This window comes from Xanthomonas sp. JL1, from assembly GCF_038405005.1.
In genome coordinates this window covers 1-57,671 of record NZ_JBBYGR010000035.1, presented here as the reverse complement: position 1 = coordinate 57,671, position 57,671 = coordinate 1, and the positions used below count along the sequence as shown (strand labels likewise).

Below are 57,671 nucleotides of genomic sequence, written 5' to 3'. Positions count from 1 at the left end.
GCAGGCGCCGGGATCGAGCCTGGTGTTCGCCAGCAAGTACGACGGCGAAGTGTTCACCGGCAAGTTCCCCGGCTTCGACACCACGCTGAGTTTCGATCCGGCCAACCTGGCCGGCGCCAAGCTCGACGTGCGCATTCCGCTAGCCAGCGCGGTCAGTGGCAACAACGATCGCGATTCCACCTTGCAGGGCCCGGATTTCTTGAACGTCGCCAAGTTCGCCACTGCGCGCTACCGCGCCGCCCAGTTCCGTGCCCTGGGCGGTCACCAATACGCCGCCGATGGCATCCTGGAACTGCGCGGTGTCAGCAAGCCGGTCACGCTGACCTTCACCTGGACACCTGGCGCGCAGCCGGTGCTGGCGGGCAAGGCCGTGGTCAAACGACTGGACTTCGGCGTGGGCGGCGGCGACTGGGCAGACACCAAGACCATTCCCAACGAAACCGCGATCAGCACCAAGGTCGTGTTGAAGGCGAAGTAACGCCATAGGCCGCAACCGGACGCAGCCACTGAGCGGCGGACTACCTCGTCGGGTCCGCCGCTTTTTTGTGCCCGCATGCCGAATGACACCCCGCGACAGCTGGACTCTCGGCTCATTTCAGGGACGCTGCCGATGCGCGCACACGGAACCTTGACCCGCTGGAATACCGATCGCGGGTTCGGCTTCAATTACCCCCGCGCAGCCCGGGGATGATCTGTTCGTGCATCTCTCCGCATTCCCGCGCGGCTTCGAAGCCCCGCGCATCGGCAGGGTGCTCTCTTTTGAGAGCGAGCCCGACACAGACGATACGGCCGCACCTGTGCGGTGCGCATCGTGCGCGCGGGAACACCTGCATCCAGGCATACCAACGCGACGCGAAGCAGTACCGCGCGCGAAGAAGTAGGCAGGGGGCGGATCGGGCTGACCAAGGTCGTGCTCGTGATGGCCGTACTCGGTGCAGGCGCCTTTGCATTTCAACAGCGCGCCACACTGAGCGCAGTACGCAAGCCTGCACCTGCAGCGGAGCCGGTCGTCTCGCCCGCCCGTTCAGCAGCTGCACCTGCCGCCGCCAGCCAGTTCAGTTGTGGTGGGCGCACACGCTGTCCACAACTGAGCTCCTGCGCCAACGCCCAGTACGTGCTGCAGCATCGTCCAGGCACGCAGATGGATGGCGACCACGACGGCGTGCCTTGCAAGGATCAGTGGTGCCGATGAGGTCACCATCCCAGAGTGGCTCGCGGGCATTGCGTGTGTTTCGTTTGCACTGATGCCTGCAGCGCGGATGCAATGAAGCAGGGCTTCAGCTGCCAATGTCATCCAGCCACGCACGCAGGCCGACGCGATCGAACGGCCACTCCAGCTCGCGCCCGCCGGCATCACGCAGCACCGGCACGCGCGCACCGTAAGCGGACTCCAGCGCCGCATCGTCGTCGATAAACACGCTGTCGAAATCGCCCGCGCGCGCCTGCGCCAGCACCTCCATGGCCTGGTCGCACAGATGGCAATCGTCGCGCTGGAACAGGGTCAGGGGCATCCGCTGAGCTCTCATGCTGCGCTGCAGCCGTGCCGCAGTCGCCGTACGACTAGAATAGCCGCCTTGACGCTCACCTCTCCGGCACGCATGGCTGTCAGCACGTTCGACCTGTTCAAGATCGGTATCGGTCCGAGTTCCTCACACACCGTGGGGCCGATGCGCGCCGCCGAGCGCTTCGTGCATCGCTGGCTGCTCGATGCCGGGCGCCTGCAGGACGTGATGCGCCTGCGCGCCGAAGTGTTCGGCTCGCTGGCCCTGACCGGCCGCGGCCATGGCACCGACAAGGCGGTGCTGCTGGGGCTGGAAGGCCACCGCCCGAACCTGATCGACCCGGACATCATCCCGGCCGTGCTGGAGCGCATCCGCACCAGCAAGCGCATCAGCTTGATGGGCCAGCACGAGATCAGCTTCGAGGAAAAGCGCGACTTGCCGATGAACAAGCGGCAGAAGCTGCCTTACCACACCAACGGCATGCGCTTCACCGCTTACGACGCCGATGAAGGCGTGATCGCCACACGCGATTACTACTCGGTGGGCGGCGGTTTCGTGGTCAACCAGGACGATGCTGCCGACGATCGCATCGTGGCCGACGAAACGCCGCTGCCCTACCCGTTCCTCAGCGGCGACGAACTGCTGGCGCAATGCGCGCGCAGCGGATTGAGCATTGCCGTACTGATGTTCGAAAACGAAAAAAGTTGGCGCAGCGAAGACGAGATCCGTGCGGGCCTGCGCGAGGTATGGAAGGCAATGCAGTCCTGCGTGGAGCGCGGCATCCGCCAAGAAGGCACCCTGCCTGGCGGCCTGAATGTCTCGCGGCGCGCACCGGCGCTGTACCGCGAGCTGTCCTCCAAGCCGGAAGCGGCCATGCGCGACCCGTTGACGACGCTGGACTGGGTCAACCTGTACGCACTCGCAGTCAATGAAGAAAACGCCGCCGGCGGCCGTGTCGTCACCGCCCCGACCAATGGTGCGGCCGGCATCATCCCGGCGGTGCTGCATTATTTCGATCGATTCTGTGCGGGCGCCTCCGAGCAACGCATCTTCGACTTCCTGCTGACTGCTGCTGCGATCGGCATCCTGTACAAGGAAAACGCCTCGATTTCCGGCGCCGAGGTCGGCTGCCAGGGTGAGGTGGGCGTGGCCTGTTCGATGGCAGCTGGCGGCCTGGTTGCTGCGCTTGGCGGCAACCCGGGGCAGATCGAAAACGCGGCGGAAATCGGCATGGAACATAATCTGGGTCTGACCTGCGACCCGATTGGCGGCCTGGTGCAAATCCCATGCATCGAACGCAACGCGATGGGCGCAGTGAAAGCCATCAACGCCAGCCGCATGGCCATGCGTGGCGACGGCAAGCACAAGGTCTCGCTGGACAAGGTCATCAAGACCATGCGCGATACCGGCCGCGACATGCAGGACAAGTACAAGGAAACCAGCCGCGGCGGCCTGGCGGTGAATGTCATCGAATGCTGAGCAGCAGCGCCGCGATCTGGTGAGTGCATAGCGCCCCCCCATGCAGCGCACATCCGGTTCCGGCATGCGCGCGACTGGCGACTTCATGAAAGAACGGAGCCGGCAAGGCAGCCTTAGGCAAACGGCGGTCGATCATGGCTTCCAACACCGGCAGTGGTTGATGCAAGCCATCGGTTCCGGAGAGGCCTCAGCATTGCCACGGGTTCATACGCCGCTTGCGTTAAACATGGGCTAAAAAGGCGGCAGCCTGCCTGCAGGCCCTGGAGCGTTAGGCGCGAGTGCGCGCACACAGGTGCATGAGGCCCGCTTGCCGCATGCGCAGGTGTCCAAAGCCCCGCCGGGCCAATCCAGGCAACCGATTGCATAATGCATGGGCCGCAACCTCAAGACAGCAGGGTTGCGGTTCCACGCTGATGTACTCGGCCGCAGTCACGTCAGGCGCCAAGCAACAGCGCACAGATCGAACGAGCATGTCTTCTGCCGCTATCAAACCAGCAGCACGACATCCAGACTGCCGAGCCCAGGGCTTCCAGGACCACCCACTGGCCGTCAGCGTCAGTGGCAATGCGCATTCATCCAGTACCATCGCGCAGCAATACGAGCGTCCATAAGTCGCCTGCCCAAGCGACGAGCGCGGCTGTCTGAAACGCTCAAGCGCTCATCGTTCAGCGCATCACCCGGCCACGATCCGCAACACATCGTCCAGCAGCGCCGCTGCAGTCACTTCGGCACCGGCGCCCGGCCCCTGGATCAATAACGGCTGCGCACGATAGCGGTCGCTGCTGATCGCAACCCGATTGTCGGTACCAGCACCGCCGGCCAAGGGATGATCCGGCGCCAACTCGCGCAAGCCGACGCTCGCCCCATGTGCGTCCACACGTCCAACGAACCGCAGGCAACGCCCTGCCGCGCGCGCCTGTTGCCAACGCGCACCCACCACTGCATCCAGCGCGCGCAAATGCGCATCCAACTCGGCAAGCGGCAGCTTGGCGACAACGGCCGGCACGAGCGATTCCACATGCACCTGCGCAGCTTCCAGCTGCCAACCTGCGGCACGCGCCAGGATCAGCAGCTTGCGCCGTACATCTTCGCCCGACAAATCGATGCGCGGATCCGGCTCGGTATAACCAGCCGCTATTGCTTCGCGCACGCAATCGGAAAACGCACCACTGCCGTCGTAGCGATGAAACAGCCACGCCAACGATCCGGACAACACGCCTTTGATCGAATGAATGTGATCGCCGCCGGCGACCAACGCACGCACGCTGCTCAACACCGGCAACCCAGCGCCCACGGTGGCGCTGTCGCCGTAATGCGCGCCGCTGGCATGACACGCAGCACGCAGCATGCAGCGCCTGCGCACGCGACAACGCGGTGCCCTGGCCCAGTTTGTTGGCGGTGACCACATGCACACCGCGCAGCAACCATTGGACATGCCAATCGGCGACAACATCGCTGGCGGTGGCGTCTACCAACACATCGCCGGCACGTAGCGCAGTGGTTTCAGCCCACGGCTGCAAGACCGTCTGCCCACGCGGCGCGGCATTGGCCTGTTGCAGCGCCTGCTCGGCACTCACGCCGCAATCGTGCGCAATGCGCGAATTGGCCAGCCAATCGAAGCGGGGCAAGCGCAACTGACGCTCCTGCAACGCGGTGTAGCGCGTGACAAAAGCACGGCCCACGGTGCCGGTGCCCAGCAAGGCCAGCCGCGGCGTCGGCGTCACCGCAGCGACTGGCGCGCGGCGCGAAGCAGGCAGCACCGTGCTCACGCGTCGACTTTTTTACGGTTGGTGGTGGTCAAGGTGGCTTCTGCGCGGGACAGGCCGGCACGCAGATCGATCAGCAGATCTTCGGCCGACTCGATCCCGATCGACAGCCGCAGCAGACCATCGGAAATGCCGGCTGCCGCACGCGCTTCGGCAGTCATCGCCGCATGCGTCATCGAAGCCGGATGGGCAATCAGGCTTTCCACCCCGCCCAGCGATTCGGCCAGGGTGAAGTAGCGCAGGCCATCGACGAACGCGCGCACTGCCGCTTCGCCGCCTTCCAGCTCGAAGCTCATCATCGCGCCGAAGCCCTTCTGCTGGCGCGCAGCCAGCGCATGACCCGGGTGCGTCGCCAGACCGGGGAAATACACCTGATTCACCATCGCATGCCCATCCAGCAACTCGGCGATCGCATCGGCATTTTCCTGATGCACGCGCAGGCGTGCGTCCAGCGTGCGCAGCCCACGCAAGGTGAGGAAGGCATCGAACGGCGAGCCGGTCAGGCCCAGCGCATTGGCCCACCACACCAGTTGCTGATGCAGCTCCGCATCGCGCGCTACCACCGCACCGCCCACCACATCGCTATGGCCATTGATGTACTTGGTGGTGGAATGCAGCACCAGATCGGCGCCGAAATCCAACGGCTTCTGCAGCGCGGGCGACAGGAAGGTGTTGTCCACCACCGTCAATGCACCGACCTTCTTCGCAGCTTCGATGACGAAGCGCAGATCGGTGATGCGCAGCAGCGGGTTGGACGGGGTTTCGATCAGCACCAGCTTGGGCGACTGCGCCAAGGCATCGGCCAGCGAACGCGGGTCGGTGAGATCGGCGGTGATCAGCGCAAAGTGGCCTTTCTTGGCCAGCGCATTGAACAGACGCCAGCTGCCGCCGTACGCATCGTGCGGCACCACCAGCGTATCGCCCGGCTGCAGCACCGCGTTGAGCACCAGATTGATCGCGCCCATGCCGGTGGAGGTAATCACACCACCTGCGCCGCCTTCCAGTTCGGCCAGCGCTTCGCCAAGCAGGTCGCGGGTGGGGTTGCCGCTGCGGGTGTAGTCGTACTGGCGCTTGTTGCCGAAACCATCGAACGAAAAATTCGATGACAGCACGATGGGCGGGGTCACCGCGCCGTAGGCGGTATCGCGGTCGATACCGGCACGCACGGCGGCAGTGGCAGCAGTACAGGGGGTGTGGGTGGGGTCACGAAAGCTCATGCGGTTTCTCCGGTGCTGCGAAGGGCGGTAGTGATGATTGCGTCGATACGATCGATTTCTTTGAGGAAGGCGTCGTGGCCATAAGGCGAGCGCAACACGCGCAGGCTGCCGCGCAGGCCCAGGCCTTCGACCAGGCTGACCATGTCGGCCAGCGGCACCAGGCGGTCGCCCTCCACCGCCACCACGACGGTGGGCACGCGCACGCGCGCGGGGTCGATACGGTGCAGGTCGATGGATTCGGACAGACGCAAATAGGCATTCACCGGCGTGCGTGCCACGTACTGCGCGCCGGCGGCGTCCAGATAGTCTTCGGCGGCCACACGCACGCGGCCATTGATCACTTCCGGCGGCGCATCGAAGCGCTCGCTGAATTCTTCCGGCGTGCGGTAGCTGAGCATGGCGAACTGACGGGCCAGCGCCAGACCGTGCTGTTCTGCGCACTGCAGCTGGCCCAGCGCCACCGCGCGGCGCTGCAATGCACGCCAGGCCGCGGCATATGGGTGCGCACGATGCGCACCACTTACCGCAACCAAGGTCCCGACGCGGGCCGCATGACGAATGGCGAACTGCAGGCCAACCAGCGCACCGTAGGAATAGCCGACAAAACCGTGCAAACGTCCGATGCCCAACGCGTCCAGCAACGCAGCGATCGCATCGGCCTGATCGGCGGTATCGATCGGCGCATCCAGGCTGCCATCGGCGCCGAGAAAGTCGAACGCAAGCAGACGCCGCGATGCCGGATCCAGCGCGCGGCCACTGCCCACCAGCCCATCCACCCAGCCCTTCTCAGGGAACAGGTTGCTGGCGGCCAAATGGCGGTGCGCAGAGATGCCGCCGGCCACGAACACCACCGGCGCATTGGCCGCGCCGATCAGTTCATAGCGCAGCCGCAGCTCGCGCATGCCGGCATGGCGCATCGGCAGAGCAATGACGCGTTCGCCGCGCACGGCAGTGATGTCGTCATCGATGACGGTGGGGGTGTCAATGGGATCGTTGATAGACGGCGATGCTGTATTCACGAGGCTCATGGCGGTATCCAGGGTGGATCGGCCATCGAGCTTCGCGGAGCTCGCGTTCGACGCGCACAAGGCACGAGTCGAACCATCTTTCGGCGGACGCGGGGTCCCCGCAGGATTTGGCACCAAACGCGGACGCTTGCGCGCTCCGCTGGCTGCCCCGGCATCAAAGGGCCTGTCCCTCCGCCGGTCTCGATGGTGAGGCTAAGATGCCAGCGGATTTTCGCGATGTCAATCTTTTCATGCGGATGGAAAGATATATTTTCATCCGATACCACTCCCGCCCGTGATGGGCCGCATACTTGCGCCCCTTTTGCTCGAATCGATGGCGTGCCTCACTTCGTGCTCCGCACTCCCCTGTCGGCCTTGATCGTGGCGCTCGTTTTGCTACTAGGCTGCGCACGCCCGGTAGACGCACAGCAGCTTTGGCATTGGCCCGGCGTTGCCGCAACCCAGTCACCTGCCTCGCAATCCGCGCCGACCGCCATCGGCACCGGCGCTGCACTGCAACTGGAATGGCAGGCCCCGGTCTACCTGGCCTGGGTCACCAATCCATTGGCCGGGCCCGCGCAACTGCGCCTGAGCGCACCACCCAGCGAGGATTACCGCGCCGTGCCGCAATTGCCGCTGACGCTTGCGATGGCCCCAAACGAGCGCCGCCTGGTAACCCGGCTGTATCTAGCCAGCAGCCTGCGCCCCCTGGGCGGGCTCGGGCTCACGCTCGACGTGGTGCCGGGCGACCCGCGGGCTACTCCGCAGCCCGTGCCCTATCAGCTGCCGTTCCGCGGCGTACCGGTGCAGGTCGCGCAGGGCTTTGGCGGACACTTCAGCCATGCCGATGCGCCCAACTGGTACGCGGTGGACTTCGCCATGCCGCAGGGCACGCCGGTCCTGGCAGCGCGCGACGGTGTGGTCATGCAGGTACAGCGCGATGTCGTCGACAACAGCCCGAACGACCCCGCAGCCGGCGGCGGCAACCTGGTGCGCGTGCTGCACGCCGACGGCAGCATGGCCCTTTACGCCCACCTGGCGCCCGACGGCGTAGCCGTGCGCCTGGGCCAGGCCGTGCGCACCGGCGAGCGGCTGGGCAGTTCCGGCAATACCGGCTTCAGCCGTGCGCCGCATCTGCATTTCGCGATCCAGCGCAATGCCGACATGCAACTGGTCTCGCTGCCGTTCCGCATGCTCGGCCCACAGGGCGAGCTGCAGTTTCCCTCGCCAGCCCCCTGAGGCAGGCCCAGGCCACGGCCCACCGCCGGAATCGCGGATGCCAGCACTGCCGCAAAGGCGTGCCGCAGCCAAGCGGCTATAATCATCGGCTTCCTTAGTTTCCGCAGGCGTCCGACCGGGCGCGCCCCGCCCATGTCCGATGTCTCCAACGAAGCCGCGCGCCGCCGCACCTTCGCCATCATTTCCCACCCCGACGCCGGCAAGACCACGCTGACCGAAAAGCTGTTGCTGTTCGGCGGCGCGATCCAGATGGCCGGCTCGGTGAAGGGCCGCAAGGCCGCCCGCCATGCCACCTCGGACTGGATGGCGCTGGAAAAGGAGCGCGGCATCTCGGTGACCTCCTCGGTGATGCAGTTCCCGTACGAGGGCAAGATCGTCAACCTGCTCGACACCCCCGGCCACGCCGACTTCGGCGAGGACACCTACCGCGTGCTCACCGCGGTGGACTCGGCGCTGATGGTGATCGACGTGGCCAAGGGCGTGGAAGAACGCACCATCAAGCTGATGGAAGTCTGCCGGCTGCGCGACACCCCCATCATGACCTTCATCAACAAGCTCGATCGCGAGGGCAAGAACCCGATCGATCTGCTGGATGAAGTGGAAACCGTGCTCGGCATCCAATGCGCGCCGGTCACCTGGCCGATCGGCATGGGCCAGCGCCTCAAGGGCGTGGTGCACCTGATTTCCGGCGAAGTGCATCTGTACGAACAGGGGCGCAATTTCACCCGTCAGGATTCCACCATCTTCCCGTCGCTGGATGCGCCCGGCCTGGCCGAAAAGATCGGCGAGCAGATGCTGACCGAGCTGCGCGACGAGCTGGAACTGGTGCAAGGCGCGAGCAACCCGTTCGATCTGGATGCGTATCGCGCCGGTCAACAGACCCCGGTGTTCTTCGGTTCGGGCGTCAACAATTTCGGCGTGCAACCACTGCTGGATTTCTTCATCGAACACGCACCGCCGCCGCAAACGCGCGAGACCACTGGCCGTCGCGTGGCGCCGAGCGAAACCAAACTGAGCGGCTTCGTGTTCAAGATCCAGGCCAACATGGACCCGCAGCATCGCGACCGCGTGGCGTTCATGCGCGTGTGCTCCGGCAAGTTCACAGCCGGCATGAAGACGCTGCATGTGCGCAGCGGCAAGGACGTCAAGCTGGCCAATGCGTTGACCTTCATGGCCTCCGATCGCGAGATCGCCGCCGAAGCCTGGCCGGGCGATGTCATCGGCATCCACAACCATGGCACCATCTCCATCGGCGACACGTTCACCGAAGGCGAATCGCTGTCGTTCACCGGCATTCCCAACTTCGCGCCGGAGCTGTTCCGCCGCGCGCGCCTGCGCGACCCGCTCAAGCTCAAGCAATTGCAGAAGGGCCTGGCGCAGCTGTCCGAAGAAGGTGCCACGCAGTTCTTCCGCCCGTTGATGAGCAACGATCTGATCCTGGGCGCGGTCGGCGTGCTGCAGTTCGACGTCGTCGCGTATCGGCTCAAGGACGAATACGGCGTGGACGCGATCTTCGAGCCGGTGAGCGTCACCACGGCGCGCTGGGTGCACTGCGACAACGTCAAGAAGCTGGACGAATTCCGCGAGAAAAATGCCGGCAATCTGGGCATCGACGCCGCCGGCCAGCTGGTCTACCTGGCACCGACCCGGGTCAACCTGCAGCTGGCCCAGGAACGCGCGCCGGATGTGCGTTTCTCGGCCACCCGCGAACACGTCCATGCCAAGGCGATCGATTGACCTGCGCGTGACCTGCAGCAAGCGTGCGCCACAGCCGGCGATGCGAATTGCTCGCAGTTACGGTACCTTTTTGAAATGAACGCAGACGCCTCCCCCTCGACCGACCTGCGCGACGAAATTGCCAGTGCCGTGACCCACGGCCTGGGCGCCATTGCCGCATTGGCTGGCGGTTCGGTGCTGATCACGCTGGCCGCCATCCATGGCGATGGCTGGCAATTGGCCACCGCCATCGTGTTCAGTGCCACGCTGGTACTGCTTTACGTCGCCTCCACGCTGTTCCATGCCATTGCGCATCCAGGCGCCAAGGCGCGTCTGCAGGTGCTCGATCACTGCGCAATCTATCTATTGATCGCCGGCACCTATACCCCGTTCACGCTGATCAACCTGCGTGGCCCCTGGGGCTGGGGATTGTTTGCGGCCGTCTGGACGATCGCCGCCGCCGGAGTGATCTTCAAGATGTTTTTTACCGGTCGCTTTCGCTTGCTGTCGACGGTGCTGTATTTGGCAATGGGCTGGCTGATCATCGTGGCGATCCAGCCGTTGCTGCGCTCCGTCGATACCTGGTCGCTGTACTGGCTGTTGGCAGGCGGTCTTTTCTACACGCTGGGCACGTATTTCTATCAACGCGACAACCAGCGTTATTTCCACGCGATCTGGCACCTGTTCGTGCTCGCCGGTAGCACTTGCCACTTCGTTGCCGTCATCGCGCAGGTGATGTGATCTGCGATCATCGGCGCGTTCGCGCGTCGTGCACGAACCATCGCCAACCATTGCGCACGTGAACAACGTGACCGCCCCCGCTGCTGCTTCGCCCTCCCGCAGCCCGCATCGTCGACGCTGGTGGATCGGGCTCGGCATCTTCGCGGTGCTGCCAGCGGTCTTCGTGCTGCTGTTCGACTGAAATTGGTTGCGCGGGCCGGTCGAACGTGCGGTCACCGCGAAGACCGGGCGCGAATTTCATCTCGGCCATCTGGATGTCGATCTGGGCCGCATCACCACGGTGCGCGGCGAGCGTTTGAGCCTGGGCAATGCATCGTGGTCCAAGCGCGGCGCGATGGCAGAATTGAATGCGGCCGAGATCGATGTCGAACTCTGGCCATTGCTGCGCGGCAAGCTGCGCTTGCCGGAAATCCGGCTGGAACACCCAACGCTGTTGCTGGAAGCCGGCAACGACAGCCATCCGGGCAACTGGGTCTTCGACCAGTCCCATAGCGACAGCAGCATGCCGCGCCTGGGACGCTTATTGGTGAACAACGGGCGCCTGCAATATATCGACGATGCCAGCCGCTCGGATGTGGATGTCGCGATCAATAGCCTGGCGCCGCCCAGCAGCGACCAGCGCGCCGCACCGATCAGCATCGACGGCAAGGGCCGCTGGAAAGGCTATCCATTCGCGCTCAAGGGCAATACCGCCTCGCCGCTGGAATTGAGTCAAAGCGAACATCCCTTCCGTATCGATCTGCGCGGCAGTGCCGGCGCCACGCGGACGCATGTGCGCGGCACGTTGACCAACCCGTTCCAGCTCCGCGTATTCGACCTGCAGATGGCGCTCAGCGGCCAGGACATGGCAGACCTGTACCTGCTGGCGTCGCAATACCATCCACACCGCCCTACACGCTGGAAGGCCGCTTCCGCCGCGATGGCGATGTCTGTCGCTACGAGAAGTTCAGCGGCACTGCCGGCGATAGCGATCTTTCTGGCACTGCAGAAATCGACCTGCGTACGCGCAGGTGCCGCAGGATCTGGACGTGCATCTGATCTGCGACAACGACGCCACCCACAAGCACGCCAGGATCAAGGCATGGCTGGCCAAACGGCCGCGCTACCACATGCATTACACGCCGACCTACCGTTCCTGGCTCAATCAGGTCGAACGCTGGTTTGGCCTGATCACCCAACGGGCGATCAGGCGCGGCTCCTTCGACTCGGTGGCTGATCTAAAGCGCAAGATCAACGCCTTCGTGGAGCACTACAATCAAAACCCGCGACCGTTCAAATGGACTGCGACCGCTGACTCGATCCTCGCCAAGATCGAACGGCTCTGCAAAGTTATCAACGGAACGCGACACTAGGGGTGCGCGGCGCGATCACGGTGGCACTTGGCAGCATCGCCCCGCCAGCTGCCCTGCTCGCGACCTTCGAACCAGGCCCAGGCAAGGACAGCGATTGCGGTGGCAAGTACGCGCAATAACGCGCTGCAGCATCAACTGGCGATGTAGCGCTGCAGTTGGTCGATATCCTGCTGCTGCGCTTCGATCACCGCCTTGACCAGGTCGCCAATCGAAATCACACCTTGCACGCGGCCGTTTTCGACCACCGGCAGATGCCGAAAGCGCCCGTCGGTCATCAGTTGCATGCAGCGCTCCACCGTGTCCGATGGCGACACCGTCACCACCTCGGCGCTCATGATCTCGGCGACGCTGGTCGTGGAAGACGAGCGATCACGCAGCACCACCTTGCGCGCGTAATGGCGTTCGGAGACGATCCCGACCAAGCGCGGCCCATCCATCACCAACACCGCGCCAACAGCCTTCTAGGCCATCAAGCCAATCGCCTCGATCACCGCGGCATCGGACGCAACCGCAAATACCTCAACCTGCTTGGTCCCCAACAGCTGTCGTACGGTCTGCATGGCCCGCTCCGCGCTTGGTTTGGTCCCCACAGCCTACTCCCACCGCGCCGCGGTGGGTATCGACCAGATACAGCGGGCGCTGCTTGGCCTCGTCGTATAACCGGCCCAGATATTCGCCAATCAGCCCTAAGGCAATCAGCTGCATGCCACCCAGAAACAGGATCACCGACATCATGGTCGGCCACCCTGCCACCGGGTCGCCCACCAGCGCGGCCTTGATGACGACCCAACCACCGAACACAAACGCCAGCAACGCGGTGAGCAAGCCCAGATACGTGGCCGCCCGCAGCGGCACCGTCGAAAAACTGGTGATGCCGTCGAGTGCGAAATTCCACAGCCGCCATACGGTGAACTTACTGTTCCCGGACAAACGCGGCGCGCGCCGATACGGCAGCGCCACCTGACGGAATCCGACCCAGCCAAACAGCCCCTTCATGAAGCGATGGCGCTCGCGCAGCTGTTGCAAGGCCTCCACCACGCGCGGGGACAGCAAGCGAAAATCGCCGGTATCGGCAGGAATCGGGGTGCGCGACAAGCGCCGGATCACACGGTAGAACGCATGCGCGGCGCTGCGCTTGAGCCAACTCTCGCCCTCGCGAAAGACCCGCGTGCCGAAGATGTTGTCGTAGCCGCTACGCCACAGCGCAACGAATTCCGGAATCAATTCCGGCGGGTCCTGGCCATCGGCGTCCAGCAGTACCACCGCACCCGGCAGCACATGATCCAGCCCCGCAGAAATCGCCAACTCCTTGCCGAAATTGCGCGATAGCCGCACCGCACTGACGTTGGCATCGGCCTCGGTCAGCGCATGCAATACGTCCCAGGTGCCGTCGGTGCTGCCGTCGTCGACATACAGCACATGCGTCTGCAACCCGTGCAATTGCGCCAGTACTGCGCACAGGCGCGGATGCAGAAGGGGAATGCTGGTTTCTTCGTTGAAGGCCGCGATGACCACGGTCAGGTGCTCAGGGGAGACCGGTAGTTGGACGGTATCGATCGTGCTCACCCTCATGGTGCCGGCAAGTAGGCAGGGCCGCCCAATTGGCGCGCCTGCCGCTGGATCCACATGGTACGCCGCTGCACGAATGCACCGGGACTGCGCGCGTCGTAATGCCGTGGCGATGGCAACACCGCCGCCAGGCGCGCCGATTCGGTCGGCGACAAACCTGCCGCATCCTTGCCCCAGAACTGCTGGGCAGCCGCCTGCGCGCCGTACACACCGTCGCCGAATTCGGCCACGTTGAGATACATCTCCAGAATGCGCTGCTTGGGCCAGAACAGCTCGATCAAGACCGTGTACCAGGCCTCCAGGCCCTTACGCACCCAACTGCGGCCCTGCCACAGAAATACATTCTTGGCGACCTGCTGGCTGATGGTGCTGGCGCCACGCACGCGGCCGCCGCGGGCATTATGATCGCGCGCCTTTTCGATCGCTTGCAGATCGAAACCGTGGTGCATCGGGAATTGCTGATCCTCCGCAGCTACCACCGAAATCGGCAGGCTCGCGGCGATCTTGTCGTAATCACGCCATCGCTGATGCAGCGAAAAACTCCAGTCGCCCTCGCCCCAGGCTTCCAGATAACGCCCCACCATCATGCTGCTGATCGGTGGATCGACCACCCGCAAGAACAGCACCTGCAGCACGCTCGCCGCGGCAAACAGCAGCGGTGCCGCCAAGACCCAGCGCAGACAGCGCCTGCGCCGCGGTGGCGCAGCTTGCTTGTCATCCCATACATCCGTCCCCACTGTTCGCTAAGACCTTCAATCCCGATGCCTGCTGCATTATCCGGCAACACGCGTCCCTTACGTCCGATGTTTCCATGACCGATCACGATCAGCTTTCCCGTTTCCTGCTGCCCGCCGCCGGCGTGCGCGGCGTCCACGTGCGCCTGACCAAGGCCTGGGACGACATCCAAGGTGCCGCCGAGTACCCGCCTGCCGCTCGTCAACTGCTTGGCGAAGCGGCGGTGGCCGCTGCCCTGTTCACTGGTCATAGCAAGGTCCACGGACGCCTGTCGCTACAACTGCGCGGCAACGACACCTTGCGCACCCTGTTTGCCGAATGCACCGCCGCCGGCACCTTGCGCGGCATCGTGCAGCTGGCTGACGGCGTCGATGCACCGACCGATCTGCGCGAACTGGGCGACGCCGCGCTGCTGGCAATCACCATCGAAAACCCCGGTCTGGACCCGCGTGAGCCGCAGCGCTACCAGAGCCTGGTCGGCATGCAGGCGCCGGACCTGGCCGAAGCCTTCGAAACCTATTTCCAGCAATCCGAACAGCTGCCGACGCGGCTGTTACTGGCCGCCGGCCCGGATCAGGCCGCCGGTCTGTTGTTGCAGAAGCTTCCCGGCGACGAGGGCGATAACGACGGCTGGACTCGAATCGGCGCGTTGTTCGACACCCTGGGCGCACCGGAGCTGCTCTCGGTCGCCGGCCAAGACCTGCTGCACCGCCTGTTCCACGAAGAAGAGCCACAGTTGCTCGGCAGCAAGCCGCTCAGCTTCGGCTGCTCCTGCTCGCGTGAGCGGGTCGCCTCGATGCTGCAATCGCTGGGCGAGGAAGAGGCGCGCGCGGCCGCCGAGACCACTGGCGAAGTCGAGGTGCGCTGCGAATTCTGTGGCCGTGAGTATCACTTTCCGTTGACCGCGCTCGACGTACTTTTCAGCGCAGCGCAGCCCTCGCGGGAAGCGCCGGAAAGGTTGCAATAGATAGGATAACGGTTGCGTTTCGGGGAACACGACCACTTGTTAAATAATTATAAACATCCTAGCATCGTACGTGCCCGCTCTCGGGAACTTAACAACTGCCCCTGGGTCTGACCTCTGGCTATGCGACACCTACTGCGCCTCCCGCTAGCTTTGATGGTTGCCCTCGCGGCGGCCACATGCGTGCAAGCGCAGTCGGCCCAGCAGCAGTTGCGCGAAAGCACGATCCTGCCGGTGTGGAACAAGGGCAGCGGCAAGGTGGAAGCCTTTCTATATCTTGAGCCGACTGGCGAGCAGAAGGCCGGCGCACGTTGGCATTTTGGCCGCAACTCGCTCGATGCCGCGTTTGGCCTGACCTCTGGCGATTCGCTCGGTCTGCTTTGCAACAGCAGCCGCGGCACCAATATCAGCGGGCTAGCCAGCCACTGTCTGCTTGCAGGTATCGGCGATGACGAGGAAGACAGCGTTGCGGCATCGCGGCGCGTCTCCGGCACGCTGGGGTTCAATCGCGGCGGGGGCCGGGTTGGCGTTACCGCCGGCACCGGTCGCGACACCCTGCCCGCCTGGCTGATCGGCGCCGGCAAGGCCCCACTGACACGTGTCGAGCAAAACGACCTCACCGTCTTCGGGCAGAAGAATATCGGTCGCGAAGGCTTCGTCTCGATCGGCGGCACCTACGCCCGCGCACGCCTGGTGCCACTTTCCGATGTGTCGCCGGCTATCGCCGACCAGTGGGACAGCAAGACCTTGAGCGTTGGCGGCGGCTATGGTGCCTTCAGCGCCAACGTCATCGGCCGCGTCGTGGACGTCCCCGGCCAGCCCGAAAAGTGGGAAGGCCTGGGCCTGGGCCTGACCTGGCGCACCCCCTGGAGCGGCCAGCTCACCGTTGGCGCCGAGAACGTCATCTCCCGTGGCAAGAACCCATTCGCGCCGAGCAACGAGAGCAGCAGCGACGGGACGGTGCCGTACGTCAGGTACGAGCAAGACCTATAAATCACTGATTTTATTAAAATTTACTGAACGCCATCGGCCTGCAGCCGGTGGCGTTTTGCGTTGTGGAGCAACAGCTCGGCCGGCACCTTCACAACCCTCTTCTTTTTCGTTAACAGGACTTTAATTTCGCTCGCAACGCATATACCATCGGTTCACCCTGACGTTTTGGATCCGCTTTTTCGGAACCCCCCACAGGCAAACAACCCTTGGCAGTGCAGTACCCAAGATCACTTGGAGAGAGAGCTAAATGAATTTTAAGTCCAACAAACTGCGCGACGCAGTTGTGCTCGCGTTGGTGCTCGGCACCGGTAATGCCGTTCTGTCAGCGACTGCGGTCGCGCAGACCAAGCCAGCCGACGAAGCAGCAACACTAGACGCGATCAACGTCACCGGTAGCCGTATCTCGACGCCGGGCCTGACCACGAGCAGCCCGGTCACGAGCATTGAGCGTGAAGATTTCATGCGCACGCAGCCTGTTGCCGTAGAAGAATTCGTCAAGCAGCTGCCGAGTGTTTCGCCGACCGTCGGTCCTGGTACGAACAACGGCGCCACTGGTGCAGCAGAACTCGACCTGCGCGGCTTGGGTTCGAACCGCACGCTGGTGCTAGTCGATGGCCGCCGTCCGGTTCCGTACGATCTTTCCGGTGTCGTTGACACCAATACGATTCCTGTAGCGCTTATCCAAAGTGTGGATTTGCTGACCGGTGGCGCATCCGTGGTCTACGGTGCTGACGCCATTTCCGGTGTCGCAAACTTCATCCTGCGCCGCGACTTCGAAGGCGTTGAGGTTCAGAGCTCTTACGGTCAATCCAAATATGGCGATGGTGCGCGTCAGCGCATCGAAGCCACGATGGGCGCCAACTCGTCCGACGGCAAAGGCAATGTCGTGTTCAGTGTGGGTCACACCAAAGTTGACCCGGTTTTCCAGGGCGATCGTGCCTGGGGGAAAGTGTCACGCTCTTCTGCTAACGGACGTCCACAGGGCTCGGGCACCACCGTACCTTCGCTGATCGTGGGTCCGCCCGGCGTGTGGGGCACCCCAGGTGATGACGGCACACTGGACGGCAGAGGTCAGATCGACCCGACCACCGGCCAGATTGTCAGCGACGTCCAAACGTATAACTTCAATCCGATCAACCTTTTCCAGACCGGACTGGATCGGTATCAGGCAACCGCGCTGGGCCGCTACGAAATCAACGAGCATGCTGAAGCGTACGGCCAGGTGAATTACACCCGCTCACGCGTGGAAGCATCTCTGGCACCGAGCGGCTTGTTTCAAGAAGCGTTCGACATGCCGATTGGCAACCCCCTGATTCCTGAACCTGCTCGCCAGCAGCTGTGCCAAGCGTATGGCATCGACGCTGCCAACTGCGTTCCGGGCAACGCAACCATGATCGAAGGCCTGACGATTGGCCGTCGCCTGACGGAGCTTGGCCCACGCACCGATCGCTTCGATACCAAGACCTTCCAGGTGACTGCCGGTCTGCGTGGCGCCATTACCGATAACTGGAAGTACGACGCGTTCTGGTCGCACGGTGAATCTGAGCGTCTTGCCGAATCTCGCAACTGGGGCTCGCTGTCCAAGACCCGCCAAGCCTTGATGTCTCTCGATGGCAGCACTTGCGTTGATCCGAGCAATGGCTGCGTACCGCTCAATGTCTGGGGTCCGGAAGGTTCTGTTTCGCCAGAAGCACTCAAGTTTATCAATTTGAGTGCTTTCTCGATCCAGAACGTTGAGCAGGACAATGCCGCGCTCAACGTCAGCGGCGATCTGGGTGGATTCAAGAGCCCTTGGTCGGAATATCCGATTGGTGTCGCTGTGGGCGCCGAGCACCGTCGTGCAACGGCTGGTACACGTTCGGACGGCCCGAGCCAGATCCAGGGTGAAGTCATGGGCACCGGCGCGCCGACCCCGGATAGCCAGGGCGGCTTTACGATCAACGAAGCATTTGGCGAATTTATCGTCCCTCTGATCGATAACGCACCGGGTGTCTACGCGCTCTCGCTGGAAGCCGGCTACCGCTACTCCGATTTCAAGACCAGCTCCAATACCAGCGACGAATACGGCAGCTTCAAGTACGGCATCAACTGGGCGCCTATTGAAAGTCTGCGTTTCCGCGGCATGTTCCAGCGCGCCAACCGTGCACCTGGCATTGGTGAGCTGTTTGCTCCGCAGGTTACCAGCCTGGACAACTTGGAGACCGATCCGTGCGCCGGCGGTGCAATCAGCGCGGCACAAGCGAATGTGCCGGGCACGCTGTCCAACCTGTGCGTGCAGACCGGTGTTCCTGCCGGCTCGGCTGGCCTGGTTGCGCAACCTAATGCTGGTCAAGTCAATGTCCTGACCGGTGGCAATCTGCTGCTGACTCCGGAGCAGGCGGACACGCAGACGATTGGCCTGGTCTGGAACCCCACCTCCAACTTCGCCATGACGCTGGACTACTGGAAGATTGAGATGGAAAAAACCATCTCCTCGCAGAGCGTCGATGACGTTATTTCCGGCTGCTATGACCCTGCGTTCAATCCTGGCCTGACCTTCAATAGCAACTGCGCCCTAATTGGACGGTCGCCGTTGACGGGCACCTTCAACGGCACCACCTCTCGCGGCATTTCGCTGATCTTGAGCAACCAGGGTACGTTGAAGACCGACGGCTTCGATCTCGGCCTGAAGTATGGCTTCGATCTACCGGGCTCGATGGGCCGCCTGAACCTGGCCTACGACGCAACCTTGGTGACCACCCTGGAATCGCAGGCCACTCCTGAATCGGAAAACCGTGATTGTCTGGGTTACTACAGCGTCAGCTGCACGCCCAACTCGAAGTACCGCTCCATCCTGCGCTCCAGCTGGTCCTACAACGATCTGTCGGTGTCATTGGCATGGCGTTACAACAGCAAGATGGAAGTGGAGCCTGAAACCGGCACATGGTTTCAGAGCTACCGCGAAATCCCGTCGTATAGCTACTTTGATTTTGGCGTGAACTACAAGCTGCCCTTCAATGCCGAAGTCAACCTGTCGGTGGCCAACCTGACGAACAAGAAGGCGCCAGTCGTCGGCAATACGATCGGTGACACCACTCAGAACAGCGGCAATACGTTCCCGAACTTCTACGATGCAATCGGTCGTTTTTACACGCTGGGCATGACGTTCTCCTTCTAATCGAAGGAGTCGTTGCCAGTTGCAAGGGCGGGCCGCATGCGGCCCGCCCTTTTTTGTTCATGCCAGCGCGAAAAGCAGGTACTGCGCGTTCGATCTCACCACGTCAGCTCACCCAGGAATCAACGTCTGGATCACATGCTCCACATAGGCCTCGAAGTCTTCGCGGGCCTGCTTGGGCTGTTGCAGTTGCAGGGAAAGCTGCAGAAAGCCGACGTAGGCGGCGTAGGCCAGGCGCGCGCGGTGCTGGGCGTCGGTGCGGGAGAGGCCGGCCTGCCGGAAGGAAGCGATGAGGTAATCGAGGCGGCGTTGCGAGACGCGGTCGATGACCGGGCGTACGGCCGGGTGGTCGAGTGCCTTGAGCAGCTCGCTGTAGATGACGTGCGGTTTGACCTCGTGCGCAACCAGCTGGAACAGCGCGCGCAAGCGGGCGCTGGGGTCGGGGACATCTTCCAGGCTGCCGAACACTTCCTTTTGTTCGAAGATTTCCCAACGCTCAAGGGCGGCCTGCAGCAGGGCATCGCGCGAAGGGAAATGCCAGTAGAAGCTGCCCTTGGTGACGCCCAGCCGGCGCGCCAGCGGCTCCACGGCGACCGCGCCCACGCCTTGTTCGGCGATCAGGTCAAGCGCGGCCTGTGCCCAATCGTCCGCGCTGAGGCGGTTGCCGCGACCAGAGCCGGCGCGGGGTGTGGTACGGCTGGAGTCGGTGGTGTCGTTCATGGCGCGATTTAACCATACGCTTGAGTCAGTTGCAGTATGCATCACGTCATTGACATAAAAGCGCCATGATTCAATGGTTTAACCGTCCATACGATTACGTATTGACAGTCGCCACTGTACATCCATACCATTAAGTATGGTCACCCCGCCCGCTAGCCTCGCCTCCACTGCGTCAGTGTCCAGCGTCAACGCTGGTGATGCAGTACTTGCCGTGTCGACGCAGGGTGCCGGACACGCACCGACGGTGTTGTTCGCACATGGCTTTGGCCAGACCCGGCATGCGCGGGAAAGCACTGCCGCGACATTGGCTCAAAATGGCTACCGGACGCTGTCGTACGACGCGCGCGGGCATGGCGATTCGAGCGTCAATGCACTGGACCTGCCCTACTCGGCAACACAGTTCACCGACGATCTGATCGCGCTGGTCGCCGCATCGATGGGTGGCTTGTTCGGGTTGCTGGCAGAAGCGCGCTGGCCCGGCTTGTTCCGTGCGATCGTGCTGGTGGACATCACGCCGCGCTGGGACACCACGGGTGTGGAGCGCATTCTGCGTTTCATGATCGCGCATCCGGACGGTTTCGCATCGCTGGATGCGGCAGCCGATGCGATTGCCGCCTACCTGCCGCATCGGCCGCGCAAACCGCCGGGCCAACTGCAGGCATTGCTGCGGCAGCGTGCCGATGGGCGTTGGTATTGGCACTGGGATCCACGCCTGGTCGATGAGCTGGCCGGTCAGGATGCGCAGTTGCAGCAGCACGCATTGCTGGATGCGGCAGCACAGGTGCGCTGCCCGATGCTGCTGATCAGCGGCGGACGCAGCGATTTGGTCACGCCAGCCAACATCGCTGAATTTCTCTCCAACGCGCCGCATGCGCAGCACGTGCATCTACCAGATGCCACGCACATGCTGGCGGGCGACGACAACACCACGTTTACCGCCACCGTGTTGCATTATCTGGACGCACTGACGGCGGTTTGCACCATCGCAGCGTCCAACACCACCGAGCATGTCACTGGAGCAAGACCATGAGCATCGTCGCACCGTTCCTCCTCGTCATCCTGGCGGCGGGTATCGCTGCCTATCACCGGATGCGCCTTGCCACGTGGGTTGCGATCAGCGCCTGTGTGCTGGTGGCGTGCTGGCTGCTGGGTGCCAATCTCACCGCCACCATCGTGGCCGCCGCGCTGGTGGTACTGGTGTCCGTACCGGTGCTGCTGCCGTTCCTGCGCAAGCCGCTGCTGACCACGCCACTGATGGAATTCTTCCGCAAGGTGCTGCCGCCGCTGTCGCAGACCGAACGCATCGCCCTGGAAACCGGTTCGGTCGGTTTCGAAGGCGAGCTGTTCACCGGTGACCCGGACTGGCAGAAGCTGCTCAACTATCCCAAGCCGCAGTTGACTGCCGAAGAGCAGGCCTTCCTGGATGGCCCGGTGGAAGAATTGTGCAAGATGATCAACGACTGGGAGATCACCCACGTCCACGCTGATCTGCCACCAGAACTATGGGACTTCATCAAGAAGAACAAGTTCTTCGGCATGATCATTCCCAAGCAGTATGACGGCCTGGGCTTCAGCGCGCTGGCGCACCACAAGGTGATTCAGAAGCTGTCCTCGATCTCCAGTGTGGTCAGCTCCACCGTCGGTGTGCCCAACTCGCTTGGCCCCGGTGAGCTGCTGCTGCATTACGGTACCCCGGAGCAAAAGGACTACTACCTGCCGCGCCTGGCTGTCGGCGCGGAAGTGCCGTGCTTCGGCCTGACCGGCCCGTTTGCCGGTTCCGATGCGACCTCGATCCCGGACTACGGCATCGTGTGCAAGGGCGAGTGGAACGGCGCCAACGTGCTCGGCGTCAAGCTGACGTTCGACAAGCGCTATATCACGCTGGCACCGGTCGCTTCGCTGATCGGTTTGGCGTTCCGCGCCTACGATCCGGAAGGTCTGATCGGCGACAAGAAGGACATCGGCATCACCCTGGCGCTACTGCCGCGCGAAACCCCGGGCGTGGAAATCGGCCGTCGCCACTTCCCGTTGAACTCGCCGTTCCAGAACGGCCCCATCCACGGCGAAGAAGTGTTTATCCCGCTAAGCCAGTTGATCGGTGGTGTGGAGATGGTCGGCAAGGGCTGGAACATGCTCAACGAGTGTCTGGCTGTCGGCCGCTCGATCACCCTGCCCTCCACCGCCAGCGGCGGCAGCAAGGCGGCGGCAGTCGTGACCGGTGCGTATGCGCGCATCCGCAAGCAGTTCGGCTTGTCGGTGGGCCGTTTCGAGGGCGTGGAAGAAGCGCTCGCCCGCATCGGTGGCAAGGCGTATGCGATCAGTGCGTTGTCGCAGGCCACGGCTGCGGCGGTGGATCGCGGCGACGTGCCGTCGGTGCCGTCGGCGATCGCCAAGTACCACTGCACCACGATGGGCCGCGAAGTCGTCAGCGACATGATGGACGTGATCGGCGGCAAGGGCATCATCCTGGGGCCGCGCAACTTTGCCGGCCGCGCCTGGCAGGCCGCGCCGATCAGCGTGACCGTGGAAGGCGCCAACATCATGACCCGCAGCCTGCTGATCTTCGGCCAGGGCGCCATCCTGTGCCATCCGTGGGTGTTGAAGGAAATGCAGGCGGCGCAGGACCCGGATACGCAGCGTGGCCTGGAAGCGTTTGACCAAAGCCTGTTCGGCCACATCCGCTTCGGAATTTCCAACGCGGTGCGCTCGTTCTGGTTCGGCCTGACCGGTGCACGCATCGGTGCGGCGCCGGGCGATGCCTATACCCGTCGTTTCTTCCGCAAGCTGGATCGTTATTCGGCCAACCTGGCGTTGATGGCCGACGTGTCGATGCTGATGCTGGGCGGCAAGTTGAAGTTCAAGGAGTCCTTGTCCGGTCGCCTGGGCGATGTGCTGAGCCATATCTACATGACCAGCGCCATCCTCAAGCGCTATCACGACGAAGGTGCGCCAACGAGCGATCAGCCGTTGCTGGCGTGGGCGTTCCACGACAGCGTGCACAAGATCGAAACCGCATTGTCGGCGGCACTGCGCAACTTCCCGATTCGTCCGGTGGGCTGGTTGATGTGGGTGCTGATCTTCCCGCTGGGCCGTCGTGCCGAAGCGCCCGGCGATCGTCTGGGCCATCGTGTGGCGTCGCTGTTGATGACGCCGAACGAAGCGCGCGACCGTCTGGCCCAGGGGGTGTTCCTGACTCCGTGCGCCAACAATCCGGGGGGCCGTATCGCCAGCTACCTGACCAAGGCCGTGATGGCCGAGCCGGTGGAGCGCAAGTTCCTGAAGGCGCTCAAGACCAAGGGCATCGAAGCACTGGATTTCCCGGCGCAGCTGGACGAAGCCGTGGCCGAAGGCGTGATCAGCATGGAAGAGCGCAATCTGCTGGAAGAGCTGCGCGAGATCATGATGGACACCATTACCGTAGACGACTTCGATCCGCATGAGTTGCGTGCGGCCAGCTTCTACGACAAGCCGCAGGCACAGCAGCCACGCGAAGCCGCATAAGGCTTGCGCCAGGCTCACAGCAGTAAACGACGGCGAGCTTCGGCTCGCCGTCGTTGTTTGTGGACACGGGTGTTGATGCTGGCGCAACAACCGGCAGCATTTACAAACTTCCTGCGCCGCCCGCAGCGCCCAGGCGATGGCATCGCCGAGCGGATAATCGGTTGCCGGCCCGCCGTGACCGCACGCAGGCGATTGAAGCGATTGCGGTCGCGGCAGAAAAAAACGCCCCGGCTACGTGGCCCGTCAGCCCCTTGTCGGACGGGTGCGCATCGCGGTCAAACGCGTGCCTGCGTGACGCACGCTATCCGCCGAGAATCGCTAGCTTGCGATGGGCTACGAGTCACGCTTCGTCGCAAGCCCGCTCCTACGAGCGGGCAGCCCCCTGGCGCAGGTGTCAGTGCGGCAGCCACAGCAGCGCGAGTGCGATCAATGCAGGCAGCGCCTGCACGAAGAAGATGCGGCGGTTGACGCTGTAGGCGCCATAGCAACCTGCCACCACCACACAGCCCAGGAAGAAGCTCAGCACGTCGGCGCGCACGGCCAGCGCACCCCAGAACAGGCCCGCAGCCAGGAACCCGTTGTAGAGGCCCTGGTTGGCTGCCAGCACGCGGGTGGCCTGCGCCTTTTCCAGGCTGTTGCGGAAGGTCTTCAAGCCCAGCGGGTGCGTCCACAGCGCCATTTCCAGCACCAGGATGTAGACGTGCAGCAGTGCAACGCACAGGCCGGCGATAATGGCGAACAGGGACATGGCAGACCGCCTTGGCAAATGGTGCCGCCAGCATAACTGCGATTGCGCGCAGGCTGCTCGGCGCGCCCGCACGATTGTGCCGATGCGTGCGCTCACTGCGATCAGTGGGAGAGGCAGGTCATGTGCGTGGCCGATGCCAAGCGACAATGCGGCATCCCGGAAACGCATCGTCCTTGTATGACATGCATCTGTTCAGGGCTGTTGGCAGACGCCGCTACCGCCGCGCTACGAAGGTAGCGTCCATGCTCCCGACACACGCTTGCCGCGTGCTGCTGTGGCCGCACGCATTCGGAAACGCGCCTGCTCGTGCCCACATCGCGCTCGCCAGGTAACTTGCGTGCTTCGCGCAACAGGCCGAACGCGCCGACCCTCATGCCGGTCGCCACCAGCAGCCCGACGCCGAACACCGCGCTGGAACCGAACGCAGACACCCGCTTGTGGACCCAGACGAAGGTGAGATCGCCGCCGCGAAGACCACCGTGCCGATTGCGGCACCGGCCTTGCAGCGCCACTCGCGATCTACCCGCGTGTACAGCGTCTCCCGCGCGGGCTTGGCAAGTGCGAATTCACTGGAGCGAGTCATCACCTGCACGATCGCAATCATCATCGGCAGGGGTGATGCCGCCAGTACTGCGTAGCCCAGCATGATCGGCACACCCGGGATCAACAACGCTGGCGCGATGCCGAAGCGCGATAGCAGCGCGCGCGTCACCAACAATTGCAGCACCAGCGCCAGGGCGTTGATCGCCAAATCGATGCTGGAGTAGTAGGCCGTGGCCGCCACTGCGTCTGCGTAGAGACGCCGTAACAGCGCTGCCTGCTCGTTGTAGAGCAAGGTGCCGACGCCCACGCCGAACAACACCATGAAGGCCAGCCAGCGCAGCAGCGGCTCACGCACGATAAGTTTGAGGCCACCGAGCACATCGCCGCCCATCGGCACTTCGCCGAAGCTGAGCTGGCGCTCGTGTTCGCGCACAACCGCCCACAGCCGCAAACGCAACACGCAGACCACGCACACGGTCAAAAACCCGGCCGACACCAACATCAGATGCGCAATCCCGATGCGTTCGACCAGTGTGCGGGTCAGGATTGGACCGACAAACGCCCCCAAGGTGCCAGCCGCACCGATATAGCCGTAGTAGCTACGCGCTTGGGCGTTGTTGAAAACATCGGCGATGAAGCTCCAGAACACCGCCACAGCAAACAGGTTGAAGACGGTCACCCACAAGAAGAACGCCATGCCGCGACCCGGCACACCCGTGTCGAACAACACGTAGAACAACAGCAAGGTCGCGATGAAGAAGCCATACACCATTGGCAGGAACACCCGCCGCGGATAGCGGCTGACCAGCGCGCCGTAGACCGGCTGCAGCAGCACAATGATCAGAAAAGCGCAGGTAAACAGCACCTGCAGCGTGAAGTCCTTCAGCGGCATGCCGTGCGCGGCGAAGAACGCAATCATGCCGGTCGGGAAAATTGCTTCCACATCGGCCGAGGCACTCATCGCTTCGCGCACCGGGCGCAACACGTAGTAACCGCTGAGCAGGCAGAAAAATGTAGAGGAACGACCACGCCAATGGCGGCGAGCTTCGCAGTGCCGCGCTCAAACGGCCAGCCGCAGATTGCGGCCTCAAGAAATGCGTCATCGTGTCACGGCAGCCCGCACAAGCGGGCCCGACGGCAAGGGCATGGCAGCGGCAGCACCCGCGAAACAAGCGCGCAAGTTAGCCGATGCGACGCAGCCCCCCAGCGCGCAAGCGCAGCCCGCTGCGGGCCAGATGCCCCCCAGGCACGCCGCTTGCACCGTGAACAGCATCAACGGAAAGCGATGCCTCGACCGCCCGCGACTGCTCGATTTCTGAACTTAAAATCATCAATAGGATCAGTATGATGCCCATTCATCTTCCGGCAGTTTGTGCTATTGCAAAGCGCGGCGCTAGAATCCCCGGAGGCAGCGGAACAGGCGGGACAACCATGACAGAAATGCGCACGCGCCGACGGTTCCGACCGTTGGCCATCGGGCTGTTCGGGGCATTATTGCCTCTGGCTCTCTCTTCCACCGCGCAGACACCCGCGCCTACCGCCGCTGCGCTGCAGCCGGCCAGGGTTGCGCAGTCGTCCACCGCACCGCTGCCCTATCGCACCTCGCTGCCGGCCAACCAAGTGTTGGCACCTGCTGCCGGCTTCGACGTGGCGGCATTCGAATCGATGGCGGACCAGTTGACCTACGGCAACCGCGTGCCCGGCATGGCGATGGCCATCGTGCAGGGCGGCAAGGTGCTCAGCGCGCGCGGCTATGGCGTTACCGACGTCAATCATCCGCAGCCGGTCGATGGCCACACCGTGTTTCGTTTGGCATCGCTGTCCAAGGCCTTCGCCGGCACCATGGCCGGCCTGCTGGTCAACGATGGCGTGCTGCGCTGGGACAGCAAGGTGGTCGACTACGTGCCGGGCTTCCAGCTCAGCGATGGCGCCGCAACGCGCCAGCTCACCGTCGCCGAAGTGCTCAGCCATCGCGTCGGCCTGACTCGTAATGCCTACGACCGCGATATCGAATCCAACGTCGACTACTACTCGCTCAGCCACAAACTCGCGGTCGCACCGCTGCGCTGCGCGCCGGGCGATTGCTACGCATATCAGAACGTGGCCTTCAGCCTGGTGGGCGATGTAGTGTTCGCCGCGTCAGGCAGCTTCTACGAGCAATTGGTGGAACGCCGCATCTTCAAGCCGCTGGGCATGAACGATGCGAGCCTGGGTCTGGCCGGCATCCAGGCCAGTCCGCACTGGGCACGCCCGCACGTGCGCAGCCGCAATGGCTGGGTGTCGCTGACGCCCAAGCCGACCTATTACCGTCTGGCGCCCGCTGCGGGCGTCAACGCCAGCGCCAGCGATATGGCGCAGTGGCTGCTCGCACACACCGGTCATCGCACCGACGTGCTGCCTGCACCGCTGCTGGCGACCCTGCACGCGCCAGTGATCTCCACGCCGGGCGAAATGCGTTCCGGCTGGCGCCACGAGCGTGTGGATGCGGCGAGCTACGCGCTGGGCTGGCGTGTGTTCGACTACGCCGGTCATCAGGTGGTGTTCCATGCCGGTGCGGTGCAGGGCTACCGCGGCTTGGTGGCGCTGCTGCCAGAGCGCGATCTGGGAATTGCGATCCTGTGGAACGGCGAGAGTGGCCTGCCCTCAGGCATGCTGCCGACTATCCTGGACCGCGCACTGGGCTTGCCGGCGAAGCGTTGGTTGGACATCGATGTGGACGGCGACTTCGGCAGCGAGAACATGCTGGCAGAGAAGCCCGACCCGGCTGGCAAGGGCGCGTCTTCCAGCAAGTCGGTGGCATCACCGCGCTGAGTGGACGTACTGCACTGACGTCGTGTCGGTGACTGCAGGCAAAGGCGGCTTCGGCCGCCTTTGTTGTTCCTGATTAGCCCTGACCCTCAGCTGGATTTTTGTTGCAGTCCTGCAAATAGCTTCGTTTTACCGATGTGTTCCATGATGTCTGATCTTGGCGCTGCTGATGCGAGGAGCCGGTGCGAAGTTCTTTCAGCCAGGACCCCATGGCGGCCTGGCATTGGGCCGGTTTAGCGATAAGCGCGGAGGTGCTGCAGCTGAAGGTCGGGGCCAATCAGGTTGTTGTTTCTGCATGTTCGGATGCGCGTTGGTCGGCTTGCGGAAGGCGTGCCTGTTGGCCGCAGGAGAGCAAACCTGTGGATGATCAATACGCTCGGGGTTTTGGCCGTCCTAAATAATCCGCTGCCAGCAGCGCGTCAGCTGAGCCGACCGGCTCGACATGCCAAAGCAGACACGCTATTGGTCAACGCTAGGTCTCTCGGCCTGGACCACCGCACGGTCTCTACCCTCCGACTCGATACAGTGCCGGCACTCCAACAAGTCAGGCCGACCTGCATCGCATAACGCGCCGTGACGCTTTGTGTCGGCCCTTCTTATCGCCTCTTGCCGTCGCGCCAAAGCATTGGTGCAGTTGTCTGAGCTTGCTCGGAAGAGTCAAACCATCTCGCGGCAGCATCCGCGCTGGCGGCCGGCATGCCATGGGCACCACAGCGTCTAGAACTTGGAATGAGCCACGTCGCTTCGATGATGAAACCTACGCCGCCTGCCGGCGAGCGACGCTCCGCGCAACACTGACCACGCCAGTGCCAGGCGCATAAAAAAGCTCCCTCCCCGCTGGGCGTCGGGGAGAGAGCTCGATGTTTACGGCGATCGGGTATTACAAGATTCAGATCAGCGGTGCCGGGGTTGCGGGCAGCGCGACCGGAACGGCCTTCTTCTTGCGAGCGGCCGGCTTCTTCTTGGCGACCTTCTTCGCGACCGGCTTCTTGGCAGCGGTCTTCTTGGTGGCGGACTTCTTGGTCCCCTTCTTCGCTACTGCCTTTTTGGCGGTCTTCTTGACGGCTTTCTTGGCGGTCTTCTTCACTGCCTTCTTGGCGGCAGTCTTCTTGGTCGCCTTCTTTGCAGTCTTCTTCACTGCCTTCTTGGCGGCAGTCTTCTTGGTTGCCTTCTTCGCAGTCTTCTTCACTGCCTTCTTGGCGGCTGCCTTCTTTGCAGTCTTCTTGACAGCAGTCTTCTTCACTGCCTTCTTGGCGGTTGCCTTTTTGGCGACCTTCTTGACGGCCTTCTTGGCGGCAGTCTTCTTCACTGCCTTTTTGGCGGTGGGTTTCTTTTTCGCAGCTTTTGCAGTGGCCATGTAATTGGCTCCTCGTCAGTGAACTATGGAGTTGTAACGCCCAGTTGAACCAAACCCAGCGACGGCATGCCGTCGTCGGGAACCGTTCGCAGGTAATGCGCGACGGAACGGATACAGGAACACCCGCATCGAGCGGCGACACGTGTGCGTAGTCGGAACGACAGCTGCTTTTTTGGAGAGAAGCGGCCCCGACTCCACCGTGGTTGGCGCTTCGGTAGACATCCGGAACAAGCTTGTCGGCGCGATGTCGATTTTGCTCACTCTCTTCAGCAGCAATGTCTGCTGGGCGAAACCTAATCACGCTTTTTTTTACTGTCAACACTCTTTTGCATTTTTTTTTTAGCCAAGCATCGCTGCGTGCCGCATCCAGAGCAGCAAAACAGCGTGCGCACCGGCGTACGCGCCTCACCGAAAAGCATGTTCGCCCAACAGCTTTTTCAAAAAAGCACTTCTTTTCCGCTGTTTTTTTTTAGCAGCGCGCTTTCGCAACCGCTTGAGCGCTTCAACAGCACGGTGGCCACGCCGGTACGGAGGCACTCCTTGCCGCCTGTCCGCCAGCTGAAAATTTTTTTTCCAACCGTCGCACTTCCGACGTCGCATGAGCAGAAATGCGCAAACTTATTGCGTGCTTAGATCGCCATGCATGCGACCGCGCGCACCGACTGCGGCATGCATCGCATGCATCGTCGGACGAACGCGACGGGCAACACCGCGGAAAATTTTTCACCGAGTGCACGCCAGACCCTCACGAACGACTCACGTCAGAAATCCGGCGCGTGTGCAGATGAGCGAGCATTGGATGCGAGTTCGATCGTTGCCGCCGATACGCCTACCGCATCGACGTGCGAGCAGCGGCATCGCCGTCGACAGACCGACCGACGCACTCCTGTCCCAGACCGAACTGCCGACGGCGTGGCATTGTCACACCGAGATCGTGCCTCGCTGGCGCCAGCGCGCCAAAAAAAATGGCCGCTCTGAGAGCGGCCATCGGATGCCGGCGGCAACGAAACCGGATCAGTGCTCGTCGTCTTCGAGCAGCTCCGCATAGTCGTCCGGGTCCAGCAGGTCGTTGAGTTGTTCCTTGTCGTCGATCTCGACGACGAAGATCCAGCCTTCGCCATAGGCGTCTTCGTTGATGGTTTCCGGCTTGTCGCTCAACGCGCTGTTGACCTCGACGACGGTGCCGCTGACCGGGCTGTAGACGTCGGAGGCGGCCTTGACCGATTCCACCACCGCAGCGCCGTTGCCGACCTGCACGGTGTCGCCGACGCCCGGCAGTTCGACGTACACCAGGTCGCCCAGCAAGCCCTGCGCGTGGTCGGAAATGCCGACGGTCACGCGGCCGTTGCTTTCGATGCGGGCCCACTCGTGGGATTTGAGGAACTTGAGGTCGCCAGGGATCTCGCTCATGGGTGTGCTCCGGGAAAGATGAGGGTTGGGGACAGGTGGTTAGTTTAGACCGCGCGACGAGACAGGTGCACGCGCCAGTGTGGTGGCGGGTGATGCGGACGCGGCACCGTGCGCAGGATGCACGGCGTCGCACGCTTCAGTCGCCGAGCACGCCGGGCTGTGCCTGGCCATCGCGAACGAACGGAAATTTCACCGCGCGCAACGGCACCTGCTTGCCACGGATGTCCACGCGTAGCTGATCGATGCTGCCGGCCGGCACGCGCGCGAAGGCGATCGCCTTGCCGAGCGTCGGCGAGAACGTGCCGGACAGAATCTCGCCTTCGCCACTGGCGGTGAACACCGCCTGGCCATGTCGCAGCACGCCCTTGTCGTCCATCACCACACCGATCAACTGACGCGGTGCACCCTGCGCCTTTTGCGACTCGAGCACACGGCGACCGATGAAGTCGCGTCCTTCGTCCAGGGCAATCGTCCAGGCCAGCGCGGCTTCGTAGGGGGTGACCGCATCGTCCATGTCCTGCCCGTAAAGATGCATGCCCGCTTCCAGACGCAAGGTGTCGCGTGCGCCCAGACCTGCTGGCTTGACGCCCTGCGCGAGCAATGCATTCCAGAACGCGACGGCGGCCTCCTGCGGCAACACGATTTCGAAACCGTCTTCGCCGGTGTAGCCGGTGCGCGCAAGAAACAATTCGATGCCATCGCGCGAACGCGTTTGCAGTGCAGCGAAACGGCCGAGCTTGCTCGCCGCTGCGGTGTCGGCCGGGTCCAGCAGGTCGATGACATTGGCGCGTGCGTTGGGGCCTTGCACGGCGATCATCGCGAAGTCGCTGCGCTCTTCCACGCGCACATCGAAGCGTACGGCCTGCTCGCCGATCCACTGCAGATCTTTTTCGCGGGTGGCGGCATTGACCACCAACCGGAAGAAGTCTTCGCTCATGTAATAGACGATGAGGTCGTCGATCACCCCACCCTGCGGATTGAGCATGCAGGTGTACAGCGCCTTGCCGCAGACCTTGAGCTTGTCCACCGAGTTGGCGAGCAGGTCGCGCAGAAACGCGCGTACGCGCGCACCGTGCAGGTCGACCACGGTCATGTGGCTGACGTCGAACATGCCGGCGTCGCGGCGCACTTGGTGGTGCTCGTCCAACTGCGAGCCATAGTGGATCGGCATGTCCCAACCGCCGAAGTCGACCATTTTGGCGCCGAGCGCACGATGGGTGTCGTTGAGGATGGTCTTCTGGGTCATGAGCGCCGGTCCAAGGAAAGACGCTCATTATCCCCGTCCTGCCGCGCCTGGGGAACGGCGTGCGCGCAGCAGCGCGATTACGCTGATTGGAGAACAGTGACGCAGCGCGATGCTACGCCGCGCTGCAACAATGCGGACATTGGCAGCGCAACATGTGCCCTGCCCGCGGACGTCAGCTGACCGGCTGCACCAGCAAGGTCTGCCATCGACACCGACGATGCGCACCGGCGTGCCGGCCGGCAGATCGGGACCGGCGACCACCCAGAACGCATCGTCGACCTTGACGCGCCCGCGACCATCGTCGATGGCCTGATCGAGCAACACGCGACGGCCGATCACCTGCTCGGCACGTCGATTGAGCAACGGGCGATCGCTCTCACGGCCCTTGCCGCGACACCAGGTGCGATACACCTGCACCGAGACGAAGCTGAGCACCACGAACGCCACGATCTGCACCAGCAACGCGATGTCCGGCAACACCAGCACCAACACGCACACCACTGCGGCAGCGATCCCCATCCACAGCAGGAAGGCACCCGGCACCAAGGTCTCGGCCGCAATCAGCAGCAGCGCCAGCACTGCCCAGACCGCCACATCCCAGCGCATCGCTCAGCCTCCTGCGCGCGGCGGTAACGGCGGCACGCGCACGGCAGGTGCGTCGGGCTTGCCAATCGCTTCCTTGGCCAACGCGGCGATGCCGGCGATCGAGCCGATGATGCCACTGGACTCCATCGGCATCAGCACGAACTTCTGGTTGGGCGCGGTGGCCAGCGCCTTGAACGCTTCCACATACTTCTGTGCGACGAAATAATTGATCGCCTGCACACTGCCGTTGGCGATCGCATCGGACACCACCTGGGTGGCGCGCGCCTCCGCTTCGGCCAGACGTTCGCGTGCTTCGGCGTCGCGGAAGGCGGCTTCCTTGCGGCCTTCGGCTTCGAGCACGGCGGCCTGCTTCTCGCCATCGGCGCGCAGGATTTCCGATTGACGCGAGCCCTCGGCTTCGAGGATCTGCGCTCGCTTTTCGCGCTCGGCCTTCATCTGCCGCGCCATCGAATCGATCAGGTCGCGTGGCGGCTGGATGTCGCGAATTTCGATCCGCGTCACCTTGATGCCCCACGGGTTGGTGGCCTGGTCGACCACGCTGAGCAACTGCGCATTGATGGTTTCGCGCTGGCTGAGCGATTCGTCCAGATCCATCGAACCGATCACGGTGCGGATATTGGTCTGCACCAGCGCGATCGAGGCGATTTCCAGATTGGACACTTCATAGGCGGCCTTGGCCGCATCCAGCACCTGGAAGAACACCACCCCATCCACGCGCACCACCGCGTTGTCCTTGGTGATGACGTCCTGGCTGGGGACATCCAGCACCTGTTCCATCATGTTGATCTTGCGGCCCACGCCGTAGACCACCGGCACCAGAAAGTGCAGCCCTGGGCTCATGGTGTGGGTGTAGCGGCCGAAGCGCTCCACCGTCCACTGGTAGCCCTGCGGCACCATGCGCACGGTTTTGAACAAGACAACGACGCCTGCAACCAGCACGACGATGGCGAGAAAAGAAGTCGGAAACATCTGCAGCCCCTTGCGTCTAGTGGATCTATCCCTGCCTGAGTATGCCTCAGCGCTCCCGATGCCTAAGAGCAGCCAACAAAACGACTGCGCTCACCGCCAGGCGGACGCGGCCGGTACTCGGAATCGGCATGTACCACGCGCACACTGCGGTTCTGCGTGCGCTGTCCGCACCCACCTGGCGACTGCTTGCTACGTTTTGTTAGCCGCTCCAATGCCAGCCTCGTGCATGACAGGTGCAGCCGCTGCGGGCGGCAACTGGACAACACCGGCAACGTGCGCGCGTTTGCGCAAGCGCAGTCAGGCGCTACGCGGTGCGAACATGATGATCGCCATGCCGAACAGGCAGCAGACGGCGCCGAGCAGATCCCAGCGCGTCGGCGTCACGCCATCCACCCACCACAACCACAGCCCAGTGCGCTGGCAATATAGACGCCGCCATAGGCCGCATACACGCGACCGCTCGCGTCCGGATGCAAGCTCAACAGCCACACGAAGCTGGCAAGGCGTAGCGCGGTGGGCAACAGCAGCCACACGCTGCCGCCGTTGCGCAGCCAGAGATAAGGAAGGTAGCAACCGACCAGCTCGGCGAGCGCCGTCGCGGCAAACAGCAACAGCGTGGTCGGCGCGAGGTTCATATGGAACGTGGCGTGTCGGAGTCCGAGCTGTCGAGGGCGGAGTGATTGCCATCTGCGCTGTGGGCCACTTGGCCGACAACTGCCCGGTGACAGGCGCCAGGGTGGTGCACGGACGGTGCGCAGGGAAGAGGCGCTTGCGAGGCCGGTGCATCGCTCCCGGAACTGGCGATGGCTGGACCATCGCCAGCCTGCACATCGCGACTGCGCTCATTACGTTTGACCTGTTGCCACAGCGCTTCCTGCTCGCTCAGCGACAACGCATTCAAGGCAGTACCGGTCGCATGCGCCTGCGCTTCCATCGCACGGAAGCGGCGTTCGAACTTCAGATTGGCGTGCCGCAGCGCGGCGCCGACATCGACCTCGGCATGCCGCGCCAGATTGGCGCAAACAAACAACACATCGCCCAGTTCGTCTTCCAGCCGGGCCTGGTTGTCGGCCACCGGGCCGCGTGCGAACTCCACACGCAGTTCTTCGATTTCTTCCTGCAATTTTTCCAGCACCGGCACTGGCCCAGGCCAATCGAAACCGACCCGTGCCGCACGCGATTGCAGTTTGGTGGAGCGCTGCCATTCCGGGAGCCCACGCGCGACGCCGGCGAGTGCGGAGTCGTCCTGGTTGCCGGCAGCGCGACGTTCTTCGCGCTTGATCTGCTCCCAGTTGACGCTCACCGCCTGTGCATCGGGCACCTGTTGCGCAGCGAACACATGCGGGTGGCGGCGCACCAGTTTGTCGCTGAGCGTGGCGACCACGTCGGCGAAGCCGAATGCCCCCTGCTCGGCTGCCATTTGCGCATGGAAGACCACCTGCAGCAACAAATCTCCCAACTCGTCGCGCAGGCCTGCCAAGTCGTTGCGGTCGATCGCATCGGCCACTTCGTAGGCTTCTTCGATGGTGTACGGCGCAATGCTGGCGAAGGTCTGCTGCACATCCCAGGGGCAGCCGTGTTCGCGATCGCGCAGGCGCGCCATCAACTGCAGCAGCTGCTGGATGTCGCCGGTGGGCGGGGTCTGAGACATCGTGTATTCCTGGAACCTTTAAGAATGCGTGCGCTAGCGGCGGCCTATCGCACGCGCTGCACAGCAGATGTCATCGCGTGCTGCAGGGCGACCGGGCATACAACTGCGCGCGGGTACCGAAGTGTACCTTTCAGGTCGTCCGCATCCTGCGCAGCAACGCCGTGGCCACAGCAGTCGACGCAGCCGTGGCAGCGCGGCGTGCCAGCAGCCCGACTTCGCGCGCCGTTCTCCACACGCACGGCTCAGGCCAACCAATTTCGCCAGGGCAGATTAGGGTCGCCCAACGCAATGAAGTCGCCATTGAGCAAGGTGTCGCGGCGGTTATAGCGAAACGGTTTGCCGCTGGTGCAGGCCAGCAATACGCCACCGGCCGCATGCAGCACGCACTGGCCGGCGGCGGTATCCCACTCGGACGTGGGGCCGAAGCGCGGATACACGTCCAGGTTGCCTTCGGCGATGCGGCAGAACTTCAACGACGACCCTTGCGCAACCACGTCGATCTCGCCCATGCGATCCAGCGCGGCGGTAGTACGCGCGTCGCGGTGCGAACGGCTGGCGGCCACCCGTAACGGCTTGGCCGCCGGGGTGCGCGTGTGCAGCATCTCGTCGCGGTCGCCATCGCGGCGGAACGCGTTCTCGCCGCGTGCGGCATACCAGACACGCCCGTCGACCGGCGCCTGCACCACCCCGAGCACCGGCGCGCCCATATGGATGAGTGCGATATTGACGCTGAACTCGCCGTTGCGCTTGACGAACTCGCGGGTGCCATCGAGCGGATCGACCAGCCAGTAACTGGTCCAGTACTGGCGTTCTTCCCAGGCCACGTGCGCGGATTCTTCCGACAACACCGGCACGTCTGGAGTCACCCGGCGCAGACCTTCGACGATGACGCGGTGAGCGGCCAGGTCGGCCTGGGTCAGCGGGCTGGCGTCGTCCTTGAGCTCCACCGCGAAGTCCTGCGCATAGACCTCCATGATGGCGGCGCCGGCATCGCACGCGATGGCAATCACGGTTTCGCGCAGCTCCATCGGAATGCGGATCATGGGTTGCGCTCCAGCCACTCGCGCGCAATGAACAAGGCGGCCAGCGAGCGGCCTTCGGAGAAATCTTCGCGCAGCATCAATTCGTCCAGGCGTGCGATCGGCCACGGCACCACGTCCATCTCTTCCGGCTCGTCGCCGACCAGGCGCTCGGGGTAGAGGTCGCGTGCCAGTACCAACCAGGATTGGTGACTCATATAAGTGGGAGCGAGCGTCATCGCGCGCAGCACCTGGACCTGGCGTGCGCCGTAGCCGGCTTCTTCCTTGAGCTCGCGGTCGGCGGCCTGCTCGGGCGTTTCGCCCGCATCGATGCGGCCCTTGACCAGACCCAGCTCGTAGCGATGCACGCCGGCGGCGTATTCGCGCACCAGCAGCACGGTCTGCGCATCGAGCATCGGCACCACCACCACGGCCCCGTGGCCTTGGCTGAGTTGACGTTCGTAGATGCGGCGCTGCCCGTTGGAAAATTCCAGATCCAGCCGCTGCCGACGGAACGGCCCGTCGCCCAGATCGGTGATTTTGTGGATGGTCGGCAGGCGCAAGCTCATGCGTCGCACGCAGCCGCAAGGCGGGCCGATAGAATAGGCAGATGCATCGACATGTCCATGAACCCGAAATCCTAGCAGACCCTGCAGCCGCACAAACTGCCGAACATTGGCGGCAACGCGATCTTGCGGTGGTGTGGCATCCCTGCACGCAGATGCGTGAGCACCCGCACACGCTGCCGCTGGTGCCGATCGCGCGCGGCGAAGGTGCGTGGCTGGTCGGCCATGACGGCCGACGCTATCTGGACGCAGTGAGCAGTTGGTGGACCAACCTGTTCGGCCATACCGAACCGCGCATCGGCGCGGCCATCGCGCGCCAGGCCGGCGAACTGGAGCAGGTCATGCTGGCAGGCTTCACGCACACCCCAGCCGTGCAACTGGCCGAGCAGCTCCTGGAAATCGCGCCACGCCAGGCAGGACGCGCGCCATTGTCCAAGGTGTTCTATGCCGACAACGGATCGGCCGGCGTGGAAGTGGCGCTGAAGATGGCCTTCCACTCCTTCCACAATCGTGGCGAGCACCGGCGCACGCGCTTCATTGCGCTGGAGAACGGTTATCACGGCGAAACCATCGGCGCACTGTCGGTTGGCGACATCCCGCTGTATCGGCGCGTGTATGCACCGCTATTGCTGGAGTCAATGTTCACACCCTCGCCCGATGCGTATCTGGCCGAGCCCGGGCAGAGCGCCGAAGACTACGCACTGCAGGCCGCCGATGCGCTGCAGGCGTTGTTCGAGCAATCGCCCGGCGAAATCTGCGCACTGATTCTGGAGCCGCGCGTGCAGTGTGCGGGCGGCATGCGCATGCACCACCCGGCGTATCTGCGGCGTGCACGTGCGCTATGCGATGCCCATGGCGCGTTCTTGATCGCCGACGAAATCGCTGTCGGCTTCGGCCGCACCGGCACCCTGTTCGCCTGCGAACAGGCCGGCGTAATGCCCGACCTGTTGTGCCTGTCGAAGGGGCTCACCGGCGGCTTCCTGCCGTTGTCGGCGGTCCTGGCCACACAGCAGTTATACGACGCCTTTCTGGACGATTCGCGCGAGCGTGCGTTCCTGCATTCGCACAGCTACACCGGCAACCCGCTGGCATGTGCGGCGGCGCTGGCAACGTTGAAGATCTTCGCTGACGACGACGTAATTGCGCGCAACCAACCCATCGCCGCGCGCATGAGCGAGCTCGCTGCGCAAATCGGCGAACACCCGGCCGTGGCGGACGTGCGCCAGGCCGGCATGATCGTGGCATTCGAACTGACCCGGGGCGGCGACAAGCGCACGCCGTTTGCGTCTGCCGCACGCGTTGGCCTGAAGGCGTATCGCGCGGCGCTCGACAAGGGGGTGGTGCTGCGCCCGCTCGGCGATGTGCTGTACTGGATGCCGCCGTATTGCGTGGACGAGGCGCAACTTGCGCTGCTGGCCGACACCACCCGCCACGCCATCGCCGAGGCCGTTGCATGCGCCTGACCCGCTCCCACGTCGCGTTACCACTGCACTGCGACCAGGAAGTGGCGCTGCCGGAAGAATCCGCCAATCACCTGCTGCGCGTGCTACGGCTGCGCCAGGGCGATGCCTGCATCCTGTTCAACGGCGACGGCAGCGACTACCACGCGCGCATCACGGTGGCGGGCAAGCGCGACGCACGTGCGCTGGTCGAACGCGTGGAACCGCTCTCCAACGAATCGCCGCTGCGGATCACCTTGATGCAAGGCATCGCACGCGGCGAGAAGATGGATCTGATCCTGCAGAAAGCCACCGAGTTGGGCGTTGCGGCGATCGTGCCGGTGATTGCCGAGCGCACCGAGGTGAAGCTCGACGCCGCGCGCACGGAAAAACGCGTGGCGCACTGGCGCAGCGTGGTGGTCTCGGCTTGCGAGCAATCCGGGCGTGCACGTCTTCCCAGCGTGGCCACGCCGCTGGGTCTGCAGGACGCGGCGCAGGCCAGCGACACGCACGCGCTACGGCTGACCCTGGACCCGCAGGGCGAGCATCGCCTGGGCACGTTGGCATCGAGCATCCCGCAACACATTGTCGTGGCGATCGGGCCGGAAGGCGGCTGGTCGCCACGCGATCGCGCCACCCTCGCCGAGGCCGGTTTCAGCGGCCTGCAGCTAGGGCCGCGCATTCTGCGCACCGAAACGGCGGGGCTGGCGGCGATTGCGGCGCTGCAGTCGCGGTTCGGGGACCTGTAGCGCCACGACATCGTGGCAGCGTCCCCGGGCGCGACGGGGCGTTATCGGCAACGCCTCGTCGCGCCCGGGTGCGCTCTTACGGGAATGCGGGAAGTTGCTCGGCATTGCGTCGTCCGTTGCAGGTCGACGGCTCGGTCCACTGCGTCCCGGCCTGACAGCCGCGCTGGCTCGTAGCAGCGCATCTGGGCGCGACCTGGCGTTTATCGGCAACGCCTCCTCGCGCCTGGATGCGCTCCTACCGCGATGCGGAGTTGATCGATCCGGTGCAGCGGGCGTGCTGCACCTGCCGATATGCCAGCGCTCAGCGGCCGTGCAGCAGAAACCAGCTGGCCGCACCGATGACGCCGAGCTGGCCGTGCTCGACGATGCTCACCGGCACCTGTTCCAGCGCCGGACGCAACGCGCCCTTGTCGAGCAGGCGTGCGACGAAATCGCTTTCAGCGATAAAGCCGGCGATCTGCGGCAGGAAGCCGCCAGCCAGATAGACACCGCTACGCACGCCATACAGCAGCATCAGGTCGCCGACCACGCTGCCCATGAACCCGCAGAACGCCTGCAAGGCATCGTGCGCCAGTGCATCGTTGCCAGCCAATGCGGCAGCGGTGATCTCGGCGGGGTTGGCATGCAGCACAGCGTCGCCGCGCAGTGCGCCCAGCGCGGTGTACAGATTCAACAGGCCCGGGCCGGACAACAGCGTCTCGGTGCACACGTGGGTACGCGTGCGCCGCAGTTCCTGCAGCAGTTCCACTTCCAGATCGCTGGCAGGTGCCAGGGCCGCGTGGCCAGCCTCGGTCGGCAGCACTACCGGGTGGGCACCGTGGGGAATCCACAGCGCCGCACCCAGGCCCGTCCCCGGACCGAGCACCAACGCCGGGCCCGCGGCGCCTTGCGCGGGGCCCGACAACTGCATGACCTGGTTGCCGCTCATGTAATTGGCCGCGTAGGCGACCGCTTCGAAATCGTTGACCAGATACAAGGCCTGCATGCCCAGCTGGCGGCGAATCTGTTCGGGGGCCAGCACCCAGGGCAGATTGGCGGTGATCACGCTGCCGTCGTCCAATGCGTAACCGGCGCTGGCGATCACGCCACGGCGCACCGGCGCGCAGCCCACCTCCGCGAAGAAGGCGGCCATGATCTCGGCAAGACCCGGATACTCGGCGCAACGGTACTTGCGATAGTCCAGCACAGTGACTGGCTTGCCTGCGTCATTGCTTTCGCACACCAGCGCCAGGCGCACGTGCGTCCCGCCCACATCGGCGGCAACGAAGGTTTCGGGGCGCGGAAAGGCCACCGCTTCCATTGGACTGCTTGCGCTCACGCATTCTCCTGATCTGTGGCGACGCCTGGCGTCGTCGCCCGTTGTCCGACGAACGGCAAACGGGGTAGACAACGTTGTCAGCAATCGTCCTGTAACGCAACTGTGGCAATCGCGAATCGACCCGAATCAGGCAACACGCGTCATTCGCCAAAAATCCGCTTGCTTCACGGCGATTCCTGCATAAAATCAGAGCGGCAGGATGCCGTTTCCGCGTTCACGATGGAACACCCCGATAGTAGCAGTCGCGCTGCAAAGAGTATTGCGCAGGCACCGCAGCAAAAACGAAAGCTACTTCATGAAAATGCTGCATTGCAGCGCAATCGCAGCAACACCAGAGATCTATGACGATGTGTTGACAACGCTGTCAGCGCTACGCGAGACTCGATCCAAATCGGGGTTCTGGCAGGAGGGGCCATGGACTGTTCGGTACTGAAGAACGGGCATTCCCTCGTCCGGCATTCCAGATTCGTGAGTTGTGCGTCGCCTGACGTTGCCACTCACAGATGTGCGTTTAGCTCCAGCGCTTCACCACACGGGGGACACCTCCTTTACCACGCGAATCGCATGCACCTGCTTCGGGAGAAGCGCGCCAGCGGACGTATCGCGATCGGTCAGGGCGTGTTGTTTTGCCGGCCACGCCGAGCGCGTTGCGCCCTACTACAGGGCAGCGCGCTCACAGCACTAACCAATGAGGTTTAGCCATGCACAGCCGCACCACGACGTTAGCACTCTGTATCACCGCCGCTCTGTACTGCTCCGGCTCTGCAATGGCTGCCGGACAAGAACAACAAGCCCCAGCCAGCACGCCGTCGGCCACCACCGAGCTGGACACCATCACCGTCACCGGCTACCGCGCATCGCTGGAGAAGAGCCAGTCGGTCAAGCGTGCGGCCAACTCCATCGTCGATGCGATCAGCGCCGAAGACATCGGCAAGTTCCCGGACACCAATGCGGCCGAATCGCTGGCGCATGTTCCGGGTATCAGCGTCGACCGCCAGTTCGGCGAAGGCGAAAAGGTCAGCATCAACGGCACCGACCCGGCACTGAACCGTGTGCTGCTCAACGGCCAGACCATCGCTTCCGGCGACTGGGGCGGCAATCCCAGCGACACCAGCGGCCGCACCTTCAACTACACCCTGCTGTCGCCGGAAATCATCGGCCTGATGGAGGTCTACAAGACCCCAGAAGCGCGTATCGACGAAGGCTCGATCGGCGGCACCGTGATCGTGCATACCCGCAAGCCGCTGGATCTGCCCAAGAACACCATCCGCGGCTCGGTGGGCTACAACTACAACGACCGCTCCAAAGAAGGTAACCCACGTGGTTCGGCCTTGTGGAGCTGGAAGAACGACGACGAAACCTTCGGCGCGTTGATTTCGGCCACCCATGACGAGCAGGACCTGGCGCGCGCCGGTATCGAATACTTCGGCTATACCACTGGCCGAAACGATAAAGGCGAGGGCATTCCGGCGACCGCCACCATCACCGGCGACGGCAGCGATGTGGCCACCGCACGCGTCCCGGCCGGCATCAGCAGCGCGTTCTTCCAGCAAACCCGCGAGCGCAACGGCTTGCAGGGCGCGTTGCAGTGGAAGCCGGACGAGAACAACGAATTCAATCTGACCGGCATCTACATCAAGGGTAAATACAACAACTACAGCCAGGCGCGCTACGTGTGCCCGGCCTGCAACGACGATCTGAAAAAGGTGACCCGCGCCAATGTGGAGAACGGCGTGGTCACCTCGGCCACGGTGTCCGACAACACGCAGGGCGGCGTCAATGACCAGCCATATGCGCAGATGGACACCAACTACCGCGAGAGCACCGTCACCACCAAGAGCCTGAACCTGCGGCACGACTGGTCGGGCGAGAAGTGGGTGTTCACCACCCAGATCGGCGATACCGAGGCCACCGGCGGCAAGAACCCCGAATACCTGATGAAGTATCTGATGCAGGATGGCGGGTACAACTATGCCTTCGACGGCCGCAATACCGCGGTGAACTACGACAACGGCGGCGCGGCCAACTGGGCGCTTCCGGGCAATCCGGCCGGACTGGCTCCTGGCGCTGAGACGATTCCAGGCACGTTGCCGCAGGTCAGCCCCATGCAGGCTGGCGGCCTTGATTATCAGAAGAGCAAGGACCAGGAAAAATACTTCCAGTGGGATGCGGCGCGCGACCTTAGCTGGGGGCCGTTCAACAAACTGCAATTCGGCTACAAATACATCAATCACGACAATGGCGTGGACGCACGCGGCAACCGCATCAACACCACCGACCCGGTTTCGTTGACGCAGTTCAACCCCGGTACGACGCAGAGCAGCCTGTACGACGGTCTGGGCGCCAGCGGCGATCTGACCACGTGGCCGACCGCCAATCTCGGCGCGGTGCGCCGTTATCTGCTGGCGCAGCCGCAAGGTCCCTACAACACCGATTTCGGTGGCTCGTTCGACGTTAAAGAGATTACCCAGAACGTCTACACGCAGTTGAACTTCGAATCCGGCCAGTGGCGCGGTAACGTCGGCGTGCGCCTGCTCGATACGACCGACAAGTCCGAGTATTGGCAAAGTGCCGACAATGGCGCTAGCTACTCTCGCGTTGCCGAGACGCATGATTACCGTAAAGCGCTGCCGAGCTTCAACGTGGCCTACGACGTGACCGACGATGCCGTGCTGCGCTTCTCGGTCGCCAAGGTCATGGCACGTCCGCGTTATGGAGATCTGGCAGGCTCGTTCACCGTCAACAGCGGCAACGGCAACCTGACTGCCAGCGGCGGCAATCCGGACTTGAGGCCTTACGAGTCCACCAACTACGATCTGGCCGCCGAGTGGTACTTCGCCCCGTCGAGCATGTTGTCGGGCGAGGTGTTCTATCGCGACATCAGCTCGTACATCGTGAGCACAACTGTCAGCGAGTTTCGGCAGGCGGATCGCCGAGGGAATGAACAAGGCATATATCAGATCACCACGCCCACCAACGCTTCCGACGCCAAGGTCAAGGGCGCATCGATCAACTACCAGCAGACCTTCGGGCTGGGCTTCGGCTTGCAGGCGAACTACACCTATGCCAAGGCCGACGCCAGCACCGGTTTGAACCTGCCCTACCTGTCGCGCGACACCTACAACGTGATCCCGTACTGGGAACATGGCGACTGGACGGTGCGCGTCAACTACAGCTACCGCTCCAAGTACTTCACCCAGCTCGGGCGGCTGGCATCGGAAGACTTCGCAGACAGCTACAAGCAGCTGGATCTGACCGCCTCGTATCAGATCACCGATTACATGGGTCTCACCTTCGGCGCCACCAACCTGCTGGATTCCACGTATAAGTTGTACAGCGGAACCAGGGACACCCCGACGGCGTTCTACAAGAACGGCCGCGGCTACCAGGCCCAGCTGAACTTCAAGTTCTGATGTAGCGAGAGCGCGCCACCGCCCCTCCACGGTGGCGCGCTTTTTTTTTGACCTGTCCGCTGTCTGCAGCGGCAGGTCGTTGTTGCACCAAGGAGTGGTACTGGCCACGCCCCTTCGCCGCCGAGGGAGCATGGCCAGATCCGCTTTTGCCATCCACGCGCGGCTGCACCATGACCGATGCGTTTCGCTTACAGGAGTGCAGTTCCCATGACGCCCGATAGCCGCCAGTTCGCGGCTCCCTCCCGCCGCCACGTCGGAGCTGCACCCAGGACCCGCATGCTTGCATTCGCTCTAGTGCTCGCGCTGCCGGCGTTGCAGGTCCATGCGGCGCAATCGCCGACCGCCCCGACCGCCACCACGCTCAGCCCTGAAGTCATCGACCAGCAGTGGCTCGATGCCACCGCTGCCTATGCGCCCGAACGCGAGCGCCTGGTGCGCGAAGCCGAAGCCGGCGCACGCAAGGGCCCGTTCCGCCCCGACTGGGCGGCACTGAAGGCATATCAATCGCCGGCGTGGTACGACAACGCCAAGTTCGGCATCTTCATCCACTGGGGCGTGTTCTCGGTGCCGGCATTCGGCAGCGAGTGGTATTCGCGCAACATGTATCTGGAAGGTTCCAAGGAATTCGCCCATCACGTGGCCACCTACGGCCCGCAGGCGAGCTTCGGCTACAAGGATCTGATTCCCAAGTTCACCGCGCCCAAGTTCGACCCGAATGGCTGGGCCAAGCTGTTCCGCGCGTCCGGCGCGCGCTATGTGGTGCCGGTGGCCGAGCACCATGACGGCTTTGCGCTGTACGACTCGAAGTTGTCCGACTGGACGGCGATGAAGATGGGGCCCAAGCGCGACCTGCTGGGCGAATTGTCCAAGGCCATTCGCGCGCAGGGGCTGCATTTCGGGTTGTCCTCGCACCGCGCCGAGCACAACTGGTTCTTCGACGGCGGGCGCACATTCGATTCGGACGTCAACGACCCGCGTTACGCCGCGCTGTATGGTCCGGCGCAGGTGCGTCTGCCCGGCAAGGACGATGCCGATGTGGCCAACGACTGGACGCCGGTCTCGCAGGCCTGGCTGGACGATTGGCTGGCGCGCACGACCGAGTTGATCGATATCTATCAACCGGACCTGATCTATTTCGATTGGTGGATTGCGCACCCCACGTTCCGTCGCAGCCTGCCGACGATGCTGGCGTATTACTACAACCAGGGCGCGGCGCGGACCGAGGCCGATCGCGGCGTGGTGGTGAACTACAAGCTCGGCGCATTTCCCGAAGGTGCAGGCACGCTGGATATCGAGCGTGGCCAGCTCACCGGCATCCATCCCACGCATTGGCAAACCGACACCTCGGTCAGCAACGCCTCGTGGGGTTACATCGAAAACGACACCTACAAGTCGCCCACCTTCATCATCCACATGCTGGCCGATGTGGTGGCCAAGAACGGCAACCTGATGCTCAACATCGGCCCGCGTGCGGATGGCTCGATCCCGGATACCGAGCGCGGCATCCTGCTGGCGATCGGCAAGTGGCTCAAGACCAACGGCAGCGCGATCTACGACAGCAAGCCCTGGCGCGTCTACGGCGAAGGCCCCACCGAAGTGGTGGGCGGCACCTTCCAGGACATCAAGACCAAACCCTACACGGCCGAGGATTTCCGCTTCACCTCGCGCGATGGCGCGCTGTATGCAATCGAACTCGGTTGGCCGCGTCGTGGCGAAGCCGTGATTCGCTCGCTCAACACCGCCGATGGCGTGCGCGCTGTGACCCTGCTGGCCAACGGCAAGCAGATCCCGTTCGAACAACGCGCCGACGGACTGCATCTGCGCCTGCCGGTCAAGCCGGTTGGCGAGAGCGCCTACGTCTTCCGCATCGACCTTTCCTCTCCCACTCCCTGACGGATGCTGTCTTTCATGAGTAAGCGATTGACCTGGATAGTGCTTGCGCTGGCATTTGCCTGCGCCCCGGCCCTGGCCAAAAATCCCACGGCGTTGTTCTATCTGATGAACACGCAGAAATCGACCAACTCGTTCATTGCCAACATCGACAAGATCGATGTGGTGGTGCCCACCTGGTACGGCGTGGACCAGAATGGCCTGGTCAACGGCACTCCCAACATGTATCTGTACGACATCGCCAAGCAGCACAAGCTGCGGGTGATGCCGATCCTGTCGATGACCACCGGTCGCGAAGGATTCCACAAGCTGATGCATGACGAAGCCGCCAAGAAGCGCATGATCGAATCGCTGCTGATTCACGGCAAGCAGCACAAGTACTACGGCTTCCAGTTCGATTTCGAAAACATCGCCTGGACCGACCGCGACGCTTACACGCTGATGGTCAAGCAGACCGCCGACGCGCTGCACAAGGCCGGCTTCAAGATGTCGGTCGCCGTGGTGCCGAATGCACCGGGCTATGCCGAAGGCGGCCAGTTTTCCAAGTGGATGTGGGAATACTGGCGTGGTGCGTACGACCTGAAGGCGCTGGGCCAGGCGGTGGATCTGGTCAGCCTGATGACCTACGACCAGCACACCCGCTGGACCACGCCCGGCCCGGTCGATGGCATGGTGTGGATGAAGAAGCATCTGGATTACGCCATCACCCAGGTGCCGAAAGACAAGCTCTCGCTGGGTATCGCCACCTACGGCTACCGCTGGTACACCGGCAACCCGGTGAAGGAAGACGGCACCGAGGCGTCGAATATTTCGGCAACGTATATCGATGCGGACGAGTCTTTCCCGCTGGCGCTGGAACAGAACGCCACCGTGCAGTGGGATCCGGTCGAGCAGGAATCGTGGTTCTACTTCTATCGCGACGACATGCGCGAGTGGGTGTTCCGCCCGGACGCACGCAGCTTCAAGGCGCGCTACGAGCTGACCAAGCAGTACGGCCTGGAAGGTTTCAGCTGCTGGGTGCTGGGCGCCGAAGACCCGAAGGTGTGGGACGAGTTGCCGACTGCGCAGCGCTAAGCGCAGCCAACAACACGACTGCGCAGTGGCTAGGCGGACGCGGCCGGTGTTCGGAATCGGCATGTGCCACGCGTACATTCCGGTTCTAGGCACGCCGTCCACGCCCCGCTGAAAACTGCGCGCGACGTTTAGGTCGCCGCTCCAACTGAGATGACGCACCACCGCACGCAGTCACGGGCGCGGCTAGCACTGGAATCGGGCTGCATGTATTGCACCGCGGCTCCTGCGCTATCGGCGCCCGTTTTGCAGCGACCGATGACGTTGTCTTGGTCGCTCTACAACGCAGTCGCCAGGCTGCGCCGCGGGACCAAGCGTGGGCCCGTCACTGCGCCTTCCGACACGGCTTTGCTACTGTGCGCGGCTGCCGTGTACCGCCGCCACATCGGGATGTAATTGCATGATGTCGAACTCCGCACCCACCGCACGCCCGACAGCAGGCGCGCCGTTGTCCTCGCGCCTGCTTGCGCTCGTGTTCGCAGCAACGTCGCTGGCCGGTTGCGGTCAACGTGTACCTGGCACTCCACCAGCCGCCGCCACGGAGGGCGCACCTGCCGCTGCAGCGGCAAACACCGCGCGTACACCGTTGCCACTGATTCCTGCAGCCGTCGAGGTCAAACGCGGTAGTGGCAGCTTCGTCGTGGGCACCGGTACGGTGATCTCGATCGTGCCTGGCGATGCCGATGCACGTCGCAGTGCCGAACATCTGGCCGATCTGCTGCTGCGCACACGCGGGCTGCGATTGGAAGTGCGCGCCGAAACCAGCGCATCGCCGGGCAGCATCCGCCTGGAGCGCAGCGCGCAGGCGCCGGTAGCGCACAAGGAAGGCTACAGCCTGGAGGTGGATGCCAAGGGCGTGCGCATCGCCGCGCGCGATGGAGCCGGCTTGTTGTATGGCGCAGTCAGCGCCTGGCAATTGATGACACCGGATACGCACAAGGGCGAGGTCCAACTGCCGTCGGTGGCGATCCGCGACTGGCCGCGTTTCAGCTGGCGCGGCCAGCATCTGGATGTGGCCCGGCATTTTCATGATGTGGACACGGTCAAGCATGTGCTCGATACGATGGCCCTGCACAAGCTCAACGTGCTGCATTGGCATCTCACCGATGACCAGGGCTGGCGCATCGAGATCAAGCGCTATCCCAAGCTCACGGAGGTCGGTGCCTGGCGCACGCCGCCGGGCGCGGGAATGGACGGCATACCGCAACGTTATGGCGGCTTCTACACGCAGGAACAGATCAGCGAGATCGTCGCTTACGCCGCGCGCCTGCACATCACCGTGCTGCCGGAGATCGACATGCCCGGGCATGCACAGGCGGCCGTTGCCGCCTATCCCGAAGAGGTGGGCGTCCCCGGTGTGCGCACCCAGGTGGGCGTGGACTGGGGCGTCAACCCGTACCTGTTCAACACCAGCGAACGCAGCCTGACCTTCATCACCAATGTGCTGGATGAAGTGCTGACCTTGTTCCCCTCGACCTACATCCACATCGGTGGCGATGAGGCGGTCAAGGATCAATGGGAAGCCTCGCCGGCGGTGCGCGCACAGATGCGCAAGCTCGGAGTCAAGGACGCGCATGCGATGCAGGGCTGGTTCAACGAACAGCTGGGGGCCTACCTCACCCAGCACGGCCGGCGCATGATCGGCTGGGATGAAATCCTAGAAGGCGGCGTGCCGGCGAGTGCGTCGGTGATGTCGTGGCGCGGCGTCGAAGGTGCGGTCACTGCGGCCAAGCAAGGCCACGACGTGGTGCTTGCGCCGGGCGACTGGCTGTATCTGGACAATCTGCAAACCACGCGCAACGACGAACCGAACGGTCGCCTGACCGTGTTGCCGCTGTCGAAGGTCTATGCATTCGACCCGGTGCCGGCCGGGCTCAGCGCCGAACAGGCCAGGCATGTGCTGGGCGCACAAGGCGCGTTGTGGTCCGAATACATTTCCTCGCGCTGGCATGTAGATCACGCGCTGTTTCCGCGGCTGTCTGCGGTGGCAGAAGTGACCTGGTCGCCCAAGGCGGCACGCAACTGGAACAGCTTCCTGGCGCGTATGCCGGCACAGCTGCAGCGCTACAAGGCGCTGGGCATCGACTACAGCGACGGCGCATTCGCTGCCGATATCGCGCTGGAAAACGGACCCAACCCAGTGCTCGCCGGCGGCCCGGCCAAGGTGGCGCTGAGCACGCAGACTGGGGCGGGCACGCTGCACTACACCATCGATGGCAGCGATCCCACACCGGCATCGCCACGCTACAACGCACCGTTTACGATTCAATTGCCGACCACGGTCAAGGCCACGGCGTTCGATGCCAACGGCACGCCGCTGGCGGCCACGCGCAGCCGCACCTTTGATCGCGCCGGCTTGTTGCGCGTAGACACGCAAGGCTTGCAACACTGCGTCGAAACCGGCGCACTCGGCTTGCGTCTGCCGCTATTGCCGGAGATGACCGCCGCCGACACGCCGGTGTACAACGTCGATCTGTTCCATGCCTGCCGCATGTATCCGCAGGCGCGGCTGGACGGCATCGGCGCCATCCGCATCGACGCCGCACGCCTGCCCAATAACTTCGGCCTGGCGCATGAGCAATCCAAGGTCGTGCAGTACCCGGCCAACACCCGCGGCGGTGAGCTGGAAGTGCGTCAGGGCTGCGATGGCGAATTGATCGCCAGCGTGCAGCTGCCGCGCAGCGACACCCTGGGTGAGCAATTCACGCTGGAAACCGCACTGCCTGCACGCACCGGCATCCACGATCTCTGCCTGCGCTTTACCGCGCCGATTCGTGGCCCGTTGTATGCCATCGGCGCCGTTCAACTGATTGAAACCACCGCGCAGGCGCCCCCCGCCGCCACGCGCTGAGCCATCCTAGGAGAGTTACGCATGCCCCTGTTCCGTCCTCGTTCTGTTCCCGCCGCCGCCCGTCTCGGGCTTGCCCTGGCCTTCGCCATCTCGCAGGCCTGGGCCGCGCCGCCTTCGGCCGTGACGCTGGACGCCGGCTGGCAGGTGCGGCTGGTGCCGGGCCAGGAGCAGGCCAAGACGTATCCGAAAGCAGCGGCGTGGCTGCCGGCCCAGGTGCCGGGTGCGGTGCAGACCGACCTGATCGCCGCCAAGATCGTGCCCGACCCGTTCTATCGCGATAACGAAGGCAGGATCCAGTGGGCCGGCCTGAGCGATTGGCAGTACCAGACCCACTTCAACGTGGATGCGGCCACGCTCAAGCGCGAACACGTGGAGCTGGTGTTCGACGGCCTGGACACGTGTGCCGAAGTCACCCTCAACGGCAAACAACTGCTCAGCGCCGACAACATGTTCCGGCAGTGGCGCGTGGATGCGAAGTCCTTGCTCAAGCGCGGCGACAACGTGCTGGAGGTCAAGCTCTACTCGCCGATCAAGAAGATCCAGCCGTGGCTGGCCAAGCAGCCGTACGCGCTGCCGGGCGCTTATGACTCGGCCTTCGGCGACGAGCCCGAGGCACGCCACAGCTCCACCTATGTGCGCAAGGCGCCGTACAACTTCGGCTGGGACTGGGGCCCGCGCATGGTCAACGCCGGCATCTGGAAGGATGTGCGCGTGGAAGCGTGGGACGCCGTGCGTGTGGATGGGCTGCATATCGCCCAGCAACGCGTGGATGCCGAGAGCGCGCAATTGCAGGCGCAGCTGGAACTGCAGGCCGGCCGCAGCGGCCCGGTGCAGGTGACGCTGGATGTACTGGGCCCGGATGGGCAGAACGTCGGCCAGTTCACCCAGGACGCGGTGGTCGACCCTGGTCAGAACCGCATCGCTCTGGCCGTGCGCATCGCCAAGCCCAAGCGCTGGTTTCCGGCCGGTTACGGCGCGCAAGACCGCTACACCTTCGTGGCCAGCGTGCGCGACGCCGATGGCGACAGCCAACAGATCAAGCGTGTCACCGGCCTGCGTTCGGTGGAGCTGCGCCGCGAAAAAGACACGTTCGGCAAGAGCATGGAGATCGTGATCAACGGCATCCCGATCTTCGCCAAGGGGGCCAACCTGATTCCGCTGGATGCCTTCCCCGCACGCGTGACGCACGACCGCATGCGCAGCACCTTGCAGGACGCGCGCGATGCCAACATGAACATGTTGCGCATGTGGGGCGGCGGACACTACCAGGACGATTATTTCTACGACGTCGCCGACGCGCTGGGCATCATGATCTGGCAGGACTTCATGTTCGGTGGCGCGGTGCCGCCGTACGACGTGGAATTTCGCGAGAACACCCGGCAGGAGGCGATCGAACAGGTCAAGCGGCTGCGCGATCACCCCAGTATCGTGTTGTGGTGCGGCAACAACGAAGTGCAGACCGGCTGGGAAAACTGGGGCGACCGGGTCAAGTTCAAACAATCGGTGGACCCGGAGGAGCGCTCCCGCATCGAACGCGGCATGACCACCCTGTTCGGCACGGTGTTCCGCGAAGTGGTGGCCACCTACGATAGCGACGTGCCGTATTGGGCCACCTCGCCCGGCACCGATTTCGACGGCGCGGCCGACCAGGCCAACGATGGCGACATGCATTACTGGAAGGTCTGGGGCGGCCCTGCCCTGCCGGTCACCGAATACCTCAACGTCACCCCGCGCTTCATGTCCGAATACGGCCTGCAGTCGTTCCCGGATATGCGCACCGTGCGCGCCTTCGCCGAGCCCGGCGACCTGGATCCGGAATCGCCGGTGATGCGTGTGCATCAGAAGTTCGACAAGGGCAACGGCAACAAGCGGTTGATGCTGTACATCCGCCGCGAATTCGGCGAGCCCAAGGATTTCGAAAGCTTCGTCTACCTGAGCCAGCTGATGCAGGCCGAAGGCATCCACATCGCCGCTTCGCATCTGCGCGCTTCGCGTCCGCAGTCGATGGGTTCGCTGTACTGGCAGCTCAACGATGTGTGGCCGGGTGCGTCGTGGTCCAGCGTGGACTACTACGGCCGCTGGAAGGCGCTGCATTACCACGCGCGCCGTTTCTATGCGCCGGAAATGATCGCCGCGCTGCGGAACGACAAGGGCCAGACCGAAGTGTCGCTGGTGTCCGACCGCACCACACCGCTGGCGGCACGCTGGCGCATGCGGGTGATGCGCATGGACGGCAAGGTACTGAGCAAGCGCGAAGACAACGCTAGCGTCAAACCGCTGAGCAGTCTGCAGGTCGGTAACTTCAGCGACAAGCAATTGCTGGGCAGCGCCGATCCGAAGCACACCTATGCCGTGTTCGAGCTCTTCGACGGCAACACGTTGCTGTCACGTGAAATGGTGTTCTTCGCGCCGGCCAAGCAGCTCGCATTGCCGACCGCGAAGATCGATAGCCAGTGGCGCACCGATGGCGATGGCTACGCGCTCACCCTGACCAGCAACACGCTGGCGCGCGACGTGTGGCTATCGTTCGGCGATGTGGATGCCACCCTGTCGGACAACGCCTTCGACCTGCTGCCGGGTGAGCCGCTGACCGTGCATGTGAGCAGCAAGGTAGCGCTGACGCAGCTGCAATCCGCGCTGAAGGTGCGCGATCTGGCTGCCACGCTGGCTGGCGCGCCGCCGGAGCCGGCCGAAGCGAAGTAAAACCGTCAGGAACAGGTCTCAGCAGATGACGCAGCACGCGTAAGTACGCTGCGTCATCCGCGAAGACCACATAGCGCGGTGAGTGCTTCCTGTAACGGGTCGCACATCACCAGTAAGCGATCCGCAATCATCACTGCCCGCAGCATCACTGCAGGCGACCCAAGAGCAACGCGTGACGGCCATGGCCGCCGCGCAGGAGTGAACCGATGTCGTTGTCCGTCTTTCCGTGCCGTCTTGCCGCCGCACTGAGTGTGGGTCTGGCTCTGCCGCTCATCGCTGCACCGGCAGTGTCCGCAAAAAACACCGATGCAACGCCCGAACAACGTGCCGCCGACCTGGTGGCGCACATGAGCCGCGAAGAAAAAGTGGCGCAGGCCATGAACGATGCGCCTGCAATTCCGCGCTTGGGCATCCCCGCCTATGAGTGGTGGAGCGAGGGCCTGCACGGCATCGCCCGCAACGGTTATGCCACGGTGTTTCCACAAGCCATTGGCCTGGCGGCGAGCTGGAATACCCATCTCATGCAGCAAGTGGGCACGGTGGTCTCTACCGAAGCGCGCGCCAAGTTCAACCAGGCCGGTCGCCCGGGCAACGACCACAAGCGCTACGCCGGTCTCACCATCTGGTCGCCCAACATCAATATCTTCCGCGACCCGCGCTGGGGCCGTGGCATGGAAACGTACGGCGAAGACCCGTTCCTCACCGGACAGATGGCAGTGGGCTTTATCCACGGCCTGCAGGGCGAGGACCTCGACCACCCGCGCACGATCGCCACGCCCAAGCACCTCGCCGTGCACAGCGGGCCCGAGCCGGGCCGGCATGGATTCGATGTCGATGTGTCGCCACGCGATGTGGAAGCGACCTATACGCCGGCCTTCCGCGCTGCCATCGTCGAAGGACAGGCCGGCGCGGTGATGTGTGCGTACAACTCGCTGCACGGCACGCCGGCGTGCGCCGCCGACTGGTTGATCAACGGCCGCGTACGTGGCGACTGGGGCTTCAAGGGGTTTGTGGTGTCCGACTGCGATGCGGTGGACGACATGACCCAGTTCCATTATTTCCGCCCGGATAATGCCGGCTCCTCGGCCGCAGCGCTCAAGGCCGGGCATGATCTCAATTGTGGGCATGCCTATCGCGAACTCGGCACGGCGATCGCGCGCGGCGAAGTGGACGAAGCCTTGCTCGACCAATCGCTGGTGCGCCTGTTTGCCGCCCGCTATCGCCTGGGCGAGCTGGAGGCCCCGCGCAAGGATCCTTACGCACGGCTGGGCGCGAAGGATGTCGACAACGCGCAGCATCGTGCGCTGGCCTTGCAGGCGGCGGCCGAGTCGATCGTGTTGCTGAAGAACAATGCAAACACGCTGCCTCTCAACGCCGGCACGCGGCTGGCGGTGATCGGCCCGAACGCCGACGCCCTGGCCGCGCTGGAAGCCAATTACCAGGGCACATCCTCCGCGCCGGTAACGCCGCTGCTGGGCCTGCGCCAACGCTTCGGTGCGCAACAGGTGAGTTATGCGCAAGGTGCGCCGTTGGCCGCTGGCGTGCCGGGCATGATTCCGGAGACTGCACTGCGCAGCGATGGCAAGCCGGGGCTGCGTGGCGAATATTTCGACAACCTCGACATGAGCGGTGCTGCGCGCGTGGTGCGTCAGGACCGCGCGGTGAGCTTCAACTGGGATCAGGTTGCCCCGGCGAAGGGTGTCCCTGCCGACCGTTATGCGGTGCGCTGGAGCGGCGAATTGCTGCCGCCCAGCGCTGGCGATTACACCCTGGCGGTGCGCGTGGCGCGTTGCTTCGATTGCACCGGGCACGACCCGGTGCGCCTATATATCGACGACAAGCTGGTGGTTGCCGGCAACGCCGAAGACAAGCACGTGCCGGCCGGCATGCACAACGCCGACGGCCGCAGCGTGGAAACTGTGCTGCATTTTAACGATACCCGCCCGCGCAAGATTCGCCTAGAAATGGAGCACCGCGGCCAGGACCAGGGCGTGCGCCTGGAATGGCTGGCCCCTGCCGCGGCGCAACTGGCCGAGGCCGAGCAGGCCGTGGCGCAGGCAGACGCCGTGGTGGCCTTCGTCGGCCTGTCGCCGGATGTGGAAGGCGAAGAGTTGCGGATCGATGTGCCCGGCTTCGACGGTGGCGACCGCAACGACATCGCCCTGCCCGCCCCGCAGCAAGCGCTGCTCGAACGGGCAAAAGCCTCGGGCAAACCGCTGGTGGTGGTGCTGATGAGCGGCAGCGCGGTGGCCTTGAACTGGGCCAAGACGCACGCCGATGCGATCGTGGCCGCGTGGTATCCCGGCCAGTCCGGCGGCACCGCGATCGCGCGCATGCTGGCCGGCGATGACAACCCCGGCGGTCGGCTGCCGGTGACGTTCTATCGCTCCACCAAGGACCTGCCGGCGTACGTCAGTTACGACATGAAGGGCCGCACCTACCGCTACTTCAAGGGTGAGCCGCTGTTTCCGTTCGGCTATGGCCTGAGCTACACCCGCTTTGCCTATGACGCGCCGCAGCTGTCCAGCACCGCGGTGCAGGCCGGCAGCACGTTGCAGGTGACCACCACCGTGCGCAACACCGGCGCACGTGCCGGCGACGAAGTGGCGCAGGTGTATCTGCAATATCCGGACCGCCCGCAGTCGCCGTTGCGCAGTCTGGTCGGTTTTCAGCGCGTGCATCTTGCAGCGGGCGAGCAACGCACGCTGACCTTCAATCTGGATGCACGCGCGTTGAGCGATGTGGATCGCAGCGGGCAGCGCGCGGTGGAAGCCGGCAACTACACGTTGTTTGTCGGCGGTGGGCAGCCGGATACTGGCGCCGCTGGCAATGCTGCGTCGTTTTCGATCCAGGGACGCTCGCCGTTGCCGAAGTAATGCCCGTGATTGCGTGACGCACAACAGGCGCCGGCTGTCTCAGTCGGCGCCTGTTGCATGATGGGGCGGGTCTGATGGTGAACCACGCAGATGCGCACGGCGTACAGCGGCTCGAACATCGCGCGCCAGCGAGTGTGGCTGCCCTCACGCACTCAAGACGTGATCTTCAGGATGTGGTATTTCGGGCGATTGCTGCAACTTCACTTCTTGCACGATCCGTCCATGCTCCATCACCAGGATGCGGTCGGCGCTGGCAATGGTTTCAGGGCGGTGCGCCACGATCACCTTGGTCAGTTGCAAGTGCTTCACCGCCTCGTTGACCAGGCGCTCGCGGGTGACATCCAGATGGCTGGTGGCCTCGTCGAGGAACAGCAGCTTCGGCTGCCGATACAGCGCACGCGCGAGAATAATCCGCTGCTTCTGGCCGCCCGAAAGCGAACTCCCCATATCGCCGATCAGGCTGTGATAGCCCATTGGCATCGCGGCGATATCCTCATGCACCGCCGCCAACTGCGCCGCCGCCTTGATCCGTTCCAGGTCGAAATCCGTATCGAAGAAACCGATGTTGTCGGCGATACTGCCTGCAAACAATTGATCGTCCTGCATCACCACGCCGATCATCGCGCGCACAGTGCGCGGGCCGAGTTTGTGCAGATCGTGCCCGCCGATCCGGATCGTGCCCTCGCTGGGCGTGAGTAAACCCAGCAAGAGTTTCACCAGCGTTGTCTTGCCGCAACCAGACCCACCAATGATGGCCACCGATTCCCCCGGTGCAATCGTAAAAGAGCAGTCCTTGACCACCCACGGCTCGCCGTCGGCGTAGCGAAACGATAGCCCTTCCACCTCGATGCTTGGCTCGGCGGGTGGCAGCGCGTGCGGTTGTGCGTGCTGCTTTTCCGGCGGAGTCAACACGATATCAGCCAGCCGCTCGCCGTGCAGGCGCAGCATGCGGAACTCGATCCATTTGTCGATCAACCCGCTCACGCGCATCGCGAACTGGTCCTTGTAGGCCAGGTAAGCGACCAGCATGCCGACCGAGAACACATTGTCCAGCGCCAACCTGGCGCCGATCCAGATCACCGCGATGCGCTCCAGGCCGAACACCAACTGGCTGGCCGTATTGAAGCCCAGGGACATCCGCGCCAGCTTCACGTCCTGATTGACGGTGTCGTTGAGTAAGTTCTCGTAAGTGGAACGGCGCACCGATTCTTCACCGGCCACTTTCAAGCTTTGCATGCCACGCAGCGATTCCAACAGATGCGTCTGTTGCTTGGCCGCGGCCACTAACTGTTGTTCGGTGCGGTCGCGCATGGGCCTATAGGCAATGGCACGGATGCCAAGATAGAGCGCGACCGCCAGCAGCGTCACCAAGGCAAGCTTCCAGCTATAGACCAGCATCAGCACCAGCGTCACCATCGCCATCACGCCATCGATCATGGCCTCGACGAAGCTGGTGGTGAGCGTGTGTTGAATGGTCTGCACCGAGGACATGCGCGAGGTGACATCGCCCAGGTGCCGCTTTTCGAAAAAGTCCAGCGGCAGCTTGAGCAGGTGCGCGAACACGTTGCCCATCCACTGCAATCCGAGCCGGGAGGAGAGCGACACCACCGACCAACCACGCAACAGGCCAATGCCGACTTGCAACAGCAGCGCCAATCCGAACCCCAGCCCCAGCACCACGAGTAAGTCGCGGTCCGCCGACACCAGCACCTGGTCCACCACCCATTGCGTGTAGAACGGCGCCAGGATGACGAAGACCTGCAACGCCAGCGACAACAACGCGATCTGCGACAGCGCACTCCACAGCCCACGGATGGGGCCGGTGAGTTGGCGTGCGGAAATGGAAGGCGCTGCCTTGTGCTGCTTGAACTCGGCAGTGGGCGTCAGCTCCAGTGCCACGCCGGTAAAGTGCTGGGACACTTCGCCGAGCGATAACCTGCGCTCGCCGATGGCCGGGTCGAGGATCGTCGCTTTCGATTTTCCAACCTTGGCGAGCACAACGAAGTGGTTGAGATCCCAGTGCAGGATGCAAGGCAGGGAGAGTTGATCCAGTTGTTCCATTTCCAGCCGTAGCGGGCGGGTGGAGAAGCCCAGCGTCTGGGCAATCTCGATCAACTGGTTGAGCCGGATACCCTTGAGCGACAAGTGGAAACGCCTGCGTAACTCGGGCAGATCCAATTGCATGCCATGCGCCGACGCCACCATCGCCAATGACGCCAGCCCGCATTCGCTTGCTTCTGCTTGCACAATCGCCTTCATCGTTCAGCTTGCTCCAGTGGCTGAAGATGCCACTATTGGTTTTTTAGGCTCTCTGAAAATTTGAGTGGGTAGGATTTCGTCTGGTTTACCACTGACGCGGGGATTGGGATGACGGCCAAGGTGTTTGAAGCGGCGCTGGGAATCGGCGCGCCGTGGTCGGTAGGCGCGGTCGAGTTCGACGAAGCGACCAAGGTGTTGACGGTGCCGGTGGACTTCAAACCGGGCACGAGGTTCAAGGTATCGGGCCAAGAAGAGCTTCATCCGGTTCATGACACCGTGGTCAAGACCTACCGGCACCTGAACTTTTTCCAGCACGAGTGCTACCTGAAGGTTCGCACGCCGCGTGTGAAGCTTGGGGGCGGATCGGTTCGCCTGGTCGAGCCAGACTTCGCTGGGCGGTTGTCGGGCTTCACGCTGTTGTTCGAGGCGCTGGTGCTGATGTTGTCGCAGCAGATGCCGTTCGCGGCCGTTGCGCGCATCGTGGGCGAGTCGGCGTACCGGTGCATGCAGGTGTGCAACCGCTA

General features: G+C 63.6%; 40 protein-coding genes, 2 other RNA genes, 7 pseudogenes and 1 riboswitch (1 of these 50 running past the window's edge). Of the genes and pseudogenes, 28 read left to right on the top strand and 21 right to left on the bottom strand.

Annotated elements, in window-relative coordinates:
• Positions 1 to 478 carry the 3' portion of a YceI family protein gene (locus tag WJW29_RS07395; protein ID WP_011258573.1) on the top strand. 92 nt of this gene lie to the left of the window's left edge, so the window shows 478 of its 570 coding nt (coding positions 93-570); its start codon lies beyond the left edge, outside the window; its stop codon occupies positions 476 to 478.
• 441 nt (positions 479 to 919) lie between these two features.
• Positions 920 to 1,192: an excalibur calcium-binding domain-containing protein gene (locus WJW29_RS07390; protein ID WP_228329744.1), complete on the top strand. Its 273-nt coding sequence runs from the start codon at positions 920 to 922 to the stop codon at positions 1,190 to 1,192.
• An 85-nt stretch (positions 1,193 to 1,277) separates the two neighbouring features.
• On the opposite strand, the gene WJW29_RS07385 is transcribed toward WJW29_RS07390, so the two are convergent.
• The gene (locus WJW29_RS07385) at positions 1,278 to 1,511 is read right to left on the bottom strand and encodes a glutaredoxin family protein (protein WP_011408231.1); all 234 of its coding nucleotides are present in this window, start codon (positions 1,509 to 1,511) and stop codon (positions 1,278 to 1,280) included.
• An 87-nt stretch (positions 1,512 to 1,598) separates the two neighbouring features.
• Here WJW29_RS07385 and WJW29_RS07380 point away from each other — a divergent pair, with 87 nt between their 5' ends.
• Positions 1,599 to 2,981, top strand: a complete 1,383-nt coding sequence (locus tag WJW29_RS07380) for an L-serine ammonia-lyase (RefSeq protein WP_011258570.1) — start codon at positions 1,599 to 1,601, stop codon at positions 2,979 to 2,981.
• Positions 2,982 to 3,654: 673 nt separating this feature from the next.
• Here WJW29_RS07380 and WJW29_RS07375 read toward each other — a convergent pair.
• The 3 genes and pseudogenes from WJW29_RS07375 to WJW29_RS07365 all read right to left on the bottom strand — a co-directional run bounded on the left by WJW29_RS07375 (position 3,655) and on the right by WJW29_RS07365 (position 6,992).
• A pseudogene (locus WJW29_RS07375) lies at positions 3,655 to 4,750 on the bottom strand (homoserine dehydrogenase).
• Entirely contained in the window at positions 4,747 to 5,964 is a 1,218-nt protein-coding gene (locus WJW29_RS07370; RefSeq protein ID WP_011258568.1) for an O-succinylhomoserine (thiol)-lyase, read from the bottom strand. The pseudogene WJW29_RS07375 and the gene WJW29_RS07370 overlap by 4 nt, the downstream one beginning before the upstream one ends.
• Positions 5,961 to 6,992 carry a homoserine O-succinyltransferase gene (locus WJW29_RS07365; RefSeq protein WP_027703328.1) on the bottom strand — a complete coding sequence of 344 codons (1,032 nt, stop codon included), beginning with the start codon at positions 6,990 to 6,992 and terminating at the stop codon, positions 5,961 to 5,963. The genes WJW29_RS07370 and WJW29_RS07365 overlap by 4 nt, the downstream gene beginning before the upstream one ends.
• Positions 6,993 to 7,062: 70 nt before the next feature.
• A riboswitch (SAM riboswitch) is annotated at positions 7,063 to 7,182 on the bottom strand.
• Positions 7,183 to 7,310: 128 nt separating this feature from the next.
• Between WJW29_RS07365 and WJW29_RS07360 the strand changes: the two genes are divergently transcribed.
• The 6 genes and pseudogenes from WJW29_RS07360 to WJW29_RS07335 form a co-directional block, all read left to right on the top strand.
• Complete coding sequence (locus tag WJW29_RS07360; protein WP_049756331.1) at positions 7,311 to 8,210, top strand: M23 family metallopeptidase; 900 nt, start codon at positions 7,311 to 7,313, stop codon at positions 8,208 to 8,210.
• Positions 8,211 to 8,342: 132 nt separating this feature from the next.
• The gene (locus WJW29_RS07355) at positions 8,343 to 9,947 is read left to right on the top strand and encodes a peptide chain release factor 3 (protein WP_011258565.1); all 1,605 of its coding nucleotides are present in this window, start codon (positions 8,343 to 8,345) and stop codon (positions 9,945 to 9,947) included.
• A 75-nt stretch (positions 9,948 to 10,022) separates the two neighbouring features.
• On the top strand, positions 10,023 to 10,667 hold the full coding sequence (locus WJW29_RS07350; protein ID WP_011258564.1) for a hemolysin III family protein: 645 nt from the start codon (positions 10,023 to 10,025) through the stop codon (positions 10,665 to 10,667).
• 58 nt (positions 10,668 to 10,725) lie between these two features.
• On the top strand, positions 10,726 to 10,848 hold the full coding sequence (locus tag WJW29_RS07345) for a hypothetical protein (RefSeq protein WP_012445281.1): 123 nt from the start codon (positions 10,726 to 10,728) through the stop codon (positions 10,846 to 10,848).
• Between the two features lie 6 nt (positions 10,849 to 10,854).
• Positions 10,855 to 11,678 (top strand): annotated as a pseudogene (locus WJW29_RS07340) (AsmA family protein); the annotation flags it as partial.
• Positions 11,678 to 12,019 (top strand): annotated as a pseudogene (locus WJW29_RS07335) (transposase); the annotation flags it as partial. The pseudogenes WJW29_RS07340 and WJW29_RS07335, both read left to right, overlap by 1 nt.
• 131 nt (positions 12,020 to 12,150) lie before the next feature.
• On the opposite strand, the pseudogene WJW29_RS07330 reads toward WJW29_RS07335, so the two are convergent.
• The 3 genes and pseudogenes from WJW29_RS07330 to mtgA form a co-directional block, all read right to left on the bottom strand.
• Positions 12,151 to 12,579 (bottom strand): annotated as a pseudogene (locus WJW29_RS07330) (CBS domain-containing protein).
• A complete protein-coding gene (locus WJW29_RS07325) occupies positions 12,539 to 13,585 on the bottom strand; it encodes a glycosyltransferase family 2 protein (RefSeq protein WP_011408225.1) in 1,047 nt (348 codons plus the stop codon). The pseudogene WJW29_RS07330 and the gene WJW29_RS07325 overlap by 41 nt, the downstream one beginning before the upstream one ends.
• A gap of 2 nt (positions 13,586 to 13,587) precedes the next feature.
• The gene (mtgA, locus tag WJW29_RS07320; RefSeq protein ID WP_011258559.1) at positions 13,588 to 14,325 is read right to left on the bottom strand and encodes a monofunctional biosynthetic peptidoglycan transglycosylase; all 738 of its coding nucleotides are present in this window, start codon (positions 14,323 to 14,325) and stop codon (positions 13,588 to 13,590) included.
• Between the two features lie 74 nt (positions 14,326 to 14,399).
• On the opposite strand from mtgA, the gene WJW29_RS07315 reads away from it, so the two are divergent.
• The 3 genes from WJW29_RS07315 to WJW29_RS07305 all read left to right on the top strand — a co-directional run bounded on the left by WJW29_RS07315 (position 14,400) and on the right by WJW29_RS07305 (position 19,437).
• Positions 14,400 to 15,290 carry an Hsp33 family molecular chaperone HslO gene (locus WJW29_RS07315; protein WP_012445286.1) on the top strand — a complete coding sequence of 297 codons (891 nt, stop codon included), beginning with the start codon at positions 14,400 to 14,402 and terminating at the stop codon, positions 15,288 to 15,290.
• Between the two features lie 153 nt (positions 15,291 to 15,443).
• The gene (locus WJW29_RS07310; protein ID WP_027703402.1) at positions 15,444 to 16,280 is read left to right on the top strand and encodes a hypothetical protein; all 837 of its coding nucleotides are present in this window, start codon (positions 15,444 to 15,446) and stop codon (positions 16,278 to 16,280) included.
• A 247-nt stretch (positions 16,281 to 16,527) separates the two neighbouring features.
• Positions 16,528 to 19,437, top strand: coding sequence for a TonB-dependent receptor (locus WJW29_RS07305; protein WP_011258556.1), 2,910 nt, complete (start codon positions 16,528 to 16,530; stop codon positions 19,435 to 19,437).
• A gap of 108 nt (positions 19,438 to 19,545) precedes the next feature.
• Here the strand turns inward: WJW29_RS07305 and WJW29_RS07300 are convergent, their stop codons facing one another.
• Positions 19,546 to 20,154: a TetR/AcrR family transcriptional regulator gene (locus WJW29_RS07300; RefSeq protein ID WP_011408222.1), complete on the bottom strand. Its 609-nt coding sequence runs from the start codon at positions 20,152 to 20,154 to the stop codon at positions 19,546 to 19,548.
• A gap of 136 nt (positions 20,155 to 20,290) precedes the next feature.
• Here WJW29_RS07300 and WJW29_RS07295 point away from each other — a divergent pair, with 136 nt between their 5' ends.
• Together WJW29_RS07295 and WJW29_RS07290 are read left to right on the top strand one after the other, a co-directional pair.
• Positions 20,291 to 21,184 carry an alpha/beta hydrolase gene (locus WJW29_RS07295; protein WP_011258554.1) on the top strand — a complete coding sequence of 298 codons (894 nt, stop codon included), beginning with the start codon at positions 20,291 to 20,293 and terminating at the stop codon, positions 21,182 to 21,184.
• The gene (locus WJW29_RS07290; protein WP_011408220.1) at positions 21,181 to 23,655 is read left to right on the top strand and encodes an acyl-CoA dehydrogenase; all 2,475 of its coding nucleotides are present in this window, start codon (positions 21,181 to 21,183) and stop codon (positions 23,653 to 23,655) included. The genes WJW29_RS07295 and WJW29_RS07290 overlap by 4 nt, the downstream gene beginning before the upstream one ends.
• A gap of 394 nt (positions 23,656 to 24,049) precedes the next feature.
• On the opposite strand, the gene WJW29_RS07285 is transcribed toward WJW29_RS07290, so the two are convergent.
• The 3 genes and pseudogenes from WJW29_RS07285 to WJW29_RS07275 form a co-directional block, all read right to left on the bottom strand.
• Entirely contained in the window at positions 24,050 to 24,403 is a 354-nt protein-coding gene (locus WJW29_RS07285) for a DUF1304 domain-containing protein (protein ID WP_011408219.1), read from the bottom strand.
• 287 nt (positions 24,404 to 24,690) lie between these two features.
• Positions 24,691 to 26,049 (bottom strand): annotated as a pseudogene (locus WJW29_RS07280) (MFS transporter); the annotation flags it as partial.
• 78 nt (positions 26,050 to 26,127) lie between these two features.
• Complete coding sequence (locus WJW29_RS07275) at positions 26,128 to 26,301, bottom strand: hypothetical protein (protein ID WP_153296747.1); 174 nt, start codon at positions 26,299 to 26,301, stop codon at positions 26,128 to 26,130.
• Between the two features lie 112 nt (positions 26,302 to 26,413).
• Between WJW29_RS07275 and WJW29_RS07270 the strand changes: the two genes are divergently transcribed.
• The 3 genes from WJW29_RS07270 (at position 26,414) to WJW29_RS07260 (ending at position 29,744) form a co-directional block, all read left to right on the top strand.
• Positions 26,414 to 27,757 carry a serine hydrolase domain-containing protein gene (locus WJW29_RS07270; protein WP_012445290.1) on the top strand — a complete coding sequence of 448 codons (1,344 nt, stop codon included), beginning with the start codon at positions 26,414 to 26,416 and terminating at the stop codon, positions 27,755 to 27,757.
• Between the two features lie 938 nt (positions 27,758 to 28,695).
• Positions 28,696 to 29,115: a hypothetical protein gene (locus WJW29_RS07265; protein WP_027703405.1), complete on the top strand. Its 420-nt coding sequence runs from the start codon at positions 28,696 to 28,698 to the stop codon at positions 29,113 to 29,115.
• Positions 29,116 to 29,468: 353 nt separating this feature from the next.
• Positions 29,469 to 29,744 carry a hypothetical protein gene (locus WJW29_RS07260; RefSeq protein ID WP_082322925.1) on the top strand — a complete coding sequence of 92 codons (276 nt, stop codon included), beginning with the start codon at positions 29,469 to 29,471 and terminating at the stop codon, positions 29,742 to 29,744.
• Positions 29,745 to 30,125: 381 nt separating this feature from the next.
• On the opposite strand, the gene gcvH is transcribed toward WJW29_RS07260, so the two are convergent.
• The 4 genes and pseudogenes from gcvH to WJW29_RS07240 form a co-directional block, all read right to left on the bottom strand.
• Positions 30,126 to 30,521, bottom strand: coding sequence for a glycine cleavage system protein GcvH (gcvH, locus tag WJW29_RS07255; RefSeq protein WP_011258549.1), 396 nt, complete (start codon positions 30,519 to 30,521; stop codon positions 30,126 to 30,128).
• A 136-nt stretch (positions 30,522 to 30,657) separates the two neighbouring features.
• Complete coding sequence (gene gcvT, locus WJW29_RS07250; protein ID WP_011258548.1) at positions 30,658 to 31,767, bottom strand: glycine cleavage system aminomethyltransferase GcvT; 1,110 nt, start codon at positions 31,765 to 31,767, stop codon at positions 30,658 to 30,660.
• A gap of 172 nt (positions 31,768 to 31,939) precedes the next feature.
• Positions 31,940 to 32,373, bottom strand: a pseudogene (locus WJW29_RS07245) (NfeD family protein).
• 3 nt (positions 32,374 to 32,376) lie between these two features.
• Positions 32,377 to 33,342 (bottom strand): SPFH domain-containing protein, encoded by a 966-nt coding sequence (locus tag WJW29_RS07240; protein ID WP_113051309.1) that lies wholly within the window; start codon positions 33,340 to 33,342, stop codon positions 32,377 to 32,379.
• 128 nt (positions 33,343 to 33,470) lie between these two features.
• On the opposite strand from WJW29_RS07240, the gene WJW29_RS07235 reads away from it, so the two are divergent.
• Positions 33,471 to 33,547: non-coding RNA, sX9 sRNA (locus tag WJW29_RS07235), on the top strand.
• A 92-nt stretch (positions 33,548 to 33,639) separates the two neighbouring features.
• Here WJW29_RS07235 and WJW29_RS07230 read toward each other — a convergent pair.
• The 4 genes and pseudogenes from WJW29_RS07230 to nudE form a co-directional block, all read right to left on the bottom strand.
• Positions 33,640 to 33,977: pseudogene (locus WJW29_RS07230) on the bottom strand (YnfA family protein).
• Positions 33,974 to 34,993 carry a nucleoside triphosphate pyrophosphohydrolase gene (gene mazG / locus WJW29_RS07225; protein WP_011258543.1) on the bottom strand — a complete coding sequence of 340 codons (1,020 nt, stop codon included), beginning with the start codon at positions 34,991 to 34,993 and terminating at the stop codon, positions 33,974 to 33,976. Before mazG ends, WJW29_RS07230 begins: the two are co-directional and overlap by 4 nt.
• A gap of 242 nt (positions 34,994 to 35,235) precedes the next feature.
• On the bottom strand, positions 35,236 to 36,036 hold the full coding sequence (cysQ, locus tag WJW29_RS07220; RefSeq protein ID WP_011258542.1) for a 3'(2'),5'-bisphosphate nucleotidase CysQ: 801 nt from the start codon (positions 36,034 to 36,036) through the stop codon (positions 35,236 to 35,238).
• Complete coding sequence (nudE, locus tag WJW29_RS07215) at positions 36,033 to 36,581, bottom strand: ADP compounds hydrolase NudE (protein WP_012445296.1); 549 nt, start codon at positions 36,579 to 36,581, stop codon at positions 36,033 to 36,035. The genes cysQ and nudE overlap by 4 nt, the downstream gene beginning before the upstream one ends.
• A 41-nt stretch (positions 36,582 to 36,622) precedes the next feature.
• Here nudE and bioA point away from each other — a divergent pair, with 41 nt between their 5' ends.
• Both bioA and WJW29_RS07205 read left to right on the top strand, forming a co-directional pair.
• Entirely contained in the window at positions 36,623 to 38,041 is a 1,419-nt protein-coding gene (bioA, locus tag WJW29_RS07210) for an adenosylmethionine--8-amino-7-oxononanoate transaminase (RefSeq protein ID WP_011258541.1), read from the top strand.
• Positions 38,032 to 38,766 carry a 16S rRNA (uracil(1498)-N(3))-methyltransferase gene (locus tag WJW29_RS07205; protein ID WP_011258540.1) on the top strand — a complete coding sequence of 245 codons (735 nt, stop codon included), beginning with the start codon at positions 38,032 to 38,034 and terminating at the stop codon, positions 38,764 to 38,766. The genes bioA and WJW29_RS07205 overlap by 10 nt, the downstream gene beginning before the upstream one ends.
• Positions 38,767 to 39,067: 301 nt before the next feature.
• Here the strand turns inward: WJW29_RS07205 and WJW29_RS07200 are convergent, their stop codons facing one another.
• Positions 39,068 to 40,084, bottom strand: a complete 1,017-nt coding sequence (locus tag WJW29_RS07200; protein WP_033013205.1) for a glucokinase family protein — start codon at positions 40,082 to 40,084, stop codon at positions 39,068 to 39,070.
• Positions 40,085 to 40,785: 701 nt separating this feature from the next.
• Here WJW29_RS07200 and WJW29_RS07195 point away from each other — a divergent pair.
• The 7 genes from WJW29_RS07195 (at position 40,786) to WJW29_RS07165 (ending at position 54,888) form a co-directional block, all read left to right on the top strand.
• The gene (locus WJW29_RS07195; protein ID WP_011258538.1) at positions 40,786 to 43,497 is read left to right on the top strand and encodes a TonB-dependent receptor; all 2,712 of its coding nucleotides are present in this window, start codon (positions 40,786 to 40,788) and stop codon (positions 43,495 to 43,497) included.
• Between the two features lie 207 nt (positions 43,498 to 43,704).
• Positions 43,705 to 45,390 (top strand): alpha-L-fucosidase, encoded by a 1,686-nt coding sequence (locus tag WJW29_RS07190; protein ID WP_041182072.1) that lies wholly within the window; start codon positions 43,705 to 43,707, stop codon positions 45,388 to 45,390.
• Between the two features lie 3 nt (positions 45,391 to 45,393).
• A complete protein-coding gene (locus WJW29_RS07185; protein WP_011258536.1) occupies positions 45,394 to 46,461 on the top strand; it encodes a glycosyl hydrolase family 18 protein in 1,068 nt (355 codons plus the stop codon).
• 61 nt (positions 46,462 to 46,522) lie between these two features.
• A non-coding RNA gene (locus WJW29_RS07180) (sX9 sRNA) lies at positions 46,523 to 46,596 on the top strand.
• 262 nt (positions 46,597 to 46,858) lie between these two features.
• Complete coding sequence (locus tag WJW29_RS07175; RefSeq protein WP_041182071.1) at positions 46,859 to 49,309, top strand: family 20 glycosylhydrolase; 2,451 nt, start codon at positions 46,859 to 46,861, stop codon at positions 49,307 to 49,309.
• 21 nt (positions 49,310 to 49,330) lie between these two features.
• Positions 49,331 to 52,012 (top strand): glycoside hydrolase family 2 protein, encoded by a 2,682-nt coding sequence (locus WJW29_RS07170; protein WP_011258534.1) that lies wholly within the window; start codon positions 49,331 to 49,333, stop codon positions 52,010 to 52,012.
• A 206-nt stretch (positions 52,013 to 52,218) separates the two neighbouring features.
• Positions 52,219 to 54,888, top strand: coding sequence for a glycoside hydrolase family 3 C-terminal domain-containing protein (locus WJW29_RS07165; protein WP_011258533.1), 2,670 nt, complete (start codon positions 52,219 to 52,221; stop codon positions 54,886 to 54,888).
• Between the two features lie 144 nt (positions 54,889 to 55,032).
• Here WJW29_RS07165 and WJW29_RS07160 read toward each other — a convergent pair whose 3' ends face one another.
• Positions 55,033 to 57,147, bottom strand: coding sequence for a peptidase domain-containing ABC transporter (locus tag WJW29_RS07160; protein ID WP_011258532.1), 2,115 nt, complete (start codon positions 57,145 to 57,147; stop codon positions 55,033 to 55,035).
• A gap of 108 nt (positions 57,148 to 57,255) precedes the next feature.
• On the opposite strand from WJW29_RS07160, the gene WJW29_RS07155 reads away from it, so the two are divergent.
• Positions 57,256 to 57,671, top strand: a 416-nt coding sequence (locus WJW29_RS07155; protein WP_146769531.1) for a transposase family protein, incomplete at its 3' end; no start/stop codon positions are given.

Coding starts and splice junctions, on each gene's coding strand:
- WJW29_RS07300 (WP_011408222.1), bottom strand. CDS start 20,154: ATGAACGACACCACCGACTCCAGCCGTACCACACCCCGCGCCGGCTCT.
- WJW29_RS07185 (WP_011258536.1), top strand. CDS start 45,394: ATGCTGTCTTTCATGAGTAAGCGATTGACCTGGATAGTGCTTGCGCTG.
- WJW29_RS07190 (WP_041182072.1), top strand. CDS start 43,705: ATGACGCCCGATAGCCGCCAGTTCGCGGCTCCCTCCCGCCGCCACGTC.
- WJW29_RS07165 (WP_011258533.1), top strand. CDS start 52,219: ATGTCGTTGTCCGTCTTTCCGTGCCGTCTTGCCGCCGCACTGAGTGTG.
- mazG (WP_011258543.1), bottom strand. CDS start 34,993: ATGTCTCAGACCCCGCCCACCGGCGACATCCAGCAGCTGCTGCAGTTG.
- WJW29_RS07380 (WP_011258570.1), top strand. CDS start 1,599: ATGGCTGTCAGCACGTTCGACCTGTTCAAGATCGGTATCGGTCCGAGT.
- WJW29_RS07310 (WP_027703402.1), top strand. CDS start 15,444: ATGGTTGCCCTCGCGGCGGCCACATGCGTGCAAGCGCAGTCGGCCCAG.
- WJW29_RS07315 (WP_012445286.1), top strand. CDS start 14,400: ATGACCGATCACGATCAGCTTTCCCGTTTCCTGCTGCCCGCCGCCGGC.
- WJW29_RS07275 (WP_153296747.1), bottom strand. CDS start 26,301: ATGGGCATCATACTGATCCTATTGATGATTTTAAGTTCAGAAATCGAG.
- WJW29_RS07350 (WP_011258564.1), top strand. CDS start 10,023: ATGAACGCAGACGCCTCCCCCTCGACCGACCTGCGCGACGAAATTGCC.
- WJW29_RS07385 (WP_011408231.1), bottom strand. CDS start 1,511: ATGCCCCTGACCCTGTTCCAGCGCGACGATTGCCATCTGTGCGACCAG.
- bioA (WP_011258541.1), top strand. CDS start 36,623: ATGCATCGACATGTCCATGAACCCGAAATCCTAGCAGACCCTGCAGCC.
- WJW29_RS07390 (WP_228329744.1), top strand. CDS start 920: ATGGCCGTACTCGGTGCAGGCGCCTTTGCATTTCAACAGCGCGCCACA.
- WJW29_RS07170 (WP_011258534.1), top strand. CDS start 49,331: ATGCCCCTGTTCCGTCCTCGTTCTGTTCCCGCCGCCGCCCGTCTCGGG.
- WJW29_RS07370 (WP_011258568.1), bottom strand. CDS start 5,964: ATGAGCTTTCGTGACCCCACCCACACCCCCTGTACTGCTGCCACTGCC.
- WJW29_RS07295 (WP_011258554.1), top strand. CDS start 20,291: ATGGTCACCCCGCCCGCTAGCCTCGCCTCCACTGCGTCAGTGTCCAGC.
- WJW29_RS07355 (WP_011258565.1), top strand. CDS start 8,343: ATGTCCGATGTCTCCAACGAAGCCGCGCGCCGCCGCACCTTCGCCATC.
- gcvT (WP_011258548.1), bottom strand. CDS start 31,767: ATGACCCAGAAGACCATCCTCAACGACACCCATCGTGCGCTCGGCGCC.
- WJW29_RS07240 (WP_113051309.1), bottom strand. CDS start 33,342: ATGTTTCCGACTTCTTTTCTCGCCATCGTCGTGCTGGTTGCAGGCGTC.
- WJW29_RS07175 (WP_041182071.1), top strand. CDS start 46,859: ATGATGTCGAACTCCGCACCCACCGCACGCCCGACAGCAGGCGCGCCG.
- WJW29_RS07195 (WP_011258538.1), top strand. CDS start 40,786: ATGCACAGCCGCACCACGACGTTAGCACTCTGTATCACCGCCGCTCTG.
- gcvH (WP_011258549.1), bottom strand. CDS start 30,521: ATGAGCGAGATCCCTGGCGACCTCAAGTTCCTCAAATCCCACGAGTGG.
- cysQ (WP_011258542.1), bottom strand. CDS start 36,036: ATGATCCGCATTCCGATGGAGCTGCGCGAAACCGTGATTGCCATCGCG.
- WJW29_RS07285 (WP_011408219.1), bottom strand. CDS start 24,403: ATGTCCCTGTTCGCCATTATCGCCGGCCTGTGCGTTGCACTGCTGCAC.
- WJW29_RS07365 (WP_027703328.1), bottom strand. CDS start 6,992: ATGAGCCTCGTGAATACAGCATCGCCGTCTATCAACGATCCCATTGAC.
- WJW29_RS07290 (WP_011408220.1), top strand. CDS start 21,181: ATGAGCATCGTCGCACCGTTCCTCCTCGTCATCCTGGCGGCGGGTATC.
- WJW29_RS07160 (WP_011258532.1), bottom strand. CDS start 57,147: ATGAAGGCGATTGTGCAAGCAGAAGCAAGCGAATGCGGGCTGGCGTCA.
- WJW29_RS07305 (WP_011258556.1), top strand. CDS start 16,528: ATGAATTTTAAGTCCAACAAACTGCGCGACGCAGTTGTGCTCGCGTTG.
- WJW29_RS07205 (WP_011258540.1), top strand. CDS start 38,032: ATGCGCCTGACCCGCTCCCACGTCGCGTTACCACTGCACTGCGACCAG.
- nudE (WP_012445296.1), bottom strand. CDS start 36,581: ATGAGCTTGCGCCTGCCGACCATCCACAAAATCACCGATCTGGGCGAC.